The organism is Mesorhizobium sp. PL10, assembly GCF_053714315.1.
The window spans coordinates 1-56,148 of record NZ_JBSKBR010000020.1 but is presented as its reverse complement, the minus strand read 5'-3'; the positions used below and the strand labels follow the sequence as shown (position 1 = coordinate 56,148).

53 protein-coding genes, 1 tRNA gene and 1 pseudogene (1 of these 55 only partly in view) are annotated in these 56,148 nt (G+C 63.3%); 31 read left to right on the top strand and 24 right to left on the bottom strand.

What is annotated here, in order from left to right:
* Both ACWGTO_RS26040 and ACWGTO_RS26035 read left to right on the top strand, forming a co-directional pair.
* Positions 1-925: the 3' portion of an ABC transporter permease gene (locus ACWGTO_RS26040; RefSeq protein WP_454577661.1), read on the top strand. 131 nt of this gene lie to the left of the window's left edge; 925 of the gene's 1,056 nt are visible here — the last part of the coding sequence; its start codon lies beyond the left edge, outside the window; the stop codon is at positions 923-925.
* A complete protein-coding gene (locus tag ACWGTO_RS26035) occupies positions 922-1,866 on the top strand; it encodes an ABC transporter permease (RefSeq protein ID WP_454577660.1) in 945 nt (314 codons plus the stop codon). The genes ACWGTO_RS26040 and ACWGTO_RS26035 overlap by 4 nt, the downstream gene beginning before the upstream one ends.
* 193 nt (positions 1,867-2,059) lie before the next feature.
* On the opposite strand, the gene ACWGTO_RS26030 is transcribed toward ACWGTO_RS26035, so the two are convergent.
* Positions 2,060-2,827, bottom strand: coding sequence for an SDR family NAD(P)-dependent oxidoreductase (locus ACWGTO_RS26030; protein ID WP_454577659.1), 768 nt, complete (start codon positions 2,825-2,827; stop codon positions 2,060-2,062).
* A gap of 236 nt (positions 2,828-3,063) precedes the next feature.
* On the opposite strand from ACWGTO_RS26030, the gene ACWGTO_RS26025 reads away from it, so the two are divergent.
* Both ACWGTO_RS26025 and ACWGTO_RS26020 read left to right on the top strand, forming a co-directional pair.
* Entirely contained in the window at positions 3,064-3,219 is a 156-nt protein-coding gene (locus tag ACWGTO_RS26025; RefSeq protein WP_454577658.1) for a hypothetical protein, read from the top strand.
* Between the two features lie 165 nt (positions 3,220-3,384).
* Positions 3,385-4,506, top strand: coding sequence for an LLM class flavin-dependent oxidoreductase (locus ACWGTO_RS26020; protein WP_454577657.1), 1,122 nt, complete (start codon positions 3,385-3,387; stop codon positions 4,504-4,506).
* Positions 4,507-4,572: 66 nt separating this feature from the next.
* Here the strand turns inward: ACWGTO_RS26020 and ACWGTO_RS26015 are convergent, their stop codons facing one another.
* Positions 4,573-5,241: a cysteine hydrolase family protein gene (locus tag ACWGTO_RS26015; RefSeq protein ID WP_454577679.1), complete on the bottom strand. Its 669-nt coding sequence runs from the start codon at positions 5,239-5,241 to the stop codon at positions 4,573-4,575.
* Between the two features lie 296 nt (positions 5,242-5,537).
* On the opposite strand from ACWGTO_RS26015, the gene exbB reads away from it, so the two are divergent.
* From exbB to ACWGTO_RS26000, 3 genes are read left to right on the top strand one after another with little or no spacing between them, the layout of a single operon-like run.
* Entirely contained in the window at positions 5,538-6,521 is a 984-nt protein-coding gene (exbB, locus tag ACWGTO_RS26010; protein ID WP_454577656.1) for a tonB-system energizer ExbB, read from the top strand.
* A gap of 6 nt (positions 6,522-6,527) precedes the next feature.
* Positions 6,528-6,989 carry a TonB system transport protein ExbD gene (gene exbD, locus ACWGTO_RS26005; protein WP_454577655.1) on the top strand — a complete coding sequence of 154 codons (462 nt, stop codon included), beginning with the start codon at positions 6,528-6,530 and terminating at the stop codon, positions 6,987-6,989.
* Positions 6,986-7,957, top strand: a complete 972-nt coding sequence (locus ACWGTO_RS26000) for a TonB family protein (RefSeq protein ID WP_454577654.1) — start codon at positions 6,986-6,988, stop codon at positions 7,955-7,957. The genes exbD and ACWGTO_RS26000 overlap by 4 nt, the downstream gene beginning before the upstream one ends.
* A gap of 119 nt (positions 7,958-8,076) precedes the next feature.
* On the opposite strand, the gene ACWGTO_RS25995 is transcribed toward ACWGTO_RS26000, so the two are convergent.
* Complete coding sequence (locus ACWGTO_RS25995) at positions 8,077-8,970, bottom strand: HNH endonuclease (RefSeq protein WP_454577653.1); 894 nt, start codon at positions 8,968-8,970, stop codon at positions 8,077-8,079.
* Between the two features lie 253 nt (positions 8,971-9,223).
* Between ACWGTO_RS25995 and ACWGTO_RS25990 the strand changes: the two genes are divergently transcribed.
* Positions 9,224-10,174 (top strand): hypothetical protein, encoded by a 951-nt coding sequence (locus tag ACWGTO_RS25990; RefSeq protein WP_454577652.1) that lies wholly within the window; start codon positions 9,224-9,226, stop codon positions 10,172-10,174.
* 28 nt (positions 10,175-10,202) lie between these two features.
* Complete coding sequence (locus tag ACWGTO_RS25985) at positions 10,203-11,414, top strand: hypothetical protein (protein WP_454577651.1); 1,212 nt, start codon at positions 10,203-10,205, stop codon at positions 11,412-11,414.
* 58 nt (positions 11,415-11,472) lie between these two features.
* Here the strand turns inward: ACWGTO_RS25985 and ACWGTO_RS25980 are convergent, their stop codons facing one another.
* The 3 genes from ACWGTO_RS25980 to ACWGTO_RS25970 all read right to left on the bottom strand — a co-directional run bounded on the left by ACWGTO_RS25980 (position 11,473) and on the right by ACWGTO_RS25970 (position 16,048).
* A complete protein-coding gene (locus ACWGTO_RS25980) occupies positions 11,473-14,898 on the bottom strand; it encodes an acyl-[ACP]--phospholipid O-acyltransferase (RefSeq protein WP_454577650.1) in 3,426 nt (1,141 codons plus the stop codon).
* Positions 14,899-14,993: 95 nt separating this feature from the next.
* Complete coding sequence (locus ACWGTO_RS25975) at positions 14,994-15,281, bottom strand: YiaA/YiaB family inner membrane protein (RefSeq protein ID WP_454577649.1); 288 nt, start codon at positions 15,279-15,281, stop codon at positions 14,994-14,996.
* Between the two features lie 80 nt (positions 15,282-15,361).
* Positions 15,362-16,048, bottom strand: a complete 687-nt coding sequence (locus tag ACWGTO_RS25970; protein WP_454577648.1) for a PspA/IM30 family protein — start codon at positions 16,046-16,048, stop codon at positions 15,362-15,364.
* 108 nt (positions 16,049-16,156) lie between these two features.
* Between ACWGTO_RS25970 and ACWGTO_RS25965 the strand changes: the two genes are divergently transcribed.
* The 3 genes from ACWGTO_RS25965 (at position 16,157) to ACWGTO_RS25955 (ending at position 18,831) form a co-directional block, all read left to right on the top strand.
* Positions 16,157-16,765 (top strand): TetR/AcrR family transcriptional regulator, encoded by a 609-nt coding sequence (locus ACWGTO_RS25965; RefSeq protein ID WP_454577647.1) that lies wholly within the window; start codon positions 16,157-16,159, stop codon positions 16,763-16,765.
* 105 nt (positions 16,766-16,870) lie between these two features.
* Positions 16,871-17,347 (top strand): acyltransferase family protein, encoded by a 477-nt coding sequence (locus tag ACWGTO_RS25960; RefSeq protein ID WP_454577646.1) that lies wholly within the window; start codon positions 16,871-16,873, stop codon positions 17,345-17,347.
* On the top strand, positions 17,344-18,831 hold the full coding sequence (locus ACWGTO_RS25955; RefSeq protein WP_454577645.1) for an acyltransferase family protein: 1,488 nt from the start codon (positions 17,344-17,346) through the stop codon (positions 18,829-18,831). Before ACWGTO_RS25960 ends, ACWGTO_RS25955 begins: the two co-directional genes overlap by 4 nt.
* Positions 18,832-18,894: 63 nt before the next feature.
* On the opposite strand, the gene ACWGTO_RS25950 is transcribed toward ACWGTO_RS25955, so the two are convergent.
* Positions 18,895-18,970: transfer RNA gene (locus ACWGTO_RS25950), tRNA-Ala, on the bottom strand.
* Positions 18,971-19,130: 160 nt separating this feature from the next.
* Between ACWGTO_RS25950 and ACWGTO_RS25945 the strand changes: the two genes are divergently transcribed.
* Both ACWGTO_RS25945 and ACWGTO_RS25940 read left to right on the top strand, forming a co-directional pair.
* Entirely contained in the window at positions 19,131-19,421 is a 291-nt protein-coding gene (locus ACWGTO_RS25945) for a YggT family protein (protein WP_454577644.1), read from the top strand.
* Positions 19,422-19,434: 13 nt separating this feature from the next.
* Positions 19,435-19,746, top strand: a complete 312-nt coding sequence (locus ACWGTO_RS25940) for a DUF167 family protein (RefSeq protein ID WP_454577643.1) — start codon at positions 19,435-19,437, stop codon at positions 19,744-19,746.
* 3 nt (positions 19,747-19,749) lie between these two features.
* On the opposite strand, the gene ACWGTO_RS25935 is transcribed toward ACWGTO_RS25940, so the two are convergent.
* From ACWGTO_RS25935 to ACWGTO_RS25925, 3 genes are read right to left on the bottom strand one after another with little or no spacing between them, the layout of a single operon-like run.
* Positions 19,750-20,631, bottom strand: a complete 882-nt coding sequence (locus ACWGTO_RS25935) for a MurR/RpiR family transcriptional regulator (RefSeq protein ID WP_454577642.1) — start codon at positions 20,629-20,631, stop codon at positions 19,750-19,752.
* Between the two features lie 10 nt (positions 20,632-20,641).
* The gene (locus tag ACWGTO_RS25930) at positions 20,642-21,709 is read right to left on the bottom strand and encodes an ABC transporter ATP-binding protein (RefSeq protein ID WP_454577641.1); all 1,068 of its coding nucleotides are present in this window, start codon (positions 21,707-21,709) and stop codon (positions 20,642-20,644) included.
* 2 nt (positions 21,710-21,711) lie between these two features.
* Positions 21,712-22,482 (bottom strand): SDR family NAD(P)-dependent oxidoreductase, encoded by a 771-nt coding sequence (locus ACWGTO_RS25925; RefSeq protein WP_454577640.1) that lies wholly within the window; start codon positions 22,480-22,482, stop codon positions 21,712-21,714.
* Between the two features lie 178 nt (positions 22,483-22,660).
* On the opposite strand from ACWGTO_RS25925, the gene ACWGTO_RS25920 reads away from it, so the two are divergent.
* From ACWGTO_RS25920 to ACWGTO_RS25905, 4 genes are all read left to right on the top strand, one after another.
* Positions 22,661-23,893, top strand: a complete 1,233-nt coding sequence (locus ACWGTO_RS25920; protein ID WP_454577639.1) for an ABC transporter substrate-binding protein — start codon at positions 22,661-22,663, stop codon at positions 23,891-23,893.
* Positions 23,894-23,982: 89 nt separating this feature from the next.
* Positions 23,983-24,852: a carbohydrate ABC transporter permease gene (locus ACWGTO_RS25915; RefSeq protein ID WP_454577638.1), complete on the top strand. Its 870-nt coding sequence runs from the start codon at positions 23,983-23,985 to the stop codon at positions 24,850-24,852.
* Positions 24,849-25,673, top strand: a complete 825-nt coding sequence (locus tag ACWGTO_RS25910) for a carbohydrate ABC transporter permease (RefSeq protein WP_454577637.1) — start codon at positions 24,849-24,851, stop codon at positions 25,671-25,673. Before ACWGTO_RS25915 ends, ACWGTO_RS25910 begins: the two co-directional genes overlap by 4 nt.
* 25 nt (positions 25,674-25,698) lie before the next feature.
* Positions 25,699-27,249, top strand: a complete 1,551-nt coding sequence (locus tag ACWGTO_RS25905; protein ID WP_454577636.1) for a M81 family metallopeptidase — start codon at positions 25,699-25,701, stop codon at positions 27,247-27,249.
* A gap of 105 nt (positions 27,250-27,354) precedes the next feature.
* Here the strand turns inward: ACWGTO_RS25905 and ACWGTO_RS25900 are convergent, their stop codons facing one another.
* The 6 genes from ACWGTO_RS25900 to ACWGTO_RS25875 form a co-directional block, all read right to left on the bottom strand.
* A complete protein-coding gene (locus tag ACWGTO_RS25900; protein WP_454577635.1) occupies positions 27,355-29,409 on the bottom strand; it encodes a M3 family metallopeptidase in 2,055 nt (684 codons plus the stop codon).
* A gap of 95 nt (positions 29,410-29,504) precedes the next feature.
* On the bottom strand, positions 29,505-29,918 hold the full coding sequence (locus ACWGTO_RS25895; protein ID WP_454577634.1) for a nuclear transport factor 2 family protein: 414 nt from the start codon (positions 29,916-29,918) through the stop codon (positions 29,505-29,507).
* Positions 29,919-29,985: 67 nt separating this feature from the next.
* Complete coding sequence (locus tag ACWGTO_RS25890; RefSeq protein ID WP_454577633.1) at positions 29,986-30,630, bottom strand: carbonic anhydrase; 645 nt, start codon at positions 30,628-30,630, stop codon at positions 29,986-29,988.
* Positions 30,631-30,820: 190 nt separating this feature from the next.
* Positions 30,821-31,585 carry a DUF429 domain-containing protein gene (locus tag ACWGTO_RS25885; RefSeq protein WP_454577632.1) on the bottom strand — a complete coding sequence of 255 codons (765 nt, stop codon included), beginning with the start codon at positions 31,583-31,585 and terminating at the stop codon, positions 30,821-30,823.
* Complete coding sequence (gene pdxY, locus ACWGTO_RS25880) at positions 31,582-32,466, bottom strand: pyridoxal kinase PdxY (protein ID WP_454577631.1); 885 nt, start codon at positions 32,464-32,466, stop codon at positions 31,582-31,584. Before pdxY ends, ACWGTO_RS25885 begins: the two co-directional genes overlap by 4 nt.
* A gap of 7 nt (positions 32,467-32,473) precedes the next feature.
* Positions 32,474-32,725, bottom strand: a complete 252-nt coding sequence (locus ACWGTO_RS25875) for a hypothetical protein (protein WP_454577678.1) — start codon at positions 32,723-32,725, stop codon at positions 32,474-32,476.
* A 236-nt stretch (positions 32,726-32,961) separates the two neighbouring features.
* Between ACWGTO_RS25875 and ACWGTO_RS25870 the strand changes: the two genes are divergently transcribed.
* The 7 genes and pseudogenes from ACWGTO_RS25870 to ppa all read left to right on the top strand — a co-directional run bounded on the left by ACWGTO_RS25870 (position 32,962) and on the right by ppa (position 38,119).
* On the top strand, positions 32,962-33,600 hold the full coding sequence (locus ACWGTO_RS25870; RefSeq protein ID WP_454577630.1) for a LemA family protein: 639 nt from the start codon (positions 32,962-32,964) through the stop codon (positions 33,598-33,600).
* A gap of 201 nt (positions 33,601-33,801) precedes the next feature.
* The gene (locus ACWGTO_RS25865) at positions 33,802-34,611 is read left to right on the top strand and encodes a TPM domain-containing protein (RefSeq protein WP_454577629.1); all 810 of its coding nucleotides are present in this window, start codon (positions 33,802-33,804) and stop codon (positions 34,609-34,611) included.
* A 49-nt stretch (positions 34,612-34,660) separates the two neighbouring features.
* Positions 34,661-35,125, top strand: a pseudogene (locus ACWGTO_RS25860) (TPM domain-containing protein); the annotation flags it as partial.
* A gap of 54 nt (positions 35,126-35,179) precedes the next feature.
* Positions 35,180-36,064, top strand: a complete 885-nt coding sequence (locus ACWGTO_RS25855) for a TPM domain-containing protein (protein ID WP_454577628.1) — start codon at positions 35,180-35,182, stop codon at positions 36,062-36,064.
* A gap of 6 nt (positions 36,065-36,070) precedes the next feature.
* Entirely contained in the window at positions 36,071-36,709 is a 639-nt protein-coding gene (locus ACWGTO_RS25850; protein WP_454577627.1) for a TPM domain-containing protein, read from the top strand.
* Positions 36,710-36,949: 240 nt separating this feature from the next.
* Entirely contained in the window at positions 36,950-37,456 is a 507-nt protein-coding gene (locus tag ACWGTO_RS25845; protein WP_142869081.1) for a GNAT family N-acetyltransferase, read from the top strand.
* 129 nt (positions 37,457-37,585) lie between these two features.
* Positions 37,586-38,119 (top strand): inorganic diphosphatase, encoded by a 534-nt coding sequence (ppa, locus tag ACWGTO_RS25840; RefSeq protein ID WP_454577626.1) that lies wholly within the window; start codon positions 37,586-37,588, stop codon positions 38,117-38,119.
* A gap of 5 nt (positions 38,120-38,124) precedes the next feature.
* Here ppa and ACWGTO_RS25835 read toward each other — a convergent pair whose 3' ends face one another.
* Positions 38,125-38,718 (bottom strand): hypothetical protein, encoded by a 594-nt coding sequence (locus ACWGTO_RS25835; RefSeq protein WP_454577625.1) that lies wholly within the window; start codon positions 38,716-38,718, stop codon positions 38,125-38,127.
* Positions 38,719-38,761: 43 nt separating this feature from the next.
* A complete protein-coding gene (locus ACWGTO_RS25830) occupies positions 38,762-39,373 on the bottom strand; it encodes a TetR/AcrR family transcriptional regulator (RefSeq protein ID WP_454577624.1) in 612 nt (203 codons plus the stop codon).
* 78 nt (positions 39,374-39,451) lie between these two features.
* On the opposite strand from ACWGTO_RS25830, the gene ACWGTO_RS25825 reads away from it, so the two are divergent.
* Complete coding sequence (locus ACWGTO_RS25825; RefSeq protein ID WP_454577623.1) at positions 39,452-40,735, top strand: MFS transporter; 1,284 nt, start codon at positions 39,452-39,454, stop codon at positions 40,733-40,735.
* A gap of 253 nt (positions 40,736-40,988) precedes the next feature.
* Positions 40,989-42,563 carry an alkaline phosphatase D family protein gene (locus tag ACWGTO_RS25820; RefSeq protein WP_454577622.1) on the top strand — a complete coding sequence of 525 codons (1,575 nt, stop codon included), beginning with the start codon at positions 40,989-40,991 and terminating at the stop codon, positions 42,561-42,563.
* Between the two features lie 166 nt (positions 42,564-42,729).
* Here ACWGTO_RS25820 and ACWGTO_RS25815 read toward each other — a convergent pair whose 3' ends face one another.
* A complete protein-coding gene (locus ACWGTO_RS25815; protein ID WP_454577621.1) occupies positions 42,730-43,008 on the bottom strand; it encodes a hypothetical protein in 279 nt (92 codons plus the stop codon).
* A 198-nt stretch (positions 43,009-43,206) separates the two neighbouring features.
* Between ACWGTO_RS25815 and typA the strand changes: the two genes are divergently transcribed.
* The gene (gene typA / locus ACWGTO_RS25810) at positions 43,207-45,036 is read left to right on the top strand and encodes a translational GTPase TypA (protein WP_454577620.1); all 1,830 of its coding nucleotides are present in this window, start codon (positions 43,207-43,209) and stop codon (positions 45,034-45,036) included.
* An 18-nt stretch (positions 45,037-45,054) separates the two neighbouring features.
* Here the strand turns inward: typA and ACWGTO_RS25805 are convergent, their stop codons facing one another.
* Positions 45,055-45,714 carry a DUF1062 domain-containing protein gene (locus tag ACWGTO_RS25805; RefSeq protein ID WP_454577619.1) on the bottom strand — a complete coding sequence of 220 codons (660 nt, stop codon included), beginning with the start codon at positions 45,712-45,714 and terminating at the stop codon, positions 45,055-45,057.
* Between the two features lie 385 nt (positions 45,715-46,099).
* Positions 46,100-47,134: an L-idonate 5-dehydrogenase gene (locus ACWGTO_RS25800; protein WP_454577618.1), complete on the bottom strand. Its 1,035-nt coding sequence runs from the start codon at positions 47,132-47,134 to the stop codon at positions 46,100-46,102.
* Between the two features lie 141 nt (positions 47,135-47,275).
* On the opposite strand from ACWGTO_RS25800, the gene ACWGTO_RS25795 reads away from it, so the two are divergent.
* Positions 47,276-47,890, top strand: a complete 615-nt coding sequence (locus ACWGTO_RS25795; RefSeq protein ID WP_454577617.1) for a LysE family translocator — start codon at positions 47,276-47,278, stop codon at positions 47,888-47,890.
* A 78-nt stretch (positions 47,891-47,968) separates the two neighbouring features.
* On the opposite strand, the gene ACWGTO_RS25790 is transcribed toward ACWGTO_RS25795, so the two are convergent.
* The 3 genes from ACWGTO_RS25790 to ACWGTO_RS25780 all read right to left on the bottom strand — a co-directional run bounded on the left by ACWGTO_RS25790 (position 47,969) and on the right by ACWGTO_RS25780 (position 49,480).
* The gene (locus ACWGTO_RS25790; protein ID WP_181062078.1) at positions 47,969-48,292 is read right to left on the bottom strand and encodes a YciI family protein; all 324 of its coding nucleotides are present in this window, start codon (positions 48,290-48,292) and stop codon (positions 47,969-47,971) included.
* Positions 48,293-48,472: 180 nt separating this feature from the next.
* Positions 48,473-48,913 carry a hypothetical protein gene (locus ACWGTO_RS25785; protein ID WP_454577616.1) on the bottom strand — a complete coding sequence of 147 codons (441 nt, stop codon included), beginning with the start codon at positions 48,911-48,913 and terminating at the stop codon, positions 48,473-48,475.
* Positions 48,914-48,916: 3 nt separating this feature from the next.
* Positions 48,917-49,480 carry a peroxidase-related enzyme gene (locus ACWGTO_RS25780; protein WP_454577615.1) on the bottom strand — a complete coding sequence of 188 codons (564 nt, stop codon included), beginning with the start codon at positions 49,478-49,480 and terminating at the stop codon, positions 48,917-48,919.
* Between the two features lie 134 nt (positions 49,481-49,614).
* Between ACWGTO_RS25780 and ACWGTO_RS25775 the strand changes: the two genes are divergently transcribed.
* Complete coding sequence (locus ACWGTO_RS25775; protein ID WP_454577614.1) at positions 49,615-54,405, top strand: NAD-glutamate dehydrogenase; 4,791 nt, start codon at positions 49,615-49,617, stop codon at positions 54,403-54,405.
* Between the two features lie 281 nt (positions 54,406-54,686).
* A complete protein-coding gene (locus tag ACWGTO_RS25770) occupies positions 54,687-56,066 on the top strand; it encodes an MFS transporter (protein ID WP_454577613.1) in 1,380 nt (459 codons plus the stop codon).
* The last annotated feature ends 82 nt before the right edge of the window (positions 56,067-56,148 follow it).

Sequence of the window (56,148 nt, the reverse complement as noted above, 5' to 3'; positions counted from 1 at the left end):
CTATGGCGTGATGCTGTCGGCCTCGTTCGGCGACAGCTACGCCATCACCGAAACACTGGTGCGCGCGGCCCCGATGATCTTCACCGGGCTGGCGGTCGCCGTCGCCTTCCGGGCGAAATTCTGGAATATCGGCGCCGAAGGGCAATTGCTGGCCGGCGCGGTCGCCAGCTGCTTCGTCGGCGCCATACCGATGCCGGGCGCGCTCGCAATCCTGTTGATGGCGCTGGCGGGCGCTGCGGCCGGTGCCGCGGTGGCGCTGGTGCCGGCGACGCTGCGGGTCAAATTCAAGGTCGACGACGTCGTCAGTTCGCTGCTGCTCAATTCGGTCATCTACTACGTGCTGATGGCGCTGATCGAGGGGCCGTGGAAGGATAGTTTCAGCGGTTATCCGATCTCGCCGCCGATCGAGGATTCGGCGAATTTCCCGGTGCTGCTGGAAGGCACGCGGCTGCATCTCGGCGTTATCGCGGCACTGATCGCAGCGCCCCTGATCTGGTTCCTGATCGTGCGCACCACGCTCGGCTTCCGCATCCGGGTCACCGGAGAAAGCCCGGAAGCGGCCCGCTATGGCGGCATCCATGTCGAACGCGTGCTGATCTCGACCGCCCTGCTGTCCGGCGCGCTGGCGGGGCTTGCCGGTGTCGGCGAGGTCGGCGGCGTGCATTTCCAGGTGATGAGCGATATTTCGCCGGGCTATGGCTATTCCGGCATCGTCGTTGCCATGCTGGCCAGGCTCAACCCGCTCGGCGTCGTGCCGGCGGCGATCTTCCTGGCTGCCGTAATGACCGGCGCCGAGGCGATGTCGCGCGCCACCGGCGTTCCGGCCTTCCTCAGCGATGTCATCCAGGGCACGGCGCTGCTGGCCATGCTGGTGGCGCTGCTGTTCACAGCCTATCGCATCCGACGCGTCGGAGCCGCATCATGAACGCGGTGTTCGAACAGATTTTTCAAGTCGGCTTCCTCGCCGCCATCATCCGCATCGCCACGCCGCTCGCCTTTGCCACGCTGGGCGAAATGTTCTCCGAGCGGGCCGGCGTGCTCAATCTCGGCATCGAAGGCATTATGCTGCTCTGCGCGATGACCGGCTTCACCGCCGCCAGCCTCAGCGGCAGCCTGTGGCTCGGCATATTGGCGGCGGTGCTGGCGGGCATGCTGATGGGGGCGCTGCATGCGCTGTTCACGGTGGCGTTGGGCTTGAGTCAGCATGTCTGCGGCATCGGCGTCACCTTGTTCTCGTCGGGTCTCGCCTATTTCCTCTACCGGCTGATTTTCGGCCAGCAATCGGTGCCACCGAGCATCAAGGGATTCGCCACCCTGCCGATCCCACTGCTCTCGGACATACCGGTGCTCGGCCCCGCCGTGTTCAACCAGTTTGCGCTGGTCTACATGGCAATCATCGCCATCCCGCTCGCCGCTTTCGTGCTCTACCGTACGCCCTGGGGACTGTCCGTGCGCATGGTCGGCGAAAATCCGCGCGCCGCCGACTCCGCCGGCGTCAGTGTCATTGCCACGCGCTGCCAGGCGGTCATCCTCGGCGGTGCCTTGATGGGGCTGGCCGGCGCCTTCCTGTCGATGGCGCAATTCAACGCTTTCACCTTCGGCGTCGTGTCGGGCCGTGGCTGGGTGGCGATCGCGCTGGTCGTGTTCGGTCGCTGGGACCCGTGGCGTTCGGCCGGTGCGGCGCTGCTGTTTGCCTTCGTCGATGCCTTGCAGCTGCGCATGCAGGCGAGCGGCCTCGGGCACATCCCTTACGAAGCGTTCCTGATGCTGCCGTTTATCTTCACCATCGTGGCCATGGCGGTGATGTCGCGCAACGCGGTGGCGCCGTCGGCGTTGTTGAAGCCGTTCCGACGGGAAGAGCGGTAGCAAGGCTTGGGTTCCTCGCCCCCGCAAAGCGGGGGAGAGGTGGCCGCGAAGCGGTCGGAGAGGGGGCCCACGACGTGGGTGAATTGTCGCCAAAATCATTTGAGGGCCGCGCCACTCCCCCTCTCCGTCTCGGCTTCGCCGAGCCACCTCTCCCCCACTCCGTGGGGGCGAGGAACCCAGATCCTGGGATACCTCACATGGCCGTAAACCCATTATCCACAAACAGGTGCGCCCCATTGACGAAGCTGGACTCATCGCTGGCGAGATACAGCGCTGCCTTCGCCACTTCCTCCGGTTCGCCGATGCGGCCCTGCTGGGCGGCCAGCGCGGCGTCCGACACATCGACGCCGAGTTTGCCGAGATCGGCCACCTCGCGCAGGCCATGCGGGGTACGGATGAAGCCGGGGCAGACGGCGTTGCAGCGGATGTTGCGGTCGCGGAACTCGACGGCGATCGCCCGCGCGAACATATGGCAGGCGCCCTTGGTGGTGTCATAGAGCACTTCGTTCGGCGTGGCCGCAACCGCCGAGATCGATGAGGTGCAGACGATCGAACCGCCGCCGGCGGTGATCATGCCGGGCAGCACGGCGCGGGTCATCAGGAACATGGAGCGGACATTGACGGCGTGCAGCCAGTCCCATTCCTGCACCGTCGTCTCCAGAAACGGCTTTATCACGATGGTGCCGGCATGGTTGAACAGCACGGTGACCGGCCCGAGTTTTTCTGTCGCGCCCTTCACTGCCGCCTCGACTTGCGCTTCATCGGAGACATCCGCGACGAAATGCTCGGCCACGTGCCCTCGTGAGCGTATCGCGGCGGCGGTGGCGGCCGCCGCCTCGCCATTGCGGTCGACGATCGCCACCTTGGCGCCTTCTGCGGCGAACAGTTCCGACGCCGCTCCGCCCATTCCCGTCGCGCCGCCCGATATGATGGCGACTTTGCCGGCCAGTCTTGAACCCATGTTTTCTGCTCCCCGTCTCCGATTGAAATGATGCGCTCTTACGCGGGAATAGCGATGCTATCCCCGATGCGAAGGCCGGCCAAGCTGGCTGGCCGCTTGCGGCCAATTGCAGGCCCCCTAGCAATTCCCGTCCAATTCATAAGGCAAATTGAGAAAATTGTTCCACACATCGCCAAAAAATAGCACTCGACAAAGTCTACTGATTTTATAGATTAATCCGCAAGACGGAGGTCGATATGTCATATATCCAGAACGCCGAGACGGATCGCACCAGCCAGAGGCTGGCCAATACCCCGAGTTTCCGCCCGGCCTATGCAGGCGCTTTCGCCTATCTCGTCTTTGCCCTTGCGTTCGTGTTCACCGGGGCAGTCGTGCTCGGCCTTATTCCCTGAGCATCAGGCCGAAAGGGTGGCGACCTAACGCTTTCAGGTAACCGGAGTTGAAGAACCGAACGCGGATGCGCTTTGGCGCGGACGCTTTGTTTTTGCGCATGTCGTTGTCCCAAAACCGGGCCCGCTTTCAGGCGACATGCATCCAACGTGATGGAGGAGATGGCAATGCCGATCGAGTTCACGCATGTTCCCGGTAAAACGCATGCCGACGACGCCGGCTCGGCCGCACCTTTCTTCTATGATTTCGTCGAGACGGCGACAAAGCTGTCGCTGATCGAGGATTCCGGTTTCCAGAACATCGTCGTCGACGACCCGGCTGGTCTGCTGACCAATATGGACATTGCCGCCCAGGCGCTGGACCGCACCGCGGCGCTGGAAGTGGTGCTGACGCATTGGGCCGGCGTGATCGCGCCCGCGGTTGCGGCGCGGCAGCTGGCGGCGCTCGACGCCAGGAGCGGCGGCCGGCTGTCGCTGAGGATGCTGAGCGAGCCGCTGGATGACGACGATGCCGAAACGCGCCCGGTCGGCCACACCGTGGTCTGGCAGCGTATCGACGAATATCTGGTGCTGCTGAAGCGGCTGTGGTCGAACGACCGGCCGTTCGACCATGAAGGCGCCTTCTACAGCATCAAGGGCGGCTACGTGCCGCGCAAGGGGCCGCATGGCGTCGGTGTGACCATCCGCATGGGTGGCCAGTCCGGCACCGCGCTCAAGGTCGCCGGCCGCCATGCCGACGTGTTCGAACTGTCGCCGGGTTCGCTGGACGAGATCCGCCAGTTGATGGAGCGGGCGCGCAGTGCTGCCGCCGAACATGGCCGCGCCGGCAGGCTGCGTTTTGCGCTTCCAGTTCGGATCCGCCCGGAAGGCGATGCGTCAGCGGCCGGCCACAAGGCGATCGAGCTCTCCGGACCGCCGGCGCAGATCGCCCTGTCGCTGTTGCCTTATGCGGCGCTGGGCATCGGCGAATTCATGATCGTCGGCGTCGACAGGCCGAGGGAGATTGCCAGCATCGGCCGCGAGACGATCGCGATCTTGCGCAACTCGCTGGCGCGCCGTGAGGCAGAAGTGCCGCAGCCCGGTGCGTTTGCGGCGCGAGGTGGTGCGGAGGTGCGCGCGGGGGGTGAGTCCACAGGGCCCCGACGAGACAATGAAAAGACGCCGGCTAGCGATTCTTCACACCCCCCTCTGTCCTGCCGGACATCCCCCCGCAAGGGGGGAGATTGGCAGTTTCGAAGTATCGCTTGTCCTTCAAACTTAGGAGATTGGCGAAAGCGGCTGAGCGCGTAATCTCCCTCCTTGCGGGGGAGATGGCCGGCAGGCCAGAGGGGGGTGCTGTCCCTCCAGCCTTGATATTTAGCGGGCCGACAACCGCGCCAACGCCTCCAGCACAGCACCCGACTCCGCCAACGCGCCGAAAACGCCGTCCTCCACCGTTACCATATGCAGCGCTGCTTCATGCGCATATTGGTCCCCGCTCGCACACGCATCGCTGATCGTCAGGCACTGGAAATTGCGGTCGCAGGCCTCACGCAGCGTGGTGTGGACGCAGACGTCGGTCGTGCAGCCGGAAAACATCAGATGGGTGATGCCTCGCGCCCGCAGCACCAGCTCCAGATCGGTGTAGGTAAAGGCGCTGTTGCAGGTCTTGTCGACGATGATGTCGTGCGGCGCCACGTCGATATCGGCGACGATCTGAAACCCCGAGCCGGAGCGCAGCAGCACGTCGGTGCCTTCGAGGCCCGCTCGCTTGCGGCGCCATTGCTCATAAGGCGTCATGTCGGCCATGTCGCCCCGGTAGCCTTGTCTGGTGTGGATGATAGTGAGGCCGGCCGACCGTGCGGCCGCGATCAGCCGGTTGACGGTCGGCAGGATGGCGCGCAGCGGCGCGGGGTCATAACCCTTTCTGGCGAAATAGCCTGTCGGCGACAGGAAATCCTCCTGCAGGTCGATGACCAGCAGCCCGGTGTTTGCAGGCACCAGCCGGCCGTCATAGGGGAAATCGAACGGTGTCGCCTTGATCATCGCCGCATGCCTCAGTTGCTGCCCGGCATCGTGGCTCAGCAACACCGCCGCCGTCTATCCCTCATCGCGCCAACGACCGTTAGCCAAAAAGCCATCTTGTTTGTTGACTCGGAAACTCATGTTTTATAGTCAAGCGAGGGGGACACGGCCGTCCGAATTGTTTTCCGGAGGCTGTGCCGCGTTTGAGACAAAGCCAGAATCCGTGGCTGGGTTTTTCGGGTCGAGATGGAGGTGTTTGCGATCCCGTCACCGGCCAGCCCCATCGGTTGCATGCAATGATGAAGCGAGGACGAAGCGTGTCCAGAAATGGTTTGTTGACGGCGCTGGCCGCGATCATGCTGTCGGCCGGCAGCGTTGCTGCGCAAGAGCGGCCGGCCACCCAACCTCGGGTGACAACGGAACCCGCCGCAACCGTCCAGACGGCGCCGGCCTCGCCGCCAGCGGCGGTGGAACAGGCGGCACCGACTGCGCCTGTCGTGCCACCAGCCGCCGGGCAAGTCGCGCCGGCCGCACCACTGCCGACCACAGAGCCCGGTGCGCCCGCGCAGGCCGAGCCTTCCGCCATTTCGTTGGCCCTGCCGCACGATCTGTCGCCGTGGGGCATGTTCATGGCCGCCGACATCGTCGTCAAGGCGGTGATGATCGGGCTGGCGTTCGCCTCCCTCGTCACCTGGACGGTGTGGTTGGCCAAGTCGCTGGAAATCCTGTTCGGCAAGCTCGGCGCGCGGCGCGCGGCGCACGCCATCGGCAATGCCGCGACGCTGCGACAGGCTGGTCGCGCGCTTGGCAACAGTGGTGGCCCCGGCGCGCTCCTGGTGCAGGCGGCCGAGGAAGAGGCCGCGCTTTCGGCCGGCGCGCTCGACCACGTGACCGGCGACGGGCTGAAGGAACGCGTGACGTCGCGCCTGTCGCGCATCGAGGCGGCGGCGGCGCGGCGCATGTCGCGCGGCACCGGCGTGCTGGCGACGATCGGCTCGACGGCGCCCTTCGTCGGCCTGTTCGGCACCGTCTGGGGCATCATGAACGCCTTCATCGGCATCTCGCAGGCGCAGACCACCAATCTCGCCGTCGTCGCCCCCGGCATCGCCGAGGCGCTGCTGGCGACAGCGATGGGGCTGGTCGCGGCCATACCCGCTGTCGTCATCTACAACGTCTTCGCGCGCTCCATATCCGGCTACCGGCAGATCCTCGCCGATGCCTCGGCCGGCGTCGAACGGCTGGTCAGCCGCGATCTCGATTTTCGCACGGTGCCGCAGGCGCCCGCGCTGGCGGCGGAGTGATAGGCCATGGCGGCCAGAATTCGCGAGAACATCGACGGCGATCTCGAGGAAAACCACGAGATCAACGTTACGCCGTTCATCGATGTCATCCTGGTGCTGCTGATCATCTTCATGGTCGCGGCGCCTTTGGCGACGGTCGACGTCAATGTCGACCTGCCGGGTTCGACCGCGACGCCGGCGCCGCGGCCGGAAACGCCGTTGTTCCTGACGTTGAAGGACGATCTGACGCTGGCGATCGGCAATGACAGCGTTCCCCGCCAAGCCTTTGCGGCTGTGCTCGACGGCAAGACAAAGGGCGACAAGCAGACCCGCATCTTCCTGCGCGCCGACAAGGCGGTCGGCTATGGTGAGCTGATGGAGGTGATGAATCTCCTGCGCGGAGCCGGCTACCTGAAGATCGCGCTGGTCGGACTGGAGACGGCGCCGGCGGGTGCCGCGCCGCCGCCGCAACCGGGCGCCGCCCCATGACGTATCTGGCTGCCGCCGTTACCATGGCCGATCCGCCGCGCACTGGCGCGCGCGAGATCGGTTTGTGGACGGTTGCGGCCATTCTCATTGTCGGCGCGCATGTGGCGATCGCCTATGCCGTGCAGAGCTTCACCCTGGCCAACGAGATGGATGGCGGCCCACCGCCAGCGATGGCGATCGAGCTGTCGCCTCTCGCGCCGGCGGTGCAGGAGGATTCGGTGCCCGACGTGGCAACGCCGGAGCCGCCGAACCAGGTCGAGGAGACCGAAGCCGATATAGAACCCGCGCCCAAGCCCGTTGTAGAGCCCGCACCCGAAGCCGAGGCCGATCAGGCCGAGCCCGTCGCCGAAAAGCCGGAAACCGTGCCGCCCGACGTGACCGCTCCGGCCGAGATGACCGAACAACTCGAACAGCCGCCGTTGGACGAGGTTGTGCCCGAGATCGTCCAGACCGTGGCGCCGGACGTGATCATCCCGCTGCCGCAGCCGAAGCCGAAAGAAGACAATCCTGTGGAGGAAAGGACCGCCGGGATGGCGAAGAAGCCGGTCGAAAAACCTGGACAGCGCCCGGAGAAGGACAAGAAGGAAAAGGCGGCGCGGACGAAGGCGCTGATGACGGCCAGCGTCGATGCAAAGCCGGCTGCCAAAGCATCTACGCCGAAGGCGTCGCAGTCGAGCTCGCGATCAGGCGACGCCGACAGATGGAACGCCTCGCTGCGGTCATGGATCCAGCGGCGTACGCACTATCCGAACGCGGCAAGGCCGAGGCGGGCCAAAGGCACGGTCAATGTCAGCTTCGTCGTCAACGCCTCAGGCAGGGTGACCTCGGCCTGGCTGGCGCGCTCCTCGGGCGACCCGGATCTCGACCGCGCCGCGCTCAGCGTACTGCAAGGCGCCACGGTGCCCACGCCGCCGCCCGAGAAGGTCGGCGCCGTGGTCGCGCCGATCGTGTTCAGTTTGAGGGATTAGGATCGATCGTCGGGACGGGGATTAGGTCTGGTCAAGGGAGTCGCTTCGCAAGGCTGGAGCAGTAGATCCCGAGCGGGGGGTTGGTGGAGCCCGAAGGGGTATCCAGTAATTGCGCTCCGTCACTGCTTAAAGCAGTGCTCGCGATGCCATTGCAGAAAATGAGGATGGGGGCGTTCGACCGGTCGGCGGGGCGGAAGCGCACGGCCGGTTTTGTTGACGAACGCCCGCACGCTCTCGTGGTCATTGACCTGTCGCGAGATCAGGATTTCCAGGTCATCACTCAGACCGATTAGTCCACGATCGAACATCCAATGCGCAGTGCCGGAGAGTGCAATCCCGTTACCGACAATGTCCGGGCCACTCGCTTCGACAGGCCGAATATGGGCGGCAGCAACCTCTGCACGGCCACGGCCGTTTATTAGCTTAAGCCCCGTGATCGCACAGCGTTCGTCATAAGCGCGTAAGATAATGCTGCGGAAAACGCGGTCACGCACCAGCCTTGATCCGATATAGGCGACGCGGTCACGGCTCTGCTCGAACTGGAACGGAACCTGCTCCTCTTCGAACTCAAAACCGATCTCATCGACACGCGGCAGCAGCGGTTCGCTCTGGTCTAACCCTAGATCGACAATTCGGTTGAAGTCGCTTGGACTGAGCGGACGAACCGCCGATTGGGCGCGGCCAGAAATCTGCCCTTCATCGTTGAGCAAACCTCGTTCTACGAGCCCATCCATCGCACTAAACGGAACCGGATTGACGAAATCGAGGTAACTCGCTGGTTCGATCAGAGCGAGATACATGCCCTGGACTGTAGGGTCGGGGATGACCTGCTGGACCTTGGCCATCGCGAAATAACCACGTGTGTCCGCTACCTTCCGAGGCTCGTAGTATATGATCCAGTCGCCGACACATGCTTCGACGCGACGCAGGTACTGGCTCGGGAACTGATATTGCTCAGCCGGGCTGTCGTCGTAGATCGAATCTGAGCGATGAATGAAAATCCCGAATCCCATGGACTTTCAATACTGCAATCTTTGAAAATTCGCATTACGCCTTGGCGTCGGCAGTTACCATCTTGTTGCCGCAGAAAGTCTGGACCGCTGGCCGATTTTTACCAGCCAGAAGCTACGCCGCCCTCGGAACGCCCGCCAATCGCAGCCATTCCTTTACCCTATCGACACCAACCCACCCCCATCCTCGCCAGATTTACGCCACCTTAGGCTCATACCCCCATCCTGCCCCCAACACTCTGCCCAGGGGAAAACCTTGCTCAAGGCGGTTCTGCAGCTGCTGCCGGGTCGGTTCATGGATGTGCGCATGCGCGTGTCCGACGGCTACGAGACGCGCGTCGTGGAGCGGCCCGGGCGCTGGATGCAGCCGGCCGAGCTGGAGCAATTGAGCGCGGATTTGCGGCTGGTGGCGTCGAAGACGCTGAAGGCCGGCAGCCTGACCTATGGCGTGTTTTCCGGTGACCGCAGCCGGCTGGAACATTCCATCATCACCATCGTCTACCGGCGCAGCGACGGGCGGCCGATTGCCTTCAATGCGCTGGCGCTGATGGAGATATCGCTGGCTGGCAAGCCCTATGAGGTGTTGCATCTCGGCCTGGTCATGGTCGATCCGGACGAGCGCAGCCGGGGTCTCAGCTGGATTCTCTACGGCCTGACCTGTTTCCTGATGTTCCTGCGCAATCAGCTGCGGCCGATCTGGATCTCCAACGTCACCCAGGTGCCGGCCGTCGTCGGCATGGTCGCCGAGGCCTTCAGCAATGTGTTTCCCGGCCTGCACGCCGGTGCGCGGCGCTCGCTCACCCATGTGCTTTTGGCGCGGCAGATCATGGCGCGTCACCGCCATGTCTTCGGCGTCGGTCCCGAAGCCGGTTTCGACGAAGAGCGCTTCGTCATCACCAATGCCTATACCGGCGGCTCGGACGATCTGAAAAAGACATTCGACGAAGCGGCCAAGCACCGCGACGAGACCTTTAACGCGTTCTGCCGCAACGAGCTCGACTATGGGCGCGGTGACGATGTGCTGCAGATAGGCCAGATGAGCTTCCAGTCCGCGCGCACCTATCTCGCCGACACGGTGCCGCGCGGCTCGCTTGCCGCCCTTGCCGTGGCGGGTGCGGCCGCCACGTTGCAGCGTCTGGTGCTGCCGGTTGTTCACTGGGCCGACTCCAGCCGCCAATGGAATGTGCTGAGACCATGGAGACGCTAGGCTTCTCTTTTGAGGGGCGCCTCGAGCCATGAACCTCGACGACACACTGGTCGCCGACACCATCACTTCGCTGGCTGCGCTGGCGGGGCTGCTGATCGTCATCTCGGTGGTGGGCGCGCGCGACACCGGCGATCCCTTGTCGAGACGTTTCCTGTTCGGCCTGAGGGTGCTGGCGGCGTTGCTCGCCTGCCGAATTCTCGACTGGACGACGGGCTTTGGCATCTTCCGCGTCGTCACCATCGTCGCGGCGGGCCTGCTGCCGCTGGCGGCGCTTTTGCTGACCGAAGGGCTTTTGCGCCGTCACGCGCCGTTTGCGCTTAAATTCTTCGCTGCCAGCGGCGCAGGGCTGTTCTTCCTGCTGGCGCTGATTCCCGATCGCTTCGCAGAGCCGTGGCGGATGGCGGCGCTGCTGGCCTTCCAGTTCGGTGGCTTTCTCGCCATCGGCTGGCTGGTTATGATGCGCGACCGCGACAGCCTGTCGGCGGCCGAAAACCGTACGGTGGAGCGCATGGCGCTGTCGCTGTTGTTGATCCTCCCGTTCATGGTCACCGACTATCGGCCCGGCCTGTTCGAAGTGCCGGTGCGGCTCGGCGGCATTGCCATCCTGTTCCTGTGCTGGCTGACGATCGGCCTTGGACGCGCCAGCCTCGGCCATCGCGACACGATCGGCGCCTTCGCCGTCATCGCACTGAGCTCGGTGTTTGCCGGGCTGGCGCTGGGCGGCATCGACGATCTCGGCTGGCGCGGCAGCGTGCAGGGCGTGGTGATCGTGCTGTCGGCGACGCTGCTGGCGGTCATCTACAATGACAGTGTCAGCCTCACCGCCGAAAAGCGCCGTGAGTCGCTGCTGAAGCATATGGCCGAGGGCGATCTGACCGATTCGGCGCGCTTCCTGCGCGGTCTGCAGCACCATATTCTCGTCGACGGCGCGCTGATCCTGAGGGACGCCGACCTCGGCGATTTCGACCTCAAGGTGCTGGCCCGGGCGCTGGAGCAGGAGCCGGTGCGTTCCGTCGCCGATGTGCAGCCGGATGCGCCTGTCGACCAGGACATACGCGAGCAGCTGGCCTGGCTGTTCGAAAAATACGAAGCGACGCATGTGCTGCTGGCCACGCTCGAACCGTTGACCGTGGTGGCGCTCAACATGCCGGCGCTGGCCTCGTCGCCGGGGCTGGAGATGGAGCTGCGCGCCGTCCAGCGCATGGCGATGCTGATTTCGCAGGGAGAAGCGAAAGGCTGACCGAGAAAAAAGGCCGGCAAGCGAGCCGGCCTTTTCTTCGTCAGATCGAGATGGCCGGTCAGGCGGCCCTGGTCTTCATGGCTTCTTCGTCGCGCACCATTTTAGTAACGGCGGCGAAGTCGAGCTTGCCGGAGCCGAGCACCGGCACGTTCGGGACGACCCGTACCTCGGCCGGGACCATCAGGTCCATGGCGCCATTGGCCTTGGCGAAAGCGAGGAAATCCGCGCGGGTGGCGCCGGGAGCCTCGGTGATGAGGATCAGCTTTTCACCCTTGCGTGCGTCCGGCGCGGTGGCGACCGCCGACAGCGAGCCTTTCCACAATTCGCCGGCCAGCGCCTCGACAGCCGCCAGCGAGATCATCTCGCCGCCGATCTTGGCGAAGCGCTTGGCGCGGCCGCGGATGGTGATGAAGCCGCCCTCGTCGATAGCGACGACGTCGCCAGTGTCATGCCAGCCGTCTTCGAGCGGCTCGAGCACGCCGGGCTTCTCGGCCCGGAGATAGCCGGCCATGACATTGGGTCCGCGCACGAACAGTCGTCCGCCATCATCGACGCCGGGAACCGGGTCGAGGCGGTATTCCATGCCGGGCATGATCTTGCCGACGGTTCCGGAGCGGTTGTACATCGGCGTGTTGATCGAGATCACTGGCGCTGTCTCGGTGACACCGTAGCCCTCGAGGATGCGCACGCCGAACTTCTCCATATAGGTCATGCGCGTCGCCGCCTTGACCGGTTCCGCGCCGGCAAAGCAATAGCGTATCGAGCGGAAGTCATAGGGATGCGCGGTGCGCGAATAGCCGGAAAGGAACGTATCGGTGCCGAAGATGATCGTCGCGTTCGAGGCGTAGATCAGTTCCGGCACGATGCGATAGTGCAGCGGCGAGGGGTAGAAATAGACCGGCACGCCGGAGATCAGCGGCAGCACAGTGCCCGCCGTCATGCCGAAGGAATGGAAGATCGGCAGCACGTTGAACACCTTGTCGCCCGAATGGAAATCGATGCGCGACGCCGCCTGGGCGGCATTGGCCAGGATGTTGCGGTGGGTCAGCACGACGCCCTTGGGCGTGCCTTCCGAACCCGAGGTGAACAGGATCACCGCCGGATCGTCGGGCAAGCGCTTCGCGCGCGGCGTCGACTTGCGCAGCAGGCCGAGCAGCTTGTCCTTGAGACCGATGGTCTTCCTGAGATCGTCGAGCCAGACGATCTCGACCGAACGACCGAGTTCCTCGACCACGGCGCCGAGCTTTGCCTGTTCGACGAATGCGCGGGAGGTGAGCACGGTCCGGACTTCGGCCGCTTTGCAGGCCGACAGTATGTTGGCGGCACCTGCGGTGAAGTTCATCATCGCCGGGACCTTGCCCGCCGACATGACGCCGAGCAGGGCTGCGCAGGCGCCGTTGGCGTTGGGCAGCATGATGCCCAGCGTCTGCTGGTCGGCATACATGTTCTGGAACTTCTCGCCGAGCACGGCAACGGCCGTCAAAAGCTTGCCGTAGCTGAGCGAGCCGGTGACCGGATCCTCGACGGCGAGCTGCTTCATGCCGCGTTCGTTGGCTGTCTGGATGATTTTTTCCAGCACGGTCTTGTCGATGTCCTGGGTGCGGAAGACGAGATCCGACATCACCTGGTAGAGGGCAGAGCCGGCCGCGGCGCGACGCTTGCGGCCCTTCAGCTCCTGCGGCACTTCGAGCTTGACCGGTTCCAGAATGGTCACCTTGACCTTGGGGAACAGACGGCGGCGCACATGCTGCGAGGACAGCCGCGAGAAGTAGGTCTTCTCCAGCCCGTCGATGCGCACCGGCACAACCATCGAGCCGGTCTTGTCGGCGACCATGGCGGCGCCGTCATAGACCTTCATCAGGCCGCCGGTGACAGTGATGCGGCCCTCCGGGAAGATGACCAGCGGGTCGCCACCCTGCACGACCTTGATCAGCGTGCGGGTGGACATTGGCTTGGCCGGATTGAGCGGCAATGCGCGGGCAAGTTTCATGAACGGCTTCATCCACCAGGCCTGGGCGATGAAGTAGTCGATGGCGAAGACGGGCTCCTCGTCGGTCAGCGTCAGCGCCATCGGACCGTCGAGGAAGCTGACATGGTTGAGCGCCAGGATCGGCGCCTTGCCGGCCGCCTTGAGGTTGTCCATGCCCTCGACCTCCAGGCGCAGAAAGGCGCGGAACAGGATGGAGACGAAGTCGCGGAAGGGATTGGTCGGCAGGAATTTCAGCATCAGCCAGGCGGCAATCGCATTGGCCCCGGCGAGGCCGAACAGAATGCCACCGGTGGAGACTTTCGTCTGGATCACGGCGACAATGATACCGCCGACCGTCATGAAGCCGGCATTGACGATGCTGACGGCAGCGACGACGCGGGCGCGACGCGCTTCGGGCGACCAGGCCTGCACGGCGGCGAAGGTCGGCACCACCAGGAAGGCGGCTGCAATGGCCATGCCGGCGAGGTCGATGGCGACGCGGATCGTGTTCGGACCAGCGAAGAATGCGCCAAGGGTTTCGGCCGCCGGCGAAGGCGTCATGCTTGAGATGGTCCAGGCCAAATGCAGGCCGAACAGCGCCAGCAGCGCCGTGCCGACCGGAGCCGGCAAAAGCACGATGCGGCCCTGAGACATCCAGGCGGCGATGGCCGAACCGATGGCGATCGAGACGGCGAACACGGCGAGATAGACGGTGACGGCCATTTCGTTGCCGCCCAGCGAATCCTTGATCAGCGTCGGCAGGATCGACAGCACGATGGCGCCGATCAGCCAGAACCAGGACGTCATCAGACCGGCGCGCCAGATGCGCATGTCGCTGCGCAATTCGGCCACCTGACGCCAGGTCGAGCGGAGGATGTTCCTGTCGATGACGAGGTCGGGCGCCGCCGAACCGGTGGATGGGATGTAGCGGCTGACGAGCCAGCAGCCGACGGCGAGCGCCATCATGATCGGTCCGAACACCGCGACGCCGATGCCATCGGCGGAAACGACGCCGCCGGCGATGGTGCCGCCGAGGATGGCGGCAAACGTGGCCGATTCGATCCAGGCGTTGGCCTTGGGCAGTTCCTTGCGCTCGAGGTGATCCGGCAGGATGCCGTATTTGATCGGCCCGAACAGCGCCGAGATGATGCCGAACATCAGCAGTGCCACCATCAGCACAGGAATGGACGACAGCGCGATGCCGGCGACGGAGACTGCGGCCGCGGCGATCTCGGCGAATTTCAGACGCTTGGCTATGAGGGCCTTGTCGAAGCGATCGGCGATCTCGCCGCCAAGCGCAGACAGAAGCAGGAAGGGTGCCATGAAGACGGCGCCGGCCAGGGTGACCAGGGACGCCGCCTGGTCCGCCGCCAGCGTGAACAGAATAAGGAACACCAACGTGTTCTTGAGGAAATTGTCGTTGAAGGCGGACAGGAACTGCGTCCAGAACAATGGCGCAAAGCGCCGGGACGTCATCAGATGAGCTGTGGGACGATTGATCGGAGCGATTTCCATAGCGGCGGTTTCCATTGGGGCAAGACCGTTGAAAATCCTGACGGGATCGATCAGCGGTCTTGCGCGGTTTGAGCCTATGTGTAGCGGGAACCCGGTTACACTTCGTTACTGCGGCTGACATCCATCAGCAGCTTCTCGGTCTTGGCGTCTTCCAGCCGGTTGATGAAGCGGCTTGCCTCTTCCGAGTCGCGCAGCGTCTTGGTGATGGTGATCGAGGTGTGCACGAGCATGATGGCGGCCATGGCATAGAAGCCCTTTGCGGCGAAACTTGCTTCCATGAAGTAGATGCCGCCTGCCATCATCACAGCGGCAACAGCGAAACTGGCCATGGTGAAGGTCTTCCAGGCGCTTGAATCCTTGGGGGAATAGGTGTTCGGGGTCATCGGTAAAATCCTTTCGTTTCAGGGTTAGGTTGGTTGGGCGTGGGTCTGTTTCAGGCCGGATACAATCAGGCTGGGTAGAATCAGGCTGGCTTGGCCATCTTGGCGGCGAGGCGCTGGAGTACGGCTTCGGCGCTGGTTCTCAGCGGCGCGCCGCAGCCGGCGGCCGCCAGCTTCTCGCTGACCGCGGCGGGATCGCCCGACTGCTCCATCTCGGCCATGGCGGCCGCGGTGGCGTCGATGTGCTTTTGCCTTGTGCGCAGGCGAAGCAGCGTCTCCTCGGCGTCCTTGAGCGCCGAGAGGCTTGAGCCCGGAGCGCTTTCGCGCAGGCGCTGGGTCGAGTCGACCGCGGCAACAATGCGCTGGCCGCGCTGCAGTTCGCGCAGCCGCATTTCAGAGACGCGAATAATCCGCTTCAATCGTTCGATCTCGGTGCTGAAGCTCCTCTGCGCCTCGTCGGAGGCGTCGCGTTCGGCTTCCAGCATGGCGATGGTTTCGGCCGCCTCGCGGGCCAGTTCATTCTGGCCCCGCTCGATCGCGGCGATCGTGCGCTTCTCCAGATCGTCGATGCGAACGACCAGCTTCTTGAACTGCAAGACTTCCTCTTCGTTCTGGGCGATGGCAATTGCGACTGCCCGGCGGGCAGCAGCAATGGCGTCGGCGCAATCGCGGATCTGCTGGCGCAGGATCACCAGGGCGTTGCGGTCGACGACCGTCTCGGCGGCTTCGTAGCTTCGGCCGCGGACGAGAGCAAAAAACTGTTTCAACATTTCCGTTTCTCCTCTATGAACGTTGTTCACGAATGCAAGGTAACACATCGTGAACAGCGTTCAAGAGATAAATGAACGATGTTCATAAATTCCGCATAAGGAAGGTTAATGACCGCAAAACGGGACGCCAAACGCGAGAATTTGAAGGGCAGGCTGATCGAGGCGACGCAAGCGCGTATCCAGATCTCAGGTCTGGCCGGATTGCGCGCACGCGACATCACGGCCGATTCCAGCTGTGCGCTGGGTGCGCTCTACACGGCCTTCGCCGACCTCGACGAGCTCATCCTGCACGTCAATTCGATCACGCTGGCCAGGCTGGGAGTGGCTTTGGAACAGGAGTCGACCGGCGCCGCCGAGCCGAGGGCAAGGCTGAAGGCGCTGGCCTGGGCCTATCTCGGCTTCGCGCGTGACAATCGCATGGCGTGGAAGGCATTGTTCGAACACCGTATGGCGCCTGGTGTGGCCGTGCCCGACTGGCACCTGGCCGAGCATGCGGTGCTGATCCAGCATCTGGTCGAGCCGCTTGCTCGGCTACTGCCGGCGTTGGACACACCGGAGCTTCTGGCCCGCGCCCGCACACTGTTCTCTGCCGTCCACGGCATCGTCGCCATTTCGCTCGAAGACCGTTTCATCGGCTTGGCGCCCACCGACCTCGAAAGCGAGCTGCTGGGTTTCGTCGACACGCTGGTGAGCGGGCTGGAGACGGAAAGGGAATGAGCTGCGGCGATCGGCTCTTTGCCTTGCCGATTTCTGCCCTTATGAAGATCGCGGCCAGAAATGCCCTGTTGGTTCAGGCCGGCTGAAGCAATTAGGGGATCTTCGTTGACAATCGATCAGGAACGTCGGTTTCGGCCCGAAATACAAGGGCTGCGCGGACTGGCCGTCGCTCTGGTCGTTGTTTTCCACTTGTGGCCCAGTGTGCTTCCCGGCGGTTATGTCGGCGTCGACGTCTTTTTCGTCATTTCGGGCTATCTGATCACCGGCCTGCTGGCTGAGATGGCGCTGCGCGAGGGCCGTATCTCGCTGATCGAGTTCTATTCGCGGCGAATCCGCAGGCTTTTGCCGGCCGCGATCCTGGTGCTTCTCATGACGCTGCTCGGCACCCTGCTGTTCATTTCCAAGGCACGCTGGGAGGAAACCGCCAAGCAGATCCTGGCCAGCGCGCTCTATGTCGAGAACTGGCGTCTTGCCCACGAAGCTGTCAGCTACCTCGACGCCGACAATCTGCCGACGCCGGTGCAGCATTACTGGTCGCTTCCATTGAAGAGCAGTTCTACATCGTCTGGCCGGTACTCATGATCGGCGTGATCTGGCTGGCGCGGCGATGGCAGCTCTCCTTGAGACGAAGCCTGGCGACGACATTGTCGCTTGCTTTCATGGCATCGCTTGTCGCCTCGATTGTCCTGACGAAAACTGACCCCGCCCAGGCCTATTTCGTCAGTCATACACGCCTGTGGGAATTGGCGCTGGGCGGCCTGTTGTTGCTTGGCGAGCACCGGTTTCGGCTGGGCGCGGGTGCAAGCCGGCTGTTGGCGCTTGCCGGTATCGCCGGCATCCTCGCATCCGCCTTTTTGTTTTCCGCAGCGACACCATTCCCCGGCCTCAGTGCGTTACTGCCAACCCTGGCCACCATGCTCGTCATCCTGGCTGGCGAGGTCCAAGCCGGTCGATTTCGTGGGCTCGATTTGTGGCCGCTTCGCTTCATCGGCGATCGGTCGTACTCGATCTATCTCTGGCATTGGCCGCTGATCACATTCTTCCTGGGACAGGGCCATTCGCTGACATTTGCCAGTGGTGTCGGCCTGATTGCGGTGACCCTGGTCCTGTCGGACCTGTCTTATCGCCATGTCGAACAACCCTATCGGCAATCCCGGGGCGGTGCCTGGTGGAAACCGCTGGGGTACGGCACCGTCGCAGTACTCACATGCGTGGTTGCATCCGCCAGCCTGCTGCTTTTTCTGAAAGCAGAACGCATCGACACCGCGCTGATCGGCACGCCTTCCTACCCCGGGCCTGCCGCTCTCGTCTTCGGCGCTGCTGTTCCGGACGGCCTGAATCTTCTGCCGCCATTGGCCCAGCTCAGAAGGGACGTGCCGGTCGTGTATGCAACGAAGTGCCACCAGGAGGAAAGCTCTGAGCCCAAACGATGCTCTCTCGGCGATGCGGCGGGTACGAAAACCATTGTCCTGGTGGGAGATTCTCATGCAGCCCAGTGGGTGCCGGCTCTGGACAAGATCGCCAAGGACCGCAAATTCAAACTGGTTACCTTTACAAAATCCGCCTGCCCATTCAGCCGCGTGGCCATCATGGCGGATGGCAAACCGAACGTGTTATGCGCGCAGTGGCACGAAAAGGTGCTCACCGAGATACTCAAGCTGAAACCGGATCTGATAGTCACTAGCCAGTCCAACTACGGATCGGTGCCGCAAGACACGATGGTCGAAGGGCTGCGAAGTCTCTGGAGCACGTTGACGGAAGCTGGTTCGCAAATCGTCGCCATTCGCAACACGCCCTACATGAAATTCGATCCGGGCGATTGCTTGAGTTCGACGCCAACGAAATGCGTCACCAAGCTGGGCGACATTGAGCGGAGCGACGTGTTGGTGTTGGCCGCGGAGGGACAGAAAAATGTGCGCGCCATCGACATGATCGACGCCATCTGCGGGCCGCGACTATGTCCGGCGGTCGTCGGCAACATCATTGTCTGGCGTGACAATCATCATCTAACGGCCAGCTATTCGCTTGCCTTGGCCCCCTATCTCGCATCCAGGCTCGGCCTTTGACGCAATTCCTCAGGGGAAGCGCAACGCGCTTTTCGGGACGAGCAAGGAATGGAAAAATTCCGCTGGTGGAGCTGAGGAGGATCGAACTCCTGACCTCGTCATTGCGAACGACGCGCTCTCCCAGCTGAGCTACAGCCCCGTCCAGCGGATGGCGCATTTATCGAAGGCTGCGGTTTCCTGTCAAGGCGCGGTTTTGCCGAATCCCTTTCCGCCATGTGCCGCCGTCGGGTGCTTTGCAAAGGCTGCCCTTGCCGGTTTCGTGCGCAATGGCTACATGTCGGCAACAATTGGAGACCGGCATGCTCGCCCTCATTCAAACAATCGTCATGGCGCTCGACCTCTACTGGTGGATCATCATCGCCTCGGCGATCTTTTCCTGGCTTTATGCCTTCAATGTCGTCAACTCGCGCAATCAGTTCGTTAGCAGCATCGGCAACATGCTCTACCGGCTGACTGAGCCGGCGCTGCGGCCGATCCGTCGGTTCATGCCCGACCTTGGCGGTGTCGACATCTCGCCGATCATCCTGCTTCTGCTCCTGTTCTTCCTCAGACAGCTCATTCTCACCACGATAGCGCCGCTGGTCCTGTGAGGCCGAAGATCGCTTGAGCGCGCCTTTTCATGCCCGCGAGAATGGCGTCGACCTGTTCGTCCGGCTGACGCCGAAGTCTTTCGTGGACAGGCTTGAAAGCGTCGAAATGTCGGCGGACGGGCGAAGCTATTTGAAGGCGCGTGTGCGCGCCGTCCCGGAAAATGGCGCGGCCAATCAAGCATTGCAAAGACTTGTCGCTCAGGGGCTGGGCGTTCCTGCATCGGCGGTGTCGGTTGTTGCTGGCGCTACCGCTCGCATGAAGACGCTACGCGTGCTCGGCGACCCGGCGGCGTTGGTGACGAGCATCAAGGCGCTCGCCAACTAGCCCTCAATCGCCCAACGGCAATTTGGGATCGTCGACCTTCAGCGTGTTCACGCTCTGCTTGATGCGGCGCAGGTTTTCCAGGACCTTTGGCCCGCGCGTCTCGGCGACCGATGTGACGATCATGTCGACGATCGACAGCAGCGCGTAGCGCGACGAGGTCGGCTTGTAGATGTTGCCGTCTTCCAGCGACTGGAACTGAATGACCGTGTCGGCGGCCTTGGCAAGGGCGGAGTCCGGCGGGGTGATGGCGATGGTGGTGGCGCCATATTGCTGGGCAACCTGCACGGCATCGATGACCGAGCGCGCATAGCCGGACACCGAAAAGGCAATCAGCGTCGTCTCCGGCGTGGCGACCGCGGCATACATGCGTTGCAATTGCCCGTCGATCTGCGCCAGCACCGGCACACCGAGCCGGAACAGCCGGTTCTGCATCTCCGTCGCCATCATCGAGGAGATGCCGCCGGAACCGATGCACAGCACATTGCCTGAATTGACGATGCGCGCGGCGACGCCCACCAGCGTCTTCATGTCGAGATTTTCTGAGGCGCGCTGGATGGCGGCGATTGCGGCTTCGGTGATGGCCGACGCAATGCGCTGCTCGCGCGCATCGCGGCTGAGGGGTTCGGGCGATAGATACTGGCCGCCAATGGCGATCGCCTGCGCCAGATAGAATTTGAAATCGCGCAACCCCTCGCAGCCGAGATTGCGGCAGAAGCGGGTCACCGTCGGTTCGCTGACGCCGACGCGCGCGGCAATCTCGGAGATTGCAGCCTTGGAGGCGAAATCGAGATCGGTCAGCACGAGGCCGGCCAGCCGGCGGTCCGATTTGGTGCCATCCTGCGACATCAGCTGCAGGCGCGTGATGATGTCGGCCGGGGTTTTCATACCTTCGCTTTCATAGCGGCAGGCCCGTGGCCTTGTCGAACAGATGGATGTTGTCCGGCGCGACCGAGACCGGAAGCAATTCCCCCGGCCTGACCTGCACCCGGTCGCGAAACACGGCGCGCACCGTATCGGCGCCAATGGCGCCATAGACATGCGTTTCCGAGCCGGTCGGCTCGACGACATCGACCTTGATCGCCATGGCGTCGGCGGCCTCGCCGATGACGAAGTGTTCGGGCCTTATGCCGGCCTCGACCGTGCTGCCTGCCGGCACCGTCTTACCGGCGAGAGCAAGCCGTCCTCCGCCGGCCGATTCGAACCAGCTTTTCCCGGGCGTGGTCTTCAGCGCGCCGGAGACAAAGCTCATCGACGGCGAGCCGATGAAAGAGGCGACAAATTTGTTGGCCGGACGGTCATAAAGCTCCAGCGGCGCGCCGACCTGCTGGATCTTGCCGCGATCCATCACCACGATGCGGTCGGCCATGGTCATGGCCTCGATCTGGTCATGGGTGACATAGACGATGGTCGATTTCAGCCGCTGGTGCAGCGCCTTGATCTCGGTGCGCATCTGGACGCGCAATTGCGCGTCGAGGTTTGACAGCGGCTCGTCGAACAGGAACACAGAGGGTTCGCGCACGATAGCACGGCCCATGGCGACGCGCTGGCGCTGGCCGCCCGACAACTCCCGGGGGTAACGGTCGAGATAGGAGAACAGGTTGAGGACGCCGGAAGCCTTCTTCACCTTGTCGTCTATCGCCGCGCGGCTCTCACCGCGGATTTTTGGTCCGAAGCCGATATTATCGGCCGCCTTCAGGTGCGGAAACAGCGCGTAGGACTGGAAGACCATCGCGATGTTGCGCTGCTGCGGCGGCAAATCGTTGGCGCGCACGCCGCCGATCAGGAGGTCGCCCGAGGTGATCGGCTCCAACCCGGCCAGCATTCGCAGCAAGGTCGACTTGCCGCAGCCGGAGGGACCGACCAGCACGACGAACTCGCCGCTTTTGATGTCGAGGCTGATGTTTTCGAGGATCTTGTGACGTCCGAAGGATTTCGACAGGTCGCGGAACTCGACGTCGGTCATGGTCAGGCTCCCAATATGTCGTCGATGAAGGGCAAGAAACCGGCGGTCAGTCCGGCGTCGACCGGCACCACCGCGCCGGTTATCCCCGATGCGCGTTCCGAGGCAAGGAAAGCCACGGCTTCTGCCACTTCCGAGGCGTCGACGATGCGGCCCAGCGGATAGAGCCGCTGCAGCTTGCCGAGGACGTCCGGGTTCTTGGCCAGGCGATGGTCCCAGGCGGCGGTGCGGATGGAGCCGGGGCAGACGACATTGGCGCGCAGGCCGCTGCGGCCGAGCTCCACCGCGACCGATTTCGCATAGGCGTTGATGCCGGCCTTTGCCGCGGCATAGGCCGGATTGCCGAAATGGGCGATGGCGTTGACCGAGGAGATGAAGACGACGCTGCCCGAGCCGCGGGCGGCCATCGCCTTGATCAGCGGATCGGCGAACAGCATCACCCCGGTCAGATTGAGGTCGAGTTCATGCTCGATCTTGTCGGGGGTCAGTGCGGCAAGCGTCTCGGCGCGCGTCCAGCCGGCATTGTTGATCAGGATGTCGGGGACGCCATCCTTGTCGAGAATCGCTGCGATCGCGGCCTCGGTGGAAGTCCGGTCGAGGAGGTCGAAGACGTGGCGCGACGCGAGATGCGGGCTGCGGAGTTGGTCCGCCGACTGGTCGCAGCCGACGACGCGCGCGCCGCGCTCGGCCAACAGGGCCACGATGGCCGAGCCGAGGCCGCCTCCGGCGCCGGTTACCAGCACGGTCTTGCCTGCAAATTCGGCCTTTGAAACCACGCTGCGCGTCTCCCTGGGTCTACGATAGCCGGAAAACGCTAATTTAAGAAATGTAATTAAGCAACAGGATAATCTGCTTGCACAGCGCAAAATGATGGATAATGTAGGAAAGTCACATAAAGCTTGTGCTGCCTGAAAGCCGCAAGAGCACAGGCGCGCATCAAATGGGAGAGATCATATGACGCTTGCGAAATGGACTATAGGCCTGATGGCCGGAATGAGCCTGCTGGCGCTCGCCGGGCAGGCGGAAGCCGGCGAGGTGCGCGTCACCGTCGCCGAATACAGCGCCAAGACCGGGCCGTATTTCGAAGCGGTGAAGAAGGAATTCGAGGCGGCCAACCCCGGCATCACCGTCAAATTCGAAGTGGTGCCGTGGGAAGTGCTGCTGCAGAAGCTGACCACCGACATCACCGCCGGCACCAATGCGGATCTATCGATAATCGGCACGCGCTGGCTGATCGATTTCGTCCAGCAGGACGTCGCCGAGCCGCTGGACGGCTACATCAAGCCTGAGTTCAAGGACCGCTTCATCGACACTTTCCTGTCGCCCTCGATTATGGACGGCAAGACCTACGGCCTGCCGATCGCCGCTTCGGCGCGGGCCATGTACTACAACAAGGAATTGTTCGAGAAGGCCGGCATCGCCAAACCGCCGGAAACCTGGACCGAGTTGCAGGACGACGCACGCAAGATCAAGGCGCTGGGCTCCGGTACGTTCGGCTTCGGCCTGCAGGGCAAGGAGATCGAGACCGACGTCTACTACTACTACGCGATGTGGTCGCAGGGCACCGAGATCCTCAACAAGGACGGCACTTCGGGCCTCGGCACGCCGGGGGCACTCGAAGCCGCCAAGCTCTACAAGTCGATGATCGACGAGGGGTTGACGGAGCCGGGCGTCACCTCCAACAACCGCGAGGACGTGCAGAACCTGTTCAAGCAGGGCAAGGTCGGCATGATGATCACGGCACCCTTCCTGTCCAACCAGATCAAGGACGAGGCGCCGAACCTGAAATATGGCGTTGCCGCCATTCCGGCCGGTCCGACAGGCGCGCGCGGCACCTATGGCGTCACCGATTCCATCATCATGTTCAAGAATTCCAAGAACAAGGATGAGGCGTGGAAGCTGCTCGATTTCCTGTTCAGCACGGAACAGCGCGCCAAGTTCACCCAGGGCGAAGGCTTCCTCCCGGTGAACAAGGAAGAGGCCAAGATGGACTATTACGTCAACAATGCCGATCTGGCCGCGTTCACGGCGCTGCTGCCGGATGCCCGCTTCGCGCCGGTCATCCCGGGCTGGGAAGAAGTCGCCCAGATCACCTCGGATGCCATGCAGAAGATCTATCTCGGCGGCGACCCCGAGGCGGGCCTTAAGGAAGCGGCTGATAAGGCCAATGCGGTGCTGAAGAAATAGGGCGTATCTCCCTGCGCCCGGCGCGCCCCTTAGAGATAGGGGCGCGCCAAATTCTCCTGCCTCATGCCGTCGAGCGCTCAAGCCAGCCGATGCAAAATCGCTTCCTGCCCTATCTCCTGACCTTGCCCAGCCTGTTGCTGGCGGCGGTGGTCATCTTCTGGCCGGTCTGGGACCTGATCCAGATATCGACGCATGATGTCAGCCGATTCGGTCAACTGCGCGACTTCAACAATTTCGCAAATTATTCCGCCTTCCTCGCCGATCCCGACTTCCTGGCCGCCCTGTGGCGCACCGGCCTGTGGACCGTGCTGGTGGTCGGCGGTGCGCTGCTTTTGTCCATTCCAGTGGCGATGATCCTCAACACCGATTTCTACGGCCGCGGCATTGCGCGCGTCATCATCATGCTGCCCTGGGCGGTGTCGCTGACGATGACGGCGGTGGTCTGGCGCTGGGCGCTCAACGGCGAAAGCGGCATGCTGAATTCGGCGCTGATCGGGCTCGGGCTGATCCACGAAAATATCCAGTGGCTGGCGCGGGCCGAGACGGCATTCCCGATGCAGGTGCTGATCGGCATTCTCGTGACGGTGCCGTTCACGACGACGATCTTCCTCGGCGGCCTGTCGTCGATCCCCGACGACCTCTACGAAGCGGCCGCGCTGGAGGGGGCGACACCGCTGCAGCAGTTCCGCGAGATCACCTTCCCGCTGTTGAAACCGTTCATCAACATCGCCATCGTGCTCAACACCATCTACGTCTTCAATTCCTTCCCAATCATCTGGGTGATGACGCAGGGCGGACCGGCCAACTCCACCGACATATTGGTCACCCACCTCTACAAGCTGGCGTTCCGCATCGGCAAACTGGGTGAAGCGTCGGCGGTGTCGCTGCTGATGTTCGCCGTCCTGCTGATCTTCACCATGATCTATGTGCGGCTCGCCATGCGGGAGCAACGCGCATGACGCCGAAGCTGAAGCGCACGATCATTGCCTGGCTGCTGCTTTCGCCGTTGATCGTGGTGACGATCTTTCCGTTTGCCGTGATGTTTTTGACCGCGGTCAAACCGAGGCAGGAAGTGCTGTCGCCGACCTGGTGGCCGAGCGAGTTTCGCTGGTCGAATTTTGCCGACATGTGGGTGGCAACCGGCTTTGGCCAGGCGCTGGCCAATTCGCTCTATGTCTCGGTCATCGCCACCGTCGGCGCCATCCTCATTTCGGTGCCCGCCGCCTACGCCATGTCGCGGTTTCGCTTTGCCGGCTATGGCGCCTTCCGCCAGTTCCTGCTGATCTCGCAGATGATCTCACCGATCGTGCTGGTGCTCGGCCTGTTCCGGCTGATGGCCGCCTGGGGGCTGATTGAATCGACCACCGCGCTCGGCGTCATCTACATGGCCTTCAACGTCGCCTTCACCGTGTGGATGCTGCAGAGCTATTTCGACACCATTCCGCGCGATCTCGAGGAGGCCGCCTGGATGGAAGGGGCCGGCCGCTGGCTGACGCTGCGCAAAGTGTTCCTGCCGCTCTGCCTGCCGGCGATCGTGGTCACCGCCATCTTCACCTTCATCAATGCCTGGAACGAGTTCGTGGTGGCGCTGACCATGCTGCGAAGCCAGGAAAGCTACACGCTGCCGATCCAGGTGTTTTCGCTGGTCGCCGGCCGCTACACGATCGAATGGCACCATGTGATGGCGGCGACGCTGCTGGCGACGCTGCCGGTCGCGATCCTGTTCATCTGGCTGCAGCGCTATCTCGTCCGGGGGCTGGCGCTCGGGGCGGTCAAATAACGGCGCCATTCACTACGGAGTCTTCATGCGCATCTTCACCGCCTCGCTGGCGACGGAAACCAACACCTTCTCGCCGGTGCCGACCGATCGCGCCTCGTTCGAGATGGCCTTCTATGCCGGGCCGGGCAAACATCCGGACACGCCGACACTGTGCTCCTCGCCGATGGTGGCCTTGCGTCGGCGCGCGGCCAAAGACGGCCTGACCGTCATCGAAGGCACCGCCACCTGGGCCGAGCCGGGCGGCCTGGTGCAGCGCCAGACTTTTGAGGCGCTGCGCGACGAAATCCTCGACCAGCTCAAGGCGGCCTTGCCCGTCGATGCCGTGATCCTCGGCCTGCACGGCGCCATGGTGGCGCAGGGCTATGACGATTGCGAAGGCGATCTGCTGGAGCGCGTCCGCGCCATGGTCGGGCCGGATGTTGTGGTCGCTGTGGAACTCGATCCGCACAGCCACCTGACGCCGAAGCGGGTGGCGGCCTCCAACATCATGGCCTACTTCCTCGAATTCCCGCACACCGATTTCTACGAGCGCGGCGAGCATGTCGTCGAACTTGGGCTGGCGGCGGCGCGCGGCGAGATCAGGCCTGTCATTTCGACCTTCGACTGCCGCATGATCCAGGTGCTGCCCACCAGCCGCGAGCCGATGCGCGCCTTCGTCGATCGCATCAAGGCGCTGCATGGCAAGGACGGCGTGCTGTCGGTCTCGGTCATCCACGGCTTCATGGCGGCGGATGTGCCGGAGATGGGCACCCGCATCCTGGTCGTCACCGACAATGACAAGGCCAAAGGCGATGCGCTTGCGGAAAGGCTGGGGCGCGAGCTTTACGCCATGCGCGAAAAGACCGCGATGACGATGCTGAACACCGAGGATGGCATCGCGCGGGCGCTGGTCGTGCGCAAGGAAAATGCCGACAAGCCGGCTGTCATCGCCGACATCTGGGACAATCCCGGCGGCGGCGTCGCCGGCGACGGCACCGTCGTGCTGCGCGCCCTGCTGGAACGCGGCGTCGACAAGGTCGGCGTGGCGACGATCTGGGATCCGATCGCCGTCACCTTCTGTCAGGCTGCCGGCGAAGGCGCCGTCATCGACCTGCGCTTCGGCGGCAAGGCCGGCCCGCTGGCCGGCGAGCCGATCGATGCGAAGGTGTGGGTGCGGAAGGCGGTTCCGGAGGGATGGCAGAGCTTCGGGCCGAGCCGGGTGACGCTTGGGCCGACGGCGCTGGTGCGCATCGAAGGCACCGAAATCGACATCATCCTCAACACCAACCGCACGCAAACTTTCGAACCGGATATCTTCTCCAATATCGGCGTCGATCCGATGGGCAAGGATATATTGCTGATCAAGTCGACCAACCATTTCTACGCCGGCTTCGCACCGATCGCGGCCGAGATTATCTATGTGTCCGCGCCGAGTTCCTATCCAAGCAATCCGGCGGTGACCGATTACAGGAAGCTGACCCGGCCGGTGTGGCCCAGGGTCAAGGATCCTTGGAAACAGCCAATCTCCCCCCTCGTGGGGGAGATGCCCGGCAGGGCAGAGGGGGGCGCGAAGGATCGCGACGCTTCCTCTTCATAAGATGCACAAGGTTAGGTCAGACGAGCCACCCACTGGGCCGTCGGCGGGACAGCGCCCCCCTCTGGCCTGCCGGCCATCTCCCCCACAAGGGGGGAGATCAGCCATTCACACCAGCCCTCGCTTCACCATCATCGCCTCCGGCGAAGGCATCTTGCCGCGGAACGCGGTGTAAAGCTCCTCCGGATCCTTAGAGCCACCGGCAGCATAAATATTCTTCCTCAGCCTTTCAGCCAGCTCCGGATTGAAGGCATCCCCATTCTCTTCGAAGGCGGCGAAAGCGTCGGCGTCGAGCACTTCCGACCACATGTAGGAATAGTAGCCGGCTGAATAACCGTCGCCGGAGAAGACATGGCCGAAATGCGGGGTGCGATGGCGCATGGCTATCGTGTCCGGCATGTCAAGCTTCTCCAGCGTTTCGGCTTCGAATTGAAGCGGCTGGTCCGGCGCATCCGGCCTTGCATGATAGGCCATGTCGATCAGCGCCGATGCGGTGAACTCCACCGTGGCGAAACCAGCGCCGAAGGTGCGGGCGGCCAGCATCTTGTCGAGTAGCGCCTTCGGCATCGGCTTGCCGGTCTTCACATGCAGCGCATGCTTTTCCAGCACCGCCGGCACGGTCAGCCAGTGCTCGTAGAGCTGCGAGGGCAGTTCGACGAAGTCTCGGCTGACAGAAGTGCCCGCCACCGACGGCCAGGTGACGTCGGTCAGCATGCCGTGCAACGCGTGGCCGAACTCGTGGAACAGGGTTTTGGCCTCATCGACGGACAGAAGGGCGGCTTCGCCGGCCGGAGGCTTGGCGAAATTCATGATGTTGTAGATGACCGGCTTGGATCCATCGCCAAGCTTGTAGCCGGATTTCAGCGCGCTCATCCAGGCGCCGGAACGCTTCGAGGACCGGGCGAAATAATCGGCGAGGAACAGGCCGCGCTCGCTGCCATCGGCGTTCTTCACCACGAAGGTGCGTGCGTCGGGATGCCAGGCGGCGATGCCTTTCTTCTCCTCGAAAGTTATGCCGAACAGTTTTGTCGCGACGTCGAAGCAGGCGTCGATGACGCGGTCGAGCTGCAGATACGGCTTCAGCTCCGCCTCGTCGAAAGCGAATTTTTCCGCGCGCAATTTCTCCTGGTAGAAGCGCCAGTCCCAGGCGGCGAATTTCTCGTTGCTGCCGGCTGCGCTCGCCAGCCGTTCCAACTCCTTCTGGTCGGCGGCGGCCTTCTCCAGCGCCTTTTCCCACACCGGGTCGAGCAAATCGTGAACGGCCTTCGGCGTCTTGGCCATGGTGTCGTCGAGCTTCAGTGCGGCGAAGGAGCCATAGCCGAGCAGCTTGGCCTTTTCGGCGCGCAGCTTCAGCATATCGCGCACCACCGCGGTGTTGTCGCTGGCGCCGCCATTCTGGCCGCGCATGGTGAAGGCGCGGTAGGCGGTCTCCCGCAGGTCGCGGCGTTCGGAAAAGGTTGTGAACGGCTCGTAGATCGAGCGCGACAAGGTGACCGCGTAACGGCCTTTCTGGCCGCGCGTCTCGGCGGCCTCGGCCATCGAGCTCTTCACGAAGTCCGGCAGGCCGGCAAGATCGGCCTCATCAAGGAACAGCGCCCAGTCGCGCTCGTCGGCAAGGACATTCTGGCCGAATGTGGTGCCGAGCGAGGACAGTTCCTCGCTGATGTTGGCCAGCCTCTTCTTGCCGTCGGTGTCGAGCTTGGCGCCAGAGCGGACAAAGCCTTTCCAGGTCTTTTCCAGCACCCGCAGCGTCTCGGCATCGAGCTTCAGAGAATCGCGGCGCTGATAGAGGTCGTCGATGCGGGCAAACAGCTTCTCGTTCATCGAGATCGCCGAGAAATGCCTCGACATCTTGGGCGAAATCTCGCGCTCCAGCGCCTGGATCGCGTCGTTGGTGTGGGCGCCGGCCCGGCACCAGAAGATCGACGAGACATGGTCGAGCGGCTCGCCGGCAAGCTCAAGTGCTGCCAGCGTGTTCTCGATGGTGGGCGCATCCTTGTTGCCGGCGATGGCGTCGATCTCGGCTTCATGCGCCTTCAGCGCTGCGTCGAACGCCTGAGAAAAGTCGCCGTCGCCGATGTTGGCGAAATCCGGCAGGCCAAGCGGCCCTTGCCATTTGGTCAGCGGATGGACGGCGAGGTCGACGGTTTTCGTGGACGGCATGGGGGATCTTTCGATGATTGGCGAGCGGGTGGGCTTGCTCACCGATGTAGGTCGATGCCTGGCGCGGCGCAACCGCACGGCCGTTCAAGCTGGCGTCAGAAGCCGTCGCAATTTTCCGCGAGCGCCGCTTGCGAACTTGCGGTGATGCGGTTGCCGGTGACGGCAAACGTCTCCTGCATCAGCATGTCATTGTTGGGAAAATCATAGCAGGCGATGACAGTGGTGACATCGGCTTCGCTCTTTTCGATGCGATGCCGGATCGCGGCGCCGGCCACCGCACCCTTCCATTCGTCGATCGAGGCGATGAATTCCTGCTTCGACTGCACGACGCCGAGATCGTCGAGCTTGATGCGGACATCGTCGGCAAGGAGATCCGACAGTTCGGTGCGGTCGGCTACCAGCAGCGCCGAATACCAGCGGTCGATGATGGCGCCGTCATCGGCGCGGGCTGGGGTGAGATTAATCGTCAGCGCCGCCATGGCGAAAGCAATTGCACGCCAACCCCGCATTCCTCGCCTCCGCTTATCTGACCATGATCTTATCCGAAGCCCGGTGCCCACTTTTCGGGATCATGGTCTACCCCAAATCCGGCCGCTCGAAATCGCCGGTGTCCTTGTTCATCACCCAGAGTTCGCCGGTCGAAATGTCGAACCAGGCCCCGTGCAGGGCCAGCCGCCCCTTGCCTTCGAGGATCGAGACGCAAGGGAAGGTCCTGAGATTGGCGATCGAGTAGCGGATGGAGATGCGCTCCAGCGCCGTCTGCCGTTCCGTCGCCGTCATGAAGGTGCTGGACGACACGGTTTCGGCTGCCGGGGCGATCAGGCTCATCCATTTGCCGATGAAGTCGCCGGGCGAAAGCGGCGCCGAATTGGGGTCGAGCGCGGCGCGAATGCCGCCGCAGCGGCCGTGGCCCATGACCACGATGTTCTTCACCTTCAGGCTCTGCACGGCGAATTCTAGCGCGGCCGAGGTCGAGTGGAATTCACCGTCGGGCGCATAGGGCGGCACCAGATTGCCGACATTGCGCAGTACAAAGAGTTCGCCGGGGCCGGCGTCGAAGATTGCTTCGGGCGCCGAGCGCGAGTCGCAGCAGGCGACGATCATGGTTTCCGGCGCCTGGCCTTCGCGGGCGAGGTCGCGATAGCGTCCGCTCTCGCTGAGATAGCGGCCGTTCATGAAGTTGCGATAGCCGGCGAGAAGGTGTTCGGGGAGATGGGGCATGGGCGGCGTCTGGACCCTTTCAGGGTTGGATGCGGCGCGGTCCGTCGATATTCAGAGGATTGCGGCCTGAATTTCAACGGACCTGACTCTGGGAAAGCCTCTAACGGCAAAAGCCTGTCGCGGGCAATGCCGAATTGCGGATGGCTTCGTCGCAAATCGCCATGCGGCATTGCATGGCTCGCGGCTTGCCTCAGGCCCAGATGGCGACGGGAATGCCGTAACAATCGGCGAGCGGCGGATCGGGAAACGACCTTGCCTCGCCGCTGGCGATGCGTGCGGCAATCAGCATCATCGCTGCCGCGTCCAGGAAATCGTCGGCGGCAGCGCCTTTCGGTGGCGTCTGGTCGAGGAAGGCCTTTTCAAAGCCATGCTGGCACAGCAGCGCCTTGCGCTCTTCCATCCCAGCCGGATTGACCGCGCCCTTGATCTTCTTCGGCAGCGTCATTGGTTTTTCGCCATTCAGCCGGCAGAAGGCGACTTCCGGATGCGATTCGAAGACGCGGCCGCGCAGTTCGGGGCGCGCGATGAGCAGCGCGTCGATCTCGCAGATCTTGGCAAAAATGCCGAAAGCCTGGATCGAGACGCCGCGCGGCGGGTCGGAGGTCGCCTTGGCGATTTCGCTGGCGCGGCGATGCGCGGCAGACCAGGCTTCGATCGTGGTGAAGTCGTTGGTGTCGGCGTAAAGGGCCGCGCGGGAAGGGATAGAGAAGACGCTGGACTGCCTCGCCCCGAGCAGTGGCCGAACCAGCGCCTCCGGCCCGCGCCCGCCTCTTTGCGAAAAATCCGGCAGGCCGATGGGCATGTCGACGGCCACGACCGCATCGGCCGGCAAGGCGTCGAGCAGGGCTGCAAAGCTCCGAAAGACAGTCACCGACGGCGAAACGCTTGGCCCTCGATGGACGGCGATCCAGCCCGCCTTGCAACCGTCGACGCCAGCCAGCGCACCGGAGATCACGCCCGGCGGTCCCGCCCCGGATGTGTGAGATGACGCAGCTGAACCATCGCCATCGGGTGCGACAGGCTCTGGGCGTCGGTTTCCAGCTGCAATTCGTCGCCACCGCGTTTGGCCGTGCGCGCCAGGATCTCGTAGACCGCGGCCGTGGTCGACTGCAGCGCCTTGATCGGCGGCTGTCCCGACAGGATGCGGGCGAGGTAGACGGCCGCCGTCAGGTCGCCCAGCCCGTTCGGTGGCTTGTCGATCAGCCTGTGTTCGGCCAGCAGCGCCTGGCTGGCGTCGAGCAGCAGATTGCCGGTGCCGCCGGTCATCATCGACGGCGCCGACGTCACCAGCATGGTTCTTGGGCCGGCATGGAGGGCGGCTGCAATGACCGATTTCAGATCGGGCAAAGGAGCGCCCGCCATCCACTGCAGCTCGTAGCGGTTGGGGGTGGCAATGTCGGCGACAGGCATAAGCCGGTCGCGCATGGCGGCGGCGGTCGGCTCGGGCACATAAAGCCCGCCGGAATCGCCCATCACCGGGTCGCATATATAGACCGCGTCCGGCGTCTTCGCCTTGACCGCTGACACCAGCGAGGCGACGGCCTCGGCCTGGCCGGCCTCGCCGAGATAACCCGACAGCACGGCGCCGACCTCACCCAGCCAGGGCGCTCGTTCGAGATCGGCCATCAGCGCCTTGAACTGGTCGAGCGGCGGCACGATGCGCGTTGCCCTTCCATGGCCGGGGTGCCAGGGCAGGATGATTGTCGGCACCGCCCACACCGGAAAGCCCAGCGTCTCCAGCGCAAACACGGCGGCGCGGTTGCCGACCGAGCCGCGGGCGACATGGCTGGAAATGACGATGACCGCGCGCGGCGCGTCGGCTTTTTCGCTGTTCATGAAATTCCTAGCTGCCCCGGGAAACGTAGTACACGAGCCAGATCAAAAGGCCGAGGGCGACGATGAGCCCAAGCGTGCGGCCGATGCGGGTGCCCCAGACCTCGATTGGATCGGAGCGATCGGCCTCGGCGGCGGTGACATGATCTCGCGCGCCTTTCGCGGCGCGCGCGATGAACGACGTACCGCCGAGGCCACCCTCGTTCGCCACGCGCTCGATAATGCGGCGCGATTCGCTGTCTTCGTCGCGGCGTTCCGCCATGATCCAGTCCTGTTTGCCGGCGACCATATCGTGTTCGTGAGGGCAATCACAGGGCCTCGGGGGCGCATGAGTGCACTCCAGCCGCAGACATTTTCTTAAGCGCGGATTGTGCTAGATCAGAGTGGGAGCATGATCTTTAGGACAAAACGGTTCCCGTTTGTCCGTGAAAATCGGTTCCCACTTTTCGGGATCATGCTCTAAAGCTTCGTATGCAACTTCTGTCGAGGGACCACACCATGTTTGCCCAGCGCCTTGCTTCACCGTTCCCCTTCCGCAGCCTGCCGGCCGTGTTGATGATGGCCATCGTGCTGCCGCTGCTTGCCGGCTGCGGCTACAACACCATCCCGACAGCGGAGGAAAACGCCAAGGCGGCCTGGAGCGAGGTGCTGAACCAGTATCAGCGCCGCTCCGACCTGATCCCCAACCTGGTCGAGACGGTCAAGGGCTATGCGGCGCATGAAAAGGATACGCTCGACGCGGTGGTCGAAGCGCGCGCCAAGGCGACGCAGATCACGGTAACGCCGGAAACCCTGAAGGATCCCGAAGCCCTCAAGAAGTTCCAGGATGCCCAGGCTGGGCTGACGAGCGCACTGTCGCGGCTGATCGCGGTGTCCGAGGCCTATCCCGATCTCAAGGCCAACCAGAACTTCCTGGCGCTGCAGGCGCAGCTCGAAGGCACCGAGAACCGCATTGCGGTGGCGCGGCGCGACTATATCCTGGCCGTCAAGGACTACAATCTGACACTGAGGACCTTCCCCTCCGTGCTGTGGGCAACCTTCTGGTTCCGTAGCAACGAGCCCTTCGCCAACTTCACTGTCGAAGAAGACAAGATGCAGCCGCCGAAGGTCGATTTCGGAACGAAGCAGGGCGGGTAAGCGATCGGTTGGCAAGCTTGGTCATTTTCGGCCTTGTATTCCGTCACACCCCCCTCTGTCCTGCCGGACATCTCCCCCGCAAGGGGGGAGATCGGCGGCTTCGTGGCCGGACATCTCTTTCAAACGGTGAAAATTGGCGAAAGCACAGATGACGTCCGATCTCCCCCCTTGCGGGGGAGATGGCCGGCAGGCCAGAGGGGGGTGGGACGGAACGCCTACCTAGCCTTCCTTGGCATACTTCTCTGCTTCCTCTTCCCCCTCTGCGCCTTCGCCGCCGATCTGCCAGCGCTGACCGGCCGCGTCGTCGACAATGCCGGCATCATCGACGCAGGAACCAAAGCTACGCTGACGCAAAAGCTCGCCGACTTCGAGGCAAAAGGCTCCGACCAGATCGTCGTTGCCACGATCCCAAGCCTCGATAGCGAGGAGATCGAACCCTATGCCAATCGGCTGTTCCGCTTCTGGAAGCTGGGCCAGGCCAAGGAAAACAACGGCGTGCTGCTTCTGGTGGCGCCGAACGACCGCAAGATGCGCATCGAGGTCGGCTATGGTCTGGAAGGCACGCTGACCGACCTGCACACCAGGCTGATCATCGAAAACGACATGGTGCCGGCGTTCCGCGCCGGCGATTTCTCCGGCGGTATTTCCAAAGCCGTCGATGACATGGTGATGGTGCTGGAAGGCAATCCGGAAGAGCTGGAAGCGCGCGGCAAGCGCAACGAACAGCCGCCGGTCGACATGGACAATCTGTTCTTTGGTGTCTTCATCAGCGTCTGGGCAATCATTTTCTTCGGCAGCATGGCGGCCTCCATCCTGCCGCCGATCTTCGGCAAGAAACTTGGTCCCGGCCGCTACCGCTGGCTGGGCATGACTTTCGAGCCGCACAAGCGGTCATCCAGCGGCGGCTGGTCTTCGGGCGGCGGCGGCTGGTCGTCGGGCTCAAGCGGTGGTGGCGGCTTTTCCGGCGGTGGCGGTTCGTCCGGCGGCGGCGGCTCCTCGGGGAGCTGGTGACGAGATGACCGCACGCATCATCAATTCCTGGCATGACCGTTTCGTCACAATGACCGGCGCTGTTTTGCTGGGCCTGATGGTTTCGCTTGTCGACTTTGCCGCCATGGCTGCGGAGTTGCCCGCACTCACCGGTCGGGTGGTCGACAATGCCGACATCATCGATGCCGCGACCGAGGCGGCACTGACGCAGAAGCTGACAGATTTCGAGACCAAAGGCTCCGACCAGATCGTCGTCGCCACGGTTCCCAGCCTCGACGGCGAGGAGATCGAACCTTACGCCACCCGGCTGTTCAACTTCTGGCAGCTCGGCCAGGCCGGCAAGAACAACGGCGTGCTTCTGCTGGTGGCCAAAAACGATCGCAGGATGCGCATCGAGGTCGGCAATGGGCTGGAGGACACGTTGACCAACCAGCACGCCACACGGATCATTGAAGACGACATGGTGCCGGCCTTTCGTGCCGGCGATTTCTCCGGCGGCATTTCCAAAGCAGTCGACGACATGATCACGGTGCTTGGGGACAGTCATGGTGGTTGAGGGCGATGCGGGTGCACTGGAGGCGGTGACGATATGATGACGCGGATCATCAGCCCCGCCTGCCTTGGCCGTTTCACCGGTGTGTTGTTCGCCCTGGCGGTTTTGATCTTTGGTTCCGCGGCGCTGGCCGCGGACCTCCCCGCGCTCACCGGCCGCGTCGTCGACGATGCCGGCATTATCGATGCCGCGACCAAGGCAGCACTGACCCAGAAACTGGCGGATTTCGAGACAAAAGGCTCCGATCAGATCGTCGTCGCGACCATCATCAGCCTCGACGGCGAGGAGATCGAACCTTACGCCAACCGGCTGTTCCGCTTCTGGAACCTCGGGCAGGCGGGCGAGAACAACGGCGTGCTTCTGCTGGTGGCCAAGAACGACCGCAAGATGCGCATCGAGGTCGGCTATGGTCTGGAAGGAACACTGACCGACCTGCACACCAAACTGATCATCGAAAACGACATGGTGCCGGCCTTTCGCGCCGGCGATTTCTCCGGCGGCATTTCCAAGGCCGTCGACGATATGGTCATGGTGCTGGAAGGCAATCCCGAAGAGCTGGAGGCGCGCGGAAAACGCAATCCGGCCGACCACAGCACGCCCATCGATCCTATAGTCGCGATCTTCCTGATCCTGTGGGCGACGATGTTCTTCGGCGGTCTGGCGATGGCCTTCCTGCCACCGATCTTCGGCACCCAGCTGTCGCCGGGCGTGTATCAATGGCTAGGCATGACCTTTCGCTATGGTCAGGGGCCGAGCGGGTCGTCGTCGGGTTCAAGCGGCTGGACGACGAGTTCGTCATCGGGCAGTGGATGGTCATCCGGAAGCTCCGGCAGCAGCTGGTCGTCGGGCTCGAGTGGCGGCGGCGGGTTTTCAGGTGGCGGCGGGTCGTCCGGCGGCGGCGGGTCTTCAGGGAGCTGGTGAAAAGAAATGGCAACACGACCGATCAGCCCGCAGGACCATGAGCGCATCGCCGCCGCGATCCGCGCCGCCGAATCGAAAACCGACGGTGAGATCTACTGCGTCGTCGCGCATGCCAGCGACGGCTACTTCTTTCCCGCCGCCTTCATGGCGACATTGGGCATGCTGATCGTCAGCCTCGCCGTCGCCTATGGACTGGAGGCCTGGTGGCTGTCGATCCGGCTGCCGCATTTCGTCCTCGCCGAGCTGCTGGCACTGGCGTCGGTGCTGGTGCTCTTGTGGGCGCTGCCGGCCTTGCGCATCCATCTGGTGCCGCGCCGGCAGCGTTATCAGGCGGCCCATGACAATGCGCTCAGGCAATTCCTCGCCCGCAATGTCCACCGCACCGCGGCGCGCACCGGCGTGCTGGTCTTCGTGTCGATCGCAGAGCGCTATGCCGAAGTGGTCGCCGACTCCGGCATCAACAGCAAGGTCGGCCAGCATGTCTGGGACGGTGTTATCAACGACCTCACGCAGCATGCCGGCGACGACCGGCTCGCCGACGGCTTCGTCAAGGCGATCGGGCAGGTCGGCGCGGTGCTGGCCGAGCATTTCCCGGTCACGTCGGGCGACGCCAATGAGCTGGACGATCATCTCGTCGAAATCTGAAAGCCCGCCTGCAAACGCTACTCAGCCGGACGGCTGACGCGGTTTTCTGCGCTTCCGGTGCTCACCCACAAAAGTATGCTCCGCTCCGGTTCTCGAAACCCGCGCCATCCGCCTCGGCCGAGCGCGTTTTCAAGCAGGCTTTACCTCGGCGTCACCTACCATGATGGCCTGTGCGAAACGTCAGGTGCGCTCTGACGGGACTCTTGCAAATGGCCGATGCGGGTTTATGGTTAACAAATCATGAATACGCTGAGCATCGACATCAGGAAAGCCGAACCGCGCGACGCCGGCGCCATCGCCGACGTGCACCAACAGGCCTGGGAGGGCGCCTATTCCGGCATCATCCCGCATCGCTCGCTGACGTCGATGATCAACCGCCGCGGCGCCGACTGGTGGGCGAACGCCATCCGCCGCGCCGCCACCGTGCTGGTGGTCGAAATCGGCGGCACCATCGCCGGCTACGCCACGATCGGCAAGAACCGCGCCCGCGAGCTTCGGCAGCAGGGCGAGATCTATGAGCTTTACCTCCGTCCGGAATATCAGGGCATCGGGCTCGGCAGCCGGCTGTTCAAGGCGGCGCGGGCACGGCTTGCCGACCACGGGCTGAAGGGCATGGTGGTGTGGGCGCTGGAAGATAACCAGAACGCGCTGGCCTTCTATGCCGGCGCTGGCGGCCGCGACGTCGCCGAAGGCGTCGAGATTTTCGAGCAGAGAGCGCTGAAGAAGGTCGCCTTCGTCTGGGAATAGCGGACGCCGCCTCGGTTACAGGCCATTCACAAACTGTGCGCCTTCATTAGCGCTGCGTACCAATCGCCGCATTGCACCATGACGTTTCGCCCGCTATCGATCTTGGAAATCGAGAGAGGGATTTGAGCCATGCGCATTGAAGCCATTGCCAGCGGAAAGAACCCGCCTGAGGACGTCAACGTCATCATCGAGGTGCCGATCGGCGGCGAGCCGATCAAATACGAGATGGACAAGGAGGCCGGCACGCTGTTCGTCGACCGCTTCCTGCACACCTCGATGCGCTATCCCGGCAATTACGGCTTCGTGCCGCACACGCTGTCTGGTGACGGCGATCCGATCGACGTTCTCGTCTGCAACACGCGTGCGCTGGTGCCGGGCTGCGTCATCAATGTGCGGCCGATCGGCGTCTTGATCATGGAAGACAATGCCGGCCAGGACGAAAAGATCATCGCCGTGCCGTCGCCGAAGCTGACGCTGCGCTACGAAAACGTCACCGAATACACGCAGCTGCCCGAGATCACCCGTGACCAGGTCCAGCACTTCTTCGAACACTACAAGGATCTCGAGCCCGGCAAATGGGTCAAGATCGAAGGCTGGCACGATTCCAAATACGCCAAGAAGATGATCGTCGACGCGATCGCACGGGCGAAGGCGGCTAAGTAGCCGGCTCAGTTATCCACCCTGCCAAAGGCCGGGACGTTGCCGATGACGGTGTGCTTGTCCTTGCCGCAGGCAAAGGTCTTTGCCTTTTCGTCGGCCAGCTTGCGCGCCTGGTCATTGGCTTGCGGGTTGCCGGTGGCGAGCACCAGGCCGATTGTGCAGCCGTCGCGGGCATCCATCTGGGCGACTTTGGCGACGAGCAGCACTTCGGTCGGCTTGTTCTCGTCCTCGGGGTTGCTGATCGAGCGGCGGTGGATGACGGCGAAGGGAACGACGACGTCGCCCTTGGTCTCGATGCGCCACTCGACCTTGGCTCCTGACGAATTGAAGCCGGAAAAGCTCTCCCAGACCGTCGTCATGTCGCTGCTGGGCGGGAAGCCGTAAAACAGCGACTCACGGGCGTCGTCATAGGCGATCAGCACGGGAAAGCCCTTATAGCCGGAGCAGGCGAGTTCGGCCCAGTCGCCGTCGCCTTCCTCAGCTTGCGCGTAGGTGACGCAATCCTTTTGCGAGTCGAGGTCGGTGTAGACGCTGGATATGCCATCGGCATGGGCTGCCTGGCAGAAACCGGCAAGGACAAGCGAGAGCAGAAGAGTGCGCATGGCGGACAACCCGTTTCGAGCTGCCGCAGCGTATCGTCAAATGTTATTTCTTCAAGCTCGCCTCAATCAGCAGGTCCGCGTTGCGGGCGACCGACGCCGCCGGGCCGCCGAGGCCGAACAGCTGGCCGCTGATATAGGCGCCTTCGATCAGGAGCAGCAGGCCGTCGCCTAGCGTGTCGGCGTCTTGCGCACCCATCGATGCCGCCATTTCGCGCAGACGTCGGCGCAGCTCCTGCTTGTTGGATTCGCTGACAACGCGGGCCGGATGGCCGTGTTCGGGATATTCCACTGCCGCGTTGGTCATACCGCAGCCGCGATAGGCCGGTCTTTGCGTGCGCCTGCCGATGCGGGTCAGGAAAGCCTTGAGCTGTGCGCGCGGGTCGCCGGGATGGGCGGCCACGGCTTCGTCGAAACGCTCCCAATATTCGCGGTCATATTGCCTGAGGTAGGAGGCGGCCAGTTCGTCCTTGGAGGGGAAGCTGCGGTAGAGGCTGGGCTTGGTGACGCCCGCCCGCTTGACGATCTCATCGACGCCGATCGCCCGGATGCCGCGGCGATAGAACAGGTCGTGGGCCACGTCGAGGATCTTGTCCGCGGCCTTCGGGGCTGGCGACGCCTCGCTGATCGACGCTTCAATATTTTTGTCCGATGACATGCAAACAACCCGCTTGACAATGTTACTGACCGGTACGTATGTAGGCCATCACCTCATTGCAACGTACCGGTCAGTAACATGATAGCTCAATCCCGTCCCTTTGGCCAGCGCTACGCTTTCGTCGTGGTCGGCGTCATCTTCCTCTGCCTGCTGATCGCGGCCGGTCTGCGTTCGGCTCCCTCCGTGATGATGTTGCCGCTGGACAACAGCTTCGGCTGGGGACGCGATACCGTTTCGATTGCCGCTGCCATCGGCATCTTCCTCTACGGTCTGACCGGACCGTTTGCTGCAGCGCTGATGGAGCGGATCGGTCTGCGCCGCACGCTGCTTGCCTCGCTGGTGATCATGTCGGGCTCGACCGCTCTCAGCCTGCTGATGACCGAGCCCTGGCACCTCTTCCTCACCTGGGGCGTGTTTTCCGGTATCGGCTCGGGTGCTGTTGCCACCGTGCTCGGCGCCACCATCGTCAACCGCTGGTTCAAGACCAATCGCGGTCTTGTCATGGGGCTGATGTCAGCCTCCAGCGCCACCGGCTTGCTGGTGTTCCTGCCGTTGCTCGCCTCGCTCGCCCAGTCCGGCGGCTGGCAGCCGGTCGCCATCGCCGTCTCTGTCGCCACCGCCTGCCTGTTGCCGCTGGTCTGGCTGCTGGTGCCGGAGCGTCCGGCTTCGATCGGCATGGTGCGCTATGGCGCCGAGGCCGATGACGTACCGCCGGTATCGCCGGCATCGCAAGGCAATTTCCTGGCGCATACGCTCAACACGCTGCGCCGCGCCGCCGGCACCCGCGTCTTCTGGTATCTGTTTGCCACGTTCTTCATCTGCGGTTTCACCACCAATGGGCTGGTCGGCACGCATCTGATCTCCTTCTGCGGCGATATGGGTATCGCCGAGGTGCAGGCCGCCGGCCTGCTATCACTGATGGGCATCTTCGACCTGATCGGTACGACGCTGTCGGGCTGGCTCACCGACCGTTTCGACCCGCGCAAGCTGCTCGGCGTCTATTACGGCATTCGCGGTCTGTCGCTGATCTATCTGCCCTATTCCGGCTTCTCCGCGACCAGCCTGATCATCTTTGCGGTGCTGTACGGTCTCGACTGGATCGCCACCGTGCCGCCGACGCTGAGGCTCGCCAACGAAGCCTTCGGCGACCGCAGCGGCCCGCTGGTGTTCGGCTGGATCGTCGCCGGCCACCAGGTCGGTGCGGCAACCGCCGCCGCCTTCGGCGGCACCATGCGCGAGCTGCAGGGCAATTACGAACTGGCCTTCCTGATCGCCGGCATGACCGCGATCATCGCAGCCTGTATCTCGCTGCTGATCAATACCAGCAGGCCGGCGTTCGAGCCGGAGCCGCAGGCGGCTTAGCGCAGGCTTCCCCTTCTCCCCTTGTGGGAGAAGGTGTCGCCGAAGGCGACGTATGAGGGGTGTTCCAGGGAACGCAGACGTCTCACTCCACTGGAACACCCCTCATCCGTCTCGGCGCTACGCGCCGATCCACCTTCCCCCACAAGGGGGGAAGGAAGGGGTTGGTTGTTATCAAACCTTCATCATCCCGAGATGCTCCTGAAACATTGACGCCGGAGTTTGGCGGCTTCGTTCAAGCCATCAGGAGACAGCCATGAACAAGATCTCGTTGACCCGCCGCGCCTTCGTCACATCAGCGAGTGCGGCCGGTCTGCTCGGCGCATCGGGCCTCGCTTTGCCCTATTATTCGCGCGCCAGCCAGCGCCCGGCCTTCACCCATGGCGTCCAGTCCGGCGATGTCGATGCCTCGAGCGGCATGGTGTGGACGCGCACCGATCGGCCCTCGCGCGTCATGTTCGAAGTGTCGTCGACGGAGAGTTTCGCCAATGCCACCCGGTTGGCGCCGCTCGACACCTCGCCGGCCAGCGATTTTACGGTCAAGCGGCTGCTCACCGACCTCGCTTCCGACCAGGACATTTTCTACCGCATGACGGCCGCCGATCTTTCGGACATCAATGTCGTCTCCGAGCCGATCGTCGGGCGCTTCCGCACCGCGCCCGCCTCGAAGCGCGACATCAAATTCGCCTGGTCGGGCGACACGGCCGGCCAGGGCTGGGGCATCGACGAGACCGGCATGAAGACCTACGCCACCATCGCCAAGCATACGCCCGACTTCTTCCTGCATTCCGGCGACACGATCTATGCCGATGGCGCCATGAAGGATGAGGTCGATCTGCCTGGTGGCGGCAAATGGAAGAACGTCGTCCTCATCGACGGCAAGCGCAAGGTTGCCGAAACGCTGGACGAGTACCGCGACCAGTGGAAATACAACATGATGGACAAGAACGTGCTCGCCTTGAGCGCCATCTGCCCGACCTTCTACCAGTGGGACGACCACGAAGTGCTGAACAACTGGTCGGATTCGAAGGACCTGACCGCCGACGACCGCTACAAGGAAAAATCCATCCATGTGCTGGCAGCCCGCGCGGCGCGCGCCTTCCATGAGATGACGACCATCCGCTACGAGCCGTCGGAACCCGGCCGCGTCTATCGCAAGATATCCCACGGGCCGCTGCTCGACGTGTTCTTCCTCGATATGCGTTCCTATCGCGGCCCCAACGGTCCTGACATGCAGGACACCATGACGCCGGAGTCCCGTATGCTCGGCGAACAGCAGACCAAATGGCTGAAGCGCGAGCTGGCCAACTCCAAGGCGACCTGGAAGATCATCGCCGCCGACATGCCGCTTGGCCTCGTCGTCTGGAACGACGGCACCAAGAAGGTCGGCGCGGAAGCCGTCAGCAATGGCGACAATGGTCTGCCGAAGGGCCGGGAGCTCGAGATCGCCGACCTGTTGCGCTACATCAAGAACGCCGGCATTACCAACACGCTGTGGCTGACCGCCGACGTGCATTATACGGCCGCGCACTACTACAACCCCGACAAGGCGCAGTTCCAGGATTTCAATCCATTCTGGGAATTCGTCTCCGGCCCGATCCATGCAGGCACGTTCGGCCCCAACGATTTCGACATGACCTTCGGGCCGGAGCTGAAATTCATCAAGGCGCCGACCGCCGAACAGGGCCAGAACCTGCCGCCATCGGCCGGCCTGCAGTTCTTCGGATTGGTGGATATTTCAGGCGCTACCGAGCAGCTGACGGTGCGGCTGATGGATCGCGATGATAATGAGCTCTACAAGGTGACGCTGGACCCGGTGAGGTCGGCGTAGGGCTGGCTGTTTACCCTCCCCCTGTGGGAGGGTCGGCGAGGCGGCTTCGCAAAGCGAAGCCGGCGAGACGGGGTGGGGGCCAAGCGCAGACGTAGGAAGACCCCCGTCCCGTCCCGCTCCGCTTCGCGGATCGACCCTCCCCACAAGGGGAGGGTAAAGGAACCCGTCAATCCGGGTAGCAAACCGTCGGAATTTTCGGCCAAACCGCGCTGTCGCACCCTGCCGCCTGCTGCCTCCGCTTGAAGGAGGCGCTGACCGGGCCGGTTACCACGGGGTCGACGCCGTCTGGGGCGTCGGCAAACATCTGTTCGGCCGTCTGGTCGGACGTCGCCGCGGGATTGGCTTCCTTCAACGTCGCGGCCGATTGCGCGGCATTGGCCGCCAGCAGGGCAGCGAATGCGACCGAAGCGATGAGTGGCCAAAATCGGTTGAGTTTGTCGGTCATGAATTTCGAACTGTCCGGGCCCCGAAAGGTTCCCGCCTTGGTTAACAAAACCATCTCACACCGAGATGCTTAAGATTTGATGAGTATTTGGTGATGCGCCTCCTCTTTCGCAATTGCGAAAAACCCTGTATGAGCCGCGCAACCGAAAGAGGCGGCGCCTTTTTGGCCTGCTGCCTGCAACGCTCCCGAGACCACAACATGAAAATTCGTAATATCGCGATCATCGCGCACGTCGACCATGGAAAGACCACCCTTGTCGACCAGCTTCTGAAGCAATCCGGCTCCTTCCGCGACAACCAGCGCGTCGCCGAGCGCGCCATGGATTCCAACGACCTGGAAAAGGAACGCGGCATCACCATCCTGGCCAAGGCGACCTCGGTCGACTGGAAGGATACCCGCATCAACATCGTCGACACGCCCGGACACGCCGATTTCGGTGGTGAGGTTGAGCGCATCCTGTCGATGGTGGATTCGGCCATCGTGCTGGTCGATGCCGCCGAAGGCCCGATGCCGCAGACCAAGTTCGTAGTCGGCAAGGCGCTCAAGGTCGGCCTGAAGCCGATCGTCGTCATCAACAAGATCGATCGTCCGGACGCCCGGCATGTCGAGGTGGTCAACGAGGTGTTCGACCTGTTTGCCGCCCTCGACGCCACCGACGAGCAGCTCGACTTCCCGATCCTCTACGGTTCGGGTCGCGATGGCTGGGTTTCGGAAAACCCCGAAGGCCCGAAGGACCAGCAGCTTGCGCCGCTGTTCGACCTCGTCATCAAGCATGTGCCGGAGCCGACCGTTCATCCGGGCCCGTTCCGCATGATCGGCACCATTCTGGAAGCCAACCCCTTCCTCGGCCGCATCATCACCGGCCGCATCGAATCGGGTTCGCTGAAGTCCAACCAGGCGGTGAAGGTGCTGCACCATGACGGCACCCAGATCGAAACCGGCCGCGTCTCCAAGATCCTCGCTTTCCGCGGCCTCGAGCGCCAGCCGATCGACGAAGCCCAGGCGGGTGACATCGTCGCCATTGCCGGCCTGTCCAAGGGCACTGTTGCCGACACCTTCTGCGACCCGTCGGTGACCGAACCGCTGCATGCGCAGCCGATCGATCCGCCGACCGTGACCATGTCGTTCCTGGTCAATGACTCGCCCCTCGCCGGCACCGAAGGCGACAAGGTGACCAGCCGCGTCATCCGCGACCGCCTGCTGCGCGAAGCCGAAGGCAATGTCGCGCTGAAGATCGAGGAATCGCCGGACAAGGATTCGTTCTTCGTCTCCGGCCGCGGCGAATTGCAGCTGGCCGTGCTGATCGAGACGATGCGCCGCGAAGGCTTTGAAATCGCCGTGTCGCGTCCGCGCGTCGTCATGCAGAAGGGCGAGAACGGCGAATTGCTCGAGCCGGTCGAGGAAGTCGTCATCGACGTCGACGAAGAGCATGCCGGCGTCGTCGTGCAGAAAATGTCGGAGCGCAAGGCCGAGATGGTCGAGCTGCGCCCCTCCGGCGGTAACCGCCAGCGCATCGTCTTCCATGCGCCGACGCGAGGCCTGATCGGCTACCAGTCGGAACTGTTGACCGACACGCGCGGCACGGCCGTGATGAACCGGCTGTTCCATGCTTATGAACCCTACAAGGGGGAACTGCCCGGCCGCACCAATGGCGTGCTGATCTCCAACGAGCAGGGCGAGTCCGTCGCCTATGCCATGTGGAACCTGGAAGACCGCGGCCCGATGGTCATCGATCCCGGCGTCAAGGTCTATCAGGGCATGATCATCGGCATCCATAGCCGCGACAACGACCTCGAAGTGAACGTGCTGAAGGGCAAGAAGCTGACCAACATCCGCGCCGCCGGCAAGGACGAGGCGGTCAAGCTGACGCCGCCGATCCGCATGACGCTGGAGCGCGCGCTGGCCTGGATCCAGGACGACGAGCTGGTCGAGGTGACGCCGAAAACCATCCGGTTGAGAAAACTCTATCTCGACCCGAATGAGCGCAAGCGGTTCGAGAAGTCGGCCAAGGTGGTCGGCGCGGCATGATCGCCTGATGGTCTGGATTTAAGAGGGGCGAGGCACCGGTGCTTCGCCCCTCTTACCCACCGCTGCCGAGATGATGGCTCTGCGATCCGGTTCGCCGGCCAGGTCGATGCGGATAGTCGTTCCCTCGCGAGCTGGCTTACGCAAAGCCTTGGCCCCGTCCGGATCAACCACCAAAAGCCGCTTCTCCTCCAGCGCCTGAAGCCGCGATCGCGAGATGCCGAGCTCGCCGGCGAGCAGCCGGTCGAGCCGCAGCGATGTCGGCAATTCCAGCCCAAGCCTGAGTTCCAACGCGGTCGCGCTATCGCCATTGTGGCAGAGCCTCTGTTTGTGAACGACGACGTCGGAGAATTCCTCGACGCGACCCACCCGGCTGCGCAGTGCGACAACATCGAAGGCATGGCGGCGGGCTAGGACCGGATCGTTGCTTTCAAGAGCTGCCAGCAGCGTTGGCTCGATGTCGCGGCGGTTCCAACGTTCGAAAATGCCGAAATTCCACGAATTGTCGCAGTCGATGCAGCGGTAGATCAGCCAGACATCGATGCGCTTGCCATTAGCGTTGACGCGGAATTTGTCGCTGCAGCGATAGGCTTTCAAAGTGCCGCAGCGGTTGCAGTTGATGAGAGGTCGAGGTGCGATTTCGGGCGCAATTGCCCAGTGGATGCGCAGAGTGCCGGACATGCCGATAAGCCCTTCCCGTCGGGAAGTTCATCAGGTCGGCAATGTCGAGATGCCCATGCGGGCACGGCGTGGCGAGAGGCTGCGGTTCTCTGGAAATCAGGTGTCACGGGCGGAGCCACGCGACAGCGGTTCAGCAGTGCCAAACCGGTCTCGGACCGCCGCCTGAGGAACACATGAAATGAAGCTGACGTCGCTGATGCGGCGCCCTGCCAGGTGTAATCAGGGGAGTTGGCGAGACCGGCGGTTACTGAGGCAAAATCAAGCTCGAAATGGATGTCGGGACGGCTCTTCTACAGCAATTCCAGGAAAAGTGTGAAACGGTTTTCCGTCCGGAATTGCGAAAACAAGGCAACAGAGCGGCAGACAGACAAGCCTCGTGGTTTGCCTAATTGAACGCGATCTGCACCTTCATCGACAGGGTGCGGTCGCCGGCAATCTCGAACGCCGCAACCGCCTCGTCCATCGGATAGATGCCGGTCAGCAGAGGTTTGACGTCGACGCGGCGGTTGTTGATCAGGTCGACGGCCAGCGCGAACTCATCGTGGAAGCGGAAGGAGCCGCGCATCTCGATTTCCTTGGCGACGATGAGATTCTGCGGCAGCGACACATCGCCGCCAAGGCCGAGCTGGACCAGCACGCCGCGCGGCTTCAGCACGTCGAGCCCCGCCCGCACCGCGCGCTCGTTGCCGGAGCATTCGAACATCACGTCGAAACTGCCCTTTTCGATGTTGTAGGCGGCGAGGCTGGCGCCGTCGGTGGCGACATTGATGGTGCGGTCGGCGCCGACCTCCCGGGCCTTGACCAGCACGGCATACATGACATCGGTGGCGACGATCTCGCGCGCGCCGTGGACGCGCGCGGCAAGGATGCAAAGCGCGCCGATCGGCCCGCTGCCGGTGACCAGCACCCGCTTGCCGAGCAGTGAGCCGGCGCGGTTGATGGCGTGCAGCGTCACCGCGAAGGGCTCGGCAAAGGCGGCTTCGTTGATGGAGATATGGTCGGCTATCTTGTGGCACTGCCAGGCTTCGGCGACGAGACGCTGGCGGAAGGCGCCCTGTATGTGCGGCATCGGCATGGCGCTGCCATAGAAGCGCATGTTGAGGCATTGGTTCTGCATGCCTTGCAGGCAGTAGCGGCAGGCATTGCAGGGCCGGCTGGGCGAAATCGCGACGCGATCGCCGACGGCGAGGCTCGAGACGCCCGCACCAAGCGCCTTCACCGTGCCGGCAACCTCATGTCCCAGGATCATCGGCTCGCGCAGGCGGACCACGCCAAAGCCGCCATGGTTGTAATAGTGCAGATCCGAGCCGCAGATACCGCCGGCTTCGACTGAAATCTCGACCTGTCCGGCGCCAGCCGTGCCTGGATCGGTCTCTTCGATGCGAAGATCCTTTGCCGCGTGAATGACGATCGATTTCATGGCCGCGATCCTTTCTCAAGCCAGCGGTGTCAGCAAGGTCCGGCCGCTGAAATTGTCGCGCGTGCTGGCCCATCAAGCTCAAGGATGCCAAATCGCTATCGATGGGATATTCTTTGCCGTCCAACGCTCGAAGGCTCCGCCATGCACCTCACCTCGCTCCTGATCTTCGCCGCCGCTTTGTTCGTCGCTGCCGGTTCGCCCGGCCCATCGATCGCGGCGCTGGTTGCCCGTGTCATCTCGAAAGGGTTTCGCGATGTGTTTCCGTTCCTGCTCGCCATGTGGATCGGCGAGGGCATCTGGCTGTCGCTGGCGGTGTTCGGGCTGGCTGTCGTGGCGCAGACCTTTCACTTTGCCTTCGTCGTCGTGAAATGGGTTGGTGTCGCCTATCTCGCTTACCTCGCCTGGAAGATGTGGACCGCGCCGGTCGAGGCCAGGGAAGGCGAGATGCCGCGTGAGGATTCGGCGACAAAGCTGTTCTTTGCCGGCCTGGCGGTGACACTCGGCAATCCCAAGATCATGATGTTCTATCTGGCGTTGCTGCCGACCATCATCGACCTCGCTTCGGTCAGCGTCATCGGCTGGGTCGAGCTGACGGCGACGATGGCGGTGGTGCTCATCGCCATCGATCTCGCCTGGGTGCTGGCGGCTTCGCAGGCGCGCAAGCTGCTGAAGAGCAAGCGGGCGATGAAGATCGCCAACCGTATCAGCGCCGGCACAATGGCCGGCGCCGCGGCAGCTATCGCAGCGCGGTCATAGGGCATGACCCCAAACCGAAGGATCGCATCAGCGAAAGGCGGGATCTTTTTTTGCTTCGATGACCTTCGGTAGATCGGGTCACATCATTTCGATGATCGGCGCGATCTCGACACTGAACGCCGGGTCCATCAGGATCGGGCAACCCTTTGCCTTGGCGACGGCATCGTCGATGTCCTTCGCTTCGACGATCGTGTAACCGGCGGTCGGACTGCTGCCACCATTGTTCTCGACCTTGCCGCCGGGCAGCACCATCTTCGACTTGCCGACCGGATTGCCGCCGTCGACGACGGCCGAGCCAAGCTTGCCGTACCAGCCGGTCCAGGCGTCCATCGAGGCTTTCCGCTCGGCCTCGTCGGTCGGCATCTTGCCGGAGCCATGATAGACATAGAGAAATTTCGCCATGTTCTCCTCCCTAGGTGAGCGGCTCGAACCGGCACGCGGTCATGCCGCCTGCCGATCATCGGACCAAACGGGCAAACAAGCAACGGGATGCGAGACCGCTAATACGGCGCGGCTGGGCGATAGAAGCGACCGCTACCGTGGGAGAGTCGCGTTCGGTCCTGATTCTTGGCTATTCGGGAGCTAGACCTTCTCTATTAGGTCCATGCTATCAGACGTGCCGATTTTCCAGCCGGCGAAACATCCCAAGACGCCGCAGACCGAGCATCGAACCCCGACATAAAGCCAGCGAATGCCATCGCGATTTGGATAGATAGAAAAACCGACGCCGATGTTTGCGGCTTCGGAACCGCACTCAATGCACGCAAAGCGCTCAGGCTTGGATTCTCCCCAAAACTCCTCACTATCGCAGATAGGATGTTGGGACCCACAGACCGTGCACGTTCGTCGCGCCACGCCTTCATCATCGTCGGCATCAAGAAGAAATGACGTGGAACCGCATTTGCATCGCGCAAGCCGGAATTCGTTGACCTCAGATCCTTCGGAGGCATACGCTTCCAGGTATTCTGCGATGTCGGTGGGGTCGCTGCCAACCCACCACTTGCCTGACGTGTCTATCGTCATGTTTCACCTTGCCATGGCGTGGTATTCGTCGTTCGGCCGCATATCGATCGCCGCCGCCACCCGGTTCGACATGTTGAAAAAGGCGGCGGTCGAGGCGATGTCCCAGATGTCGCGGTTGGTGAAGCCGGCGTTGCGTAGCGCTGCCCGGTCAGCCTCGACGATCTTTGCCGGCTGTTCGGTCAGCTTGACGGCGAACTCCAGCATCGCTGTCTGCTTCGGTGAAAGATTGGCGGCGCGGAAATTCATCACCATCATCTCGCCGAAGGCCGGGTCGCAGGACAGCTGGCGCACCGCCGCGCCATGCGCGGTCAGGCAGTAATAGCAATGGTTGATCGAGGAGACGACGACCGCGATCATCTCGCGCTCCAGCTTCGACAGGCCGGATTCACCCAGCATCAGATCGTTGTAGGTGTCGGTAAAGGCGCGCAGCTTTTTCTCGTCGAAGGCATAGGCAAGAAGGACATTGGGCACCAGGCCGAGCTTTTCCTCGCATTTGGCGAAATAGGCTTTTGTCGCCTCGCTGAGCTCCGCGATGCCGAGGTCAAGCGCGCTGATCTTGCCGGACATGGGGTCTTCCTCCTCGTTCTCTACGGCCTGGCCGCCGAATTCCGATAATTTTTAGCGAGCCGTCAAACCTTTGTCGCCAAACGGCGGTCATCTGCTACCATAGTCGTAAAAGCATGTGACGGGAGGAGGACATCATGGCGAGCGTGAAATCCGCAGCTAAGCCGAAGAAAAAAGCCAGTGCAGCGGCGAAGCCCGACGAGAAGTCGGCCGGTCTCGCCGATTATCTGCTGGCACGCGCGCCGGCGGAAGACATTGCCACCTATGACGCCGCCGACCTTCAGCGCGCCGCCGATCTGGCCGGGCGGGCGGTCGCCGTCCACAAGAAGGGCCAGAGCGTCGTCGCCGTCGATGCCGAGTCGGGCGTCTCCCGCGAGGGCCGGCCGATGACGGTCATCACCGTCGTCAACGACAACATGCCGTTCCTGTTCGATTCGATCCTTGGCGAGATCACCGAGACCGCCGGCGAGCCGACTCTGGTCACCCATCCGGTCATCGTGGTGCGCCATGGCAAGGCCGGCGTCGACGAGATTCTCGGCGACGGCAGCGTCATCAAGGACGACAGCACCCTCGACCGGCTGAGCGTCGTCCATGTCCACATCCCGCGCCTGACGGCGGAGCAGGGGAACGCGCTCGCCGATCGCTTGCGCAAGATGCTGAACCAAGTCCGCGCCGCGGTCAGCGACTGGAAGCCGATGCTCGCCCGCCTCGACCAGGCGATCTCCGAGTTTCGCTATTCCGCCGTGCCGCTCGACAAGAAGAACGTCGCCGAGGCGATCGCCTTCCTGGAGTGGCTGCGCGACGACAATTTCACCTTCCTCGGCATGCGCGAGTTCAAATACACTGGCGGCGCGGAGAGCGGCAATCTGGAGCGTGCCGACAAGCCCGGCCTCGGCATCCTCTCCGACCCCGACGTGCTGGTGCTGCGGCGCGGCACCGAAGCGGTGACGACGACGCCGGAAATCCGAGCCTTCCTGCATGGGCCGGAGCCGCTGATCGTCACCAAGGCCAACGCCAAGTCGCTGGTGCACCGCCGCATCTATCTCGATTATATCGGCGTCAAGACCTACACCGCCAAGGGCGCATTGTCGGGCGAATTGCGCATCGTCGGCCTGTTCACCTCGACCGCCTACACGCGCTCGGTGATGAAGATCCCGTATCTGAGGTCAAAGGCCGAAACCATCATCGCCAAGTCGGGCTTCGACCGCCACGACCATTCCGGCAAGGCGCTGATCAACGTCCTGGAGAGTTATCCGCGCGACGAACTGTTCCAGGTCCCGGTGCCGATCCTGAAGAAGCACGCCGCGGCCATTCTCGGCCTGGTCGAACGGCCGCGCGTCCGAGCCCTGGTGCGTGTCGACCAGTTCGACCGCTTTGTCTCCATCCTCGTCTTCGTGCCGCGCGACCGCTATGACAGCGTCGTGCGCGAGAAGGTCGGCACCTACCTCAAGACAGTGTTCGAAGGCCGTTTGTCGGCTTACTATCCGGCCTTCCCGGAAGGCGGGCTGGCGCGCGTGCATTTCATCATCGGCCGCTCCGGTGGCAAGACGCCGAAGGTCGAGCAGGAGACCGTCGAGGCGGCGATCCGCGACATCGTGCGCACCTGGGACGATGCGCTGGCCGATGCGGCAGAGGCCGGCGGCAGCGATCAGGCGTTGAAGGCTATCGCCGCGCGGTTTCCTGAGAGCTACCGCGATTCCTTCAGCGCGAGCGTGGCGCTGGCCGATGCCGGGCGCATCGCCAAAATCAGCGCCGCCAATCCGATCGCCATCGACTATTATCGCCATGGCGAGCAGAAACCGCATCAGGCGGCATTGAAGATCTATCATCACGGCAGCCCGGTGGCGTTGTCCAGACGGGTGCCGGTGCTGGAAAACATCGGCTTCCGCGTCATCAGCGAGCGGACGTTCGAGGTTGACGAGGACAGCGGCGACACTGTCTTCGTCCACGACATGGAGCTGGAGAACAGCTACGGCAAGCCGATCGACCTCACCGATGGCGGCGCGCTGTTCGAGGACGCGTTCCTGTCGGTGTGGCGCGGCGATATCGACAATGACAGCTATAACGGCCTTGCCCAGACCGCGGGCCTGTGGTCGGGCGAAGTCACCATCCTACGCGCCTATGGCCGCTATCTGCAGCAGGCCGGCATTCCGCAGAGCCAGGATTTCATAGCAGCCGCGCTCAACCGCTATCCCGACATTGCGCGCGGCCTGCATGCGCTGTTTGTGGCCCGCCTCGGCCCAACGGCCGGGACGGAAGGCGTCGTCGCCGCCAAGCACCTCAAGGCCAAGATCAAGGACGCCTTGGAAGAGGTGCCCAACATCGATGACGACACCATCATCCGCCGCTACCTCAACCTGATCGAATCATCGCTGCGCACCAACCATTTCGTTGCCGAAACGAAGGCGAGAGGCCAATCGCTGGCGATCAAGCTGGACTCGCAGGCGGTCGAAGGCCTGCCGGCGCCGCGGCCCTGGCGCGAGATCTTCGTCTACGGTTCCGAGGTGGAGGGCGTGCACCTGCGCTTCGGTCCGGTGGCGCGCGGCGGCCTGCGCTGGTCGGACCGCGCCCAGGATTATCGCACCGAGGTGCTCGGCCTAGTCAAGGCGCAGCAGGTCAAAAACGCGGTCATCGTGCCGGTCGGCGCCAAGGGCGGCTTCTTCCCCAAGCGCCTGCCCGCAGGCGGCAGCCGTGACGCGATCTTCGAGGCCGGCACCTCGGCGTACAAGAACTTCGTTTCCAGCCTGCTGTCGATCACCGACAATATCGGCCTGGATGGCGTCATCCCACCGGCCGGCGTCGTGCGCCGCGATCCGGACGATCCCTATTTCGTCGTCGCGGCCGACAAGGGCACGGCGACCTTCTCCGACACCGCCAACGCTATTTCGGAGAAGCACGGTTTCTGGCTCGACGACGCCTTCGCCAGCGGCGGCTCGGCCGGCTACGACCACAAGAAAATGGGCATCACCGCCAAGGGCGCCTGGGAAGCGGTCAAGCGGCATTTCCGAGAAATGAACCGCGACATCCAGACCTCGCCCTTCACCGTCGTCGGCGTCGGCGACATGTCGGGCGACGTGTTCGGCAACGGCATGCTGTTGTCGCCGCAGACCAGGCTGATCGCCGCCTTCGACCATCGCGACATCTTCATCGATCCCGATCCGGATATAGCGGCGTCGATGACCGAGCGGGTGCGCATGTTCGCGCTGCCGCGCTCGTCCTGGCAGGACTACGACAAGACCAAACTGTCGGAAGGCGGCGTCATCGTCTCGCGCAGCCAGAAGGCGATCACGCTACCGCCGGCGGCAGCCGCCGCGATCGGCCTCGCCAAGACCACCGCGACCCCGGTCGAGATCATGACCGCCATCCTCAAGGCGAATGTCGACCTTCTGTGGTTCGGCGGCATCGGCACTTATTTGAGGGCCTCGGGCGAAACCAACGCCGATGTCGGTGACCGCGCCAATGACGCCATCCGCATCACCGCGCTCGATGTTCGGGCGAAAGTGATCGGCGAGGGCGCCAATCTCGGCGTCACGCAGCGCGCCCGCATCGAGTTCGGCATGAATGGCGGCCGCTGCAATTCCGACGCCATCGACAATTCGGGTGGCGTCAACTGCTCCGACGTCGAGGTCAACATCAAGATCGCGCTGGCGTCCGCCATGCGCAAGGGATCGCTGACCCGGCCGGCGCGCAACAAGTTGCTCGCCGAGATGACCGACGAGGTCAGCGGGCTGGTGCTGTCCAACAATTACGAACAGACGCTGGCGCTTTCCATCGCCCGCAAGCGTGGCCTCGCCGACATCGCGCATCAGAGCCGCTTCATGACGGCGCTGGAGGCGCGCGGCCTGCTCGACCGCGCTGTCGAAACGCTGCCGTCGCCGGCCGCCCTTGCCGAACGCGAGGCGCGCGGCGAGCCGCTGACCCGGGCCGAGCTCGGCGTGCTGCTCGCCTATGCCAAGATCGTGCTGTTTTCCGACATCGTCGCCAGCGACGTGCCGGACGATGCGCATTTCGACCGCGACCTGATGGGCTATTTCCCCGACCGCATGGCGAAGAAATACGCAACCGAAATCCACGGTCACCGTCTGCGCCGCGAAATCATCGCCCGCGTCGTCGCCAACGACCTGGTTAACCGCGGCGGTCCGTCCTTCGTCAACCGGCTGCAGGAAGCCACCGGCCGCACTGCCGCCGACGTCGTGCGCACGTTTGCCGTGGTGCGCGATGGCTTTGCGCTGCCGGCGCTGTACCGCGAGATCGATGCGCTGGACAGCCAGATCGACGGTCAGGCGCAGCTCAACCTCTATCAGTCTGTCAGCCGGCTTATCTTTGTGACCAGCGGCTGGTACCTGAAGAACGATGCCGGCACCGCAGCGCTCGGCCAGCGCATCGCCGAACTGCAGGAGGCGCGCAAGGCGCTGGAGCCGAAGCTGACCGCGCTGCTGCCTGCCTTCTCGCGCGAGCGGGTCGAGGAGCGGCGGCACGGCCTGTTCAAGGCCGGCACGCCGGAAAAGCTCGCCGCGCAGCTGGCGCTGGCGGATCTCGCGGAACTGATCCCCGACATCGCATTGACGGCGCGCACGGCCAATGCCGACATCGTCGCGGCGGCCAGGGCGTTCTTCGCCGTCAGTGATGCCTTCCGCATTCCCCGCGTCGAAGAGGCAGCGCGTTCGATCACGCCGTCGGACTATTACGACCAGCTGGCGCTGTCGCGCGCCACCGACACGATCGGGGCGGCCCGGCGTGGCATCGCCGTGGCGGCACTCACCGGCCATGCCATGACGGCGGATCCTGTGGCGGCCTGGCTGGAAGCCGGCGGCGAGCGGGTGGCGCGCATTCGCGAGCGCCTGCAGGCATTGACCGAAGGCGGCGACATCACCGTCTCGCGGCTGTCGGTGGCGTCGGGGCTGATGAGCGATCTGACGGGGATGTGAGTTCCAAAGCTTCGGTTCCTCGCCCCCGCCTGAGCGGGGGAGAGGTGGCCGCGAAGCGGCCGGAGAGGGGGCCTTCGTAGGGCTAAGCTTTGACCGGCATATCCAAACGTACGGCGCTTTTCCCCCTCTCCGTCTCGGCTCCGCCGAGCCACCTCTCCCCCCACTCCGTGGGGGCGAGGAACTCGAGAGCAATGAGGGGGTAGCCCAGCGCTTGATATTTGCACGGGCACTCGAAACATGCAGACATGGCGCCCGATACGGGCGGAGCAGGGATCTTCAGCATGGCGGCAGTAGAGACAGTGCAGCGGGCTTCGGGGCGTGGCATCTGGGGCTGGATGTTCTTCGACTGGGCGGCGCAGCCCTTCTTCACCGTCGTCACCACCTTCATCTTCGGGCCTTATTTCGCCTCGCGCATGGTCAGCGATCCGGTCATGGGGCAGGCAATCTGGGCTTGGGGCATCGCCGCCGCCGGTCTGGTCATTGCCGTTTTGTCGCCCATCCTTGGCTCGATCGCCGACCAGACCGGTCCGCGCAAACCCTGGATCGCTTTTTTCGCAACGATCAAGATCACCAGTCTTTGCCTGTTGTGGTTGGCCGCGCCCGGCTCGAATGCGTTCCTGATCGTGGCGTTGTTCTCGTTGGCCTCGGTGGCGGCGGAGTTCTCGACCGTCTTCAACGATTCGATGATGCCGCGCCTGGTGCCGAAGAGCGAGATCGGCCGCATCTCGAACATCGCCTGGGGTCTCGGCTATCTCGGCGGTATGGTCGCATTGATCTTTGTCATTGCCTTCATGGCCGGCTCGCCGGAAACCGGCAAGACGATCATAGGCCTCAATCCCATCTTTGGGCTCGATCCGAAGCTCGGCGAAGATGCTCGCGCCACGGGACCGCTCTCGGCAGGCTGGTATTTCCTGTTCATCCTCCCGATGTTCTTCTTCACGCCGGACGCCATCAAGGGGATTCCGATCGGGCCGGCGGTACGTGAGGGCCTATCGGAACTGAAGTCGACTATGGCCGAAGCACGCAAGCGCGTCGGTATTTTCCGCTTCCTTGTCGCCCGCATGATCTACCAGGACGGCGTCAACGCACTGCTTACGCAGGGCGGCGTGTTTGCCGCGGCGATGTTCGGCTGGTCGATCACCGAAATCGGCATTTTCGGCATCATCCTCAATGTCGTCGCCATCTTCGGTTGCTGGATCGCCGCCCGCGTGGATACGGCCTTCGGCTCGAAAGTGGTTGTCATGATCTCGCTCGTGATGTTGACGGTGGCCACCGCCGGCATTGTCTCGACCGGGCCAGGTTTTACATTGCTTGGCCTCATACAGCTCTCGACCACCGATTCGGGCGGCCTGTTCGGCACCGCAGCGGAGAAGGCTTACATCCTGTACGGCCTGCTGATCGGTCTCGCCTTCGGGCCGGTGCAGGCGTCGTCACGCTCGTACATGGCGCGCAGCGTGACCGCAGCGGAGTCCGGCCGCTATTTCGGCATCTATGCCTTGTCGGGAAGGGCAACGAGCTTCCTGGCGCCGTTCCTGTTGGCAACGATCAGCTGGGCCACCGACTCAGCGCGGCTCGGTATGGCGGTGATCATCCTGTTCCTCGGCATCGGCATCGCGATATTGATCAAGACGCCATATCCAGCGGATCAGCCGGTGGAATAGCTCCTTCCCTTCTCCCCTTGTGGGCCTGTTGCGCAGTTGCTGACCAGATAGCGTTGAGCGTTGAAAGCAGGCGATTGCTGCT

Bases quoted from the DNA above. Each gene is read 5' to 3' on its own strand.
- ACWGTO_RS26035 (WP_454577660.1), top strand. From the start codon at position 922: ATGAACGCGGTGTTCGAACAGATTTTTCAAGTCGGCTTCCTCGCCGCC.
- ACWGTO_RS26030 (WP_454577659.1), bottom strand. From the start codon at position 2,827: ATGGGTTCAAGACTGGCCGGCAAAGTCGCCATCATATCGGGCGGCGCG.
- ACWGTO_RS26025 (WP_454577658.1), top strand. From the start codon at position 3,064: ATGTCATATATCCAGAACGCCGAGACGGATCGCACCAGCCAGAGGCTG.
- ACWGTO_RS26020 (WP_454577657.1), top strand. From the start codon at position 3,385: ATGCCGATCGAGTTCACGCATGTTCCCGGTAAAACGCATGCCGACGAC.
- ACWGTO_RS26015 (WP_454577679.1), bottom strand. From the start codon at position 5,241: ATGATCAAGGCGACACCGTTCGATTTCCCCTATGACGGCCGGCTGGTG.
- exbD (WP_454577655.1), top strand. From the start codon at position 6,528: ATGGCGGCCAGAATTCGCGAGAACATCGACGGCGATCTCGAGGAAAAC.
- ACWGTO_RS26000 (WP_454577654.1), top strand. From the start codon at position 6,986: ATGACGTATCTGGCTGCCGCCGTTACCATGGCCGATCCGCCGCGCACT.
- ACWGTO_RS25995 (WP_454577653.1), bottom strand. From the start codon at position 8,970: ATGGGATTCGGGATTTTCATTCATCGCTCAGATTCGATCTACGACGAC.
- ACWGTO_RS25985 (WP_454577651.1), top strand. From the start codon at position 10,203: ATGAACCTCGACGACACACTGGTCGCCGACACCATCACTTCGCTGGCT.
- ACWGTO_RS25980 (WP_454577650.1), bottom strand. From the start codon at position 14,898: ATGGAAATCGCTCCGATCAATCGTCCCACAGCTCATCTGATGACGTCC.
- ACWGTO_RS25975 (WP_454577649.1), bottom strand. From the start codon at position 15,281: ATGACCCCGAACACCTATTCCCCCAAGGATTCAAGCGCCTGGAAGACC.
- ACWGTO_RS25970 (WP_454577648.1), bottom strand. From the start codon at position 16,048: ATGTTGAAACAGTTTTTTGCTCTCGTCCGCGGCCGAAGCTACGAAGCC.
- ACWGTO_RS25965 (WP_454577647.1), top strand. From the start codon at position 16,157: ATGACCGCAAAACGGGACGCCAAACGCGAGAATTTGAAGGGCAGGCTG.
- ACWGTO_RS25955 (WP_454577645.1), top strand. From the start codon at position 17,344: ATGATCGGCGTGATCTGGCTGGCGCGGCGATGGCAGCTCTCCTTGAGA.
- ACWGTO_RS25945 (WP_454577644.1), top strand. From the start codon at position 19,131: ATGCTCGCCCTCATTCAAACAATCGTCATGGCGCTCGACCTCTACTGG.
- ACWGTO_RS25935 (WP_454577642.1), bottom strand. From the start codon at position 20,631: ATGAAAACCCCGGCCGACATCATCACGCGCCTGCAGCTGATGTCGCAG.
- ACWGTO_RS25930 (WP_454577641.1), bottom strand. From the start codon at position 21,709: ATGACCGACGTCGAGTTCCGCGACCTGTCGAAATCCTTCGGACGTCAC.
- ACWGTO_RS25920 (WP_454577639.1), top strand. From the start codon at position 22,661: ATGACGCTTGCGAAATGGACTATAGGCCTGATGGCCGGAATGAGCCTG.
- ACWGTO_RS25915 (WP_454577638.1), top strand. From the start codon at position 23,983: ATGCAAAATCGCTTCCTGCCCTATCTCCTGACCTTGCCCAGCCTGTTG.
- ACWGTO_RS25910 (WP_454577637.1), top strand. From the start codon at position 24,849: ATGACGCCGAAGCTGAAGCGCACGATCATTGCCTGGCTGCTGCTTTCG.
- ACWGTO_RS25905 (WP_454577636.1), top strand. From the start codon at position 25,699: ATGCGCATCTTCACCGCCTCGCTGGCGACGGAAACCAACACCTTCTCG.
- ACWGTO_RS25900 (WP_454577635.1), bottom strand. From the start codon at position 29,409: ATGCCGTCCACGAAAACCGTCGACCTCGCCGTCCATCCGCTGACCAAA.
- ACWGTO_RS25895 (WP_454577634.1), bottom strand. From the start codon at position 29,918: ATGCGGGGTTGGCGTGCAATTGCTTTCGCCATGGCGGCGCTGACGATT.
- ACWGTO_RS25890 (WP_454577633.1), bottom strand. From the start codon at position 30,630: ATGCCCCATCTCCCCGAACACCTTCTCGCCGGCTATCGCAACTTCATG.
- pdxY (WP_454577631.1), bottom strand. From the start codon at position 32,466: ATGAACAGCGAAAAAGCCGACGCGCCGCGCGCGGTCATCGTCATTTCC.
- ACWGTO_RS25875 (WP_454577678.1), bottom strand. From the start codon at position 32,725: ATGGCGGAACGCCGCGACGAAGACAGCGAATCGCGCCGCATTATCGAG.
- ACWGTO_RS25870 (WP_454577630.1), top strand. From the start codon at position 32,962: ATGTTTGCCCAGCGCCTTGCTTCACCGTTCCCCTTCCGCAGCCTGCCG.
- ACWGTO_RS25855 (WP_454577628.1), top strand. From the start codon at position 35,180: ATGATGACGCGGATCATCAGCCCCGCCTGCCTTGGCCGTTTCACCGGT.
- ACWGTO_RS25850 (WP_454577627.1), top strand. From the start codon at position 36,071: ATGGCAACACGACCGATCAGCCCGCAGGACCATGAGCGCATCGCCGCC.
- ACWGTO_RS25845 (WP_142869081.1), top strand. From the start codon at position 36,950: ATGAATACGCTGAGCATCGACATCAGGAAAGCCGAACCGCGCGACGCC.
- ppa (WP_454577626.1), top strand. From the start codon at position 37,586: ATGCGCATTGAAGCCATTGCCAGCGGAAAGAACCCGCCTGAGGACGTC.
- ACWGTO_RS25835 (WP_454577625.1), bottom strand. From the start codon at position 38,718: ATGCGCACTCTTCTGCTCTCGCTTGTCCTTGCCGGTTTCTGCCAGGCA.
- ACWGTO_RS25830 (WP_454577624.1), bottom strand. From the start codon at position 39,373: ATGTCATCGGACAAAAATATTGAAGCGTCGATCAGCGAGGCGTCGCCA.
- ACWGTO_RS25825 (WP_454577623.1), top strand. From the start codon at position 39,452: ATGATAGCTCAATCCCGTCCCTTTGGCCAGCGCTACGCTTTCGTCGTG.
- ACWGTO_RS25820 (WP_454577622.1), top strand. From the start codon at position 40,989: ATGAACAAGATCTCGTTGACCCGCCGCGCCTTCGTCACATCAGCGAGT.
- ACWGTO_RS25815 (WP_454577621.1), bottom strand. From the start codon at position 43,008: ATGACCGACAAACTCAACCGATTTTGGCCACTCATCGCTTCGGTCGCA.
- typA (WP_454577620.1), top strand. From the start codon at position 43,207: ATGAAAATTCGTAATATCGCGATCATCGCGCACGTCGACCATGGAAAG.
- ACWGTO_RS25805 (WP_454577619.1), bottom strand. From the start codon at position 45,714: ATGTCCGGCACTCTGCGCATCCACTGGGCAATTGCGCCCGAAATCGCA.
- ACWGTO_RS25800 (WP_454577618.1), bottom strand. From the start codon at position 47,134: ATGAAATCGATCGTCATTCACGCGGCAAAGGATCTTCGCATCGAAGAG.
- ACWGTO_RS25795 (WP_454577617.1), top strand. From the start codon at position 47,276: ATGCACCTCACCTCGCTCCTGATCTTCGCCGCCGCTTTGTTCGTCGCT.
- ACWGTO_RS25790 (WP_181062078.1), bottom strand. From the start codon at position 48,292: ATGGCGAAATTTCTCTATGTCTATCATGGCTCCGGCAAGATGCCGACC.
- ACWGTO_RS25785 (WP_454577616.1), bottom strand. From the start codon at position 48,913: ATGACGATAGACACGTCAGGCAAGTGGTGGGTTGGCAGCGACCCCACC.
- ACWGTO_RS25780 (WP_454577615.1), bottom strand. From the start codon at position 49,480: ATGTCCGGCAAGATCAGCGCGCTTGACCTCGGCATCGCGGAGCTCAGC.
- ACWGTO_RS25775 (WP_454577614.1), top strand. From the start codon at position 49,615: ATGGCGAGCGTGAAATCCGCAGCTAAGCCGAAGAAAAAAGCCAGTGCA.
- ACWGTO_RS25770 (WP_454577613.1), top strand. From the start codon at position 54,687: ATGGCGGCAGTAGAGACAGTGCAGCGGGCTTCGGGGCGTGGCATCTGG.